The sequence below is a fragment of the Pseudobutyrivibrio sp. OR37 genome (assembly GCF_900113655.1).
Lineage (GTDB): Bacteria > Bacillota > Clostridia > Lachnospirales > Lachnospiraceae > Pseudobutyrivibrio.
The window spans coordinates 1-57,671 of sequence record NZ_FOQF01000018.1 but is presented as its reverse complement, the minus strand read 5'-3'; the positions used below and the strand labels follow the sequence as shown (position 1 = coordinate 57,671).

The 57,671-nt window shown below is 37.1% G+C and carries 56 protein-coding genes (1 of these 56 running past the window's edge); 7 read left to right on the top strand and 49 right to left on the bottom strand.

All coding sequences use genetic code 11. The annotated features are described in order from the left end of the window. The 13 genes from BM097_RS09770 to BM097_RS09710 all read right to left on the bottom strand — a co-directional run. Positions 1-18, bottom strand: partial view of a ribosomal-processing cysteine protease Prp gene (locus BM097_RS09770; RefSeq protein WP_090548742.1) — the start only. It extends 309 nt beyond the left edge of the window; 18 of the gene's 327 nt are visible here — the first part of the coding sequence; its start codon is at positions 16-18; the stop codon falls past the left edge of the window. 2 nt (positions 19-20) lie between these two features. Further along, positions 21-329 (bottom strand): 50S ribosomal protein L21, encoded by a 309-nt coding sequence (rplU, locus tag BM097_RS09765; RefSeq protein ID WP_090548739.1) that lies wholly within the window; start codon positions 327-329, stop codon positions 21-23. Positions 330-479: 150 nt separating this feature from the next. Continuing rightward, positions 480-848, bottom strand: a complete 369-nt coding sequence (locus BM097_RS09760) for a hypothetical protein (protein ID WP_090548736.1) — start codon at positions 846-848, stop codon at positions 480-482. A gap of 121 nt (positions 849-969) precedes the next feature. Next, positions 970-1,857 carry a ribonuclease E/G gene (locus BM097_RS09755; protein ID WP_090548733.1) on the bottom strand — a complete coding sequence of 296 codons (888 nt, stop codon included), beginning with the start codon at positions 1,855-1,857 and terminating at the stop codon, positions 970-972. Continuing rightward, complete coding sequence (locus BM097_RS09750) at positions 1,847-2,563, bottom strand: TIGR03936 family radical SAM-associated protein (protein WP_090548731.1); 717 nt, start codon at positions 2,561-2,563, stop codon at positions 1,847-1,849. The genes BM097_RS09755 and BM097_RS09750 overlap by 11 nt, the downstream gene beginning before the upstream one ends. Continuing rightward, positions 2,553-4,421: a TIGR03960 family B12-binding radical SAM protein gene (locus BM097_RS09745; protein WP_090548727.1), complete on the bottom strand. Its 1,869-nt coding sequence runs from the start codon at positions 4,419-4,421 to the stop codon at positions 2,553-2,555. The genes BM097_RS09750 and BM097_RS09745 overlap by 11 nt, the downstream gene beginning before the upstream one ends. A gap of 6 nt (positions 4,422-4,427) precedes the next feature. Continuing rightward, positions 4,428-5,708, bottom strand: coding sequence for a bifunctional phosphoribosyl-AMP cyclohydrolase/phosphoribosyl-ATP diphosphatase HisIE (gene hisIE, locus BM097_RS09740; protein ID WP_090548723.1), 1,281 nt, complete (start codon positions 5,706-5,708; stop codon positions 4,428-4,430). Positions 5,709-5,726: 18 nt separating this feature from the next. Next, a complete protein-coding gene (hisB, locus tag BM097_RS09735; RefSeq protein ID WP_090548719.1) occupies positions 5,727-6,320 on the bottom strand; it encodes an imidazoleglycerol-phosphate dehydratase HisB in 594 nt (197 codons plus the stop codon). Positions 6,321-6,335: 15 nt separating this feature from the next. Beyond that, a complete protein-coding gene (locus BM097_RS09730) occupies positions 6,336-11,093 on the bottom strand; it encodes a leucine-rich repeat domain-containing protein (RefSeq protein ID WP_090548716.1) in 4,758 nt (1,585 codons plus the stop codon). 129 nt (positions 11,094-11,222) lie between these two features. Then, positions 11,223-12,515 carry a histidinol dehydrogenase gene (hisD, locus tag BM097_RS09725; protein WP_090548712.1) on the bottom strand — a complete coding sequence of 431 codons (1,293 nt, stop codon included), beginning with the start codon at positions 12,513-12,515 and terminating at the stop codon, positions 11,223-11,225. Continuing rightward, on the bottom strand, positions 12,502-13,158 hold the full coding sequence (gene hisG, locus BM097_RS09720) for an ATP phosphoribosyltransferase (protein WP_177197426.1): 657 nt from the start codon (positions 13,156-13,158) through the stop codon (positions 12,502-12,504). Before hisG ends, hisD begins: the two co-directional genes overlap by 14 nt. Positions 13,159-13,160: 2 nt before the next feature. Beyond that, positions 13,161-14,177, bottom strand: a complete 1,017-nt coding sequence (gene hisZ, locus BM097_RS09715) for an ATP phosphoribosyltransferase regulatory subunit (protein WP_090548709.1) — start codon at positions 14,175-14,177, stop codon at positions 13,161-13,163. Between the two features lie 134 nt (positions 14,178-14,311). Continuing rightward, positions 14,312-16,057 carry a sensor domain-containing diguanylate cyclase gene (locus BM097_RS09710; RefSeq protein ID WP_090548706.1) on the bottom strand — a complete coding sequence of 582 codons (1,746 nt, stop codon included), beginning with the start codon at positions 16,055-16,057 and terminating at the stop codon, positions 14,312-14,314. A gap of 265 nt (positions 16,058-16,322) precedes the next feature. Between BM097_RS09710 and BM097_RS09705 the strand changes: the two genes are divergently transcribed. The 5 genes from BM097_RS09705 to BM097_RS09685 are packed head-to-tail and all read left to right on the top strand — an operon-like array spanning position 16,323 to position 21,203. Then, complete coding sequence (locus BM097_RS09705) at positions 16,323-17,264, top strand: ABC transporter ATP-binding protein (RefSeq protein ID WP_090548703.1); 942 nt, start codon at positions 16,323-16,325, stop codon at positions 17,262-17,264. Further along, on the top strand, positions 17,264-18,409 hold the full coding sequence (locus BM097_RS09700; RefSeq protein WP_090548699.1) for an ABC transporter permease: 1,146 nt from the start codon (positions 17,264-17,266) through the stop codon (positions 18,407-18,409). The genes BM097_RS09705 and BM097_RS09700 overlap by 1 nt, the downstream gene beginning before the upstream one ends. After that, on the top strand, positions 18,396-19,559 hold the full coding sequence (locus BM097_RS09695) for an ABC transporter permease (protein WP_090548694.1): 1,164 nt from the start codon (positions 18,396-18,398) through the stop codon (positions 19,557-19,559). Before BM097_RS09700 ends, BM097_RS09695 begins: the two co-directional genes overlap by 14 nt. Further along, a complete protein-coding gene (locus BM097_RS09690; RefSeq protein WP_090548689.1) occupies positions 19,549-20,562 on the top strand; it encodes a sensor histidine kinase in 1,014 nt (337 codons plus the stop codon). The genes BM097_RS09695 and BM097_RS09690 overlap by 11 nt, the downstream gene beginning before the upstream one ends. A 5-nt stretch (positions 20,563-20,567) precedes the next feature. Continuing rightward, positions 20,568-21,203 (top strand): response regulator, encoded by a 636-nt coding sequence (locus BM097_RS09685; RefSeq protein ID WP_090548684.1) that lies wholly within the window; start codon positions 20,568-20,570, stop codon positions 21,201-21,203. 49 nt (positions 21,204-21,252) lie between these two features. Here the strand turns inward: BM097_RS09685 and BM097_RS09680 are convergent, their stop codons facing one another. Genes BM097_RS09680 through BM097_RS09620 form a run of 13 tightly spaced genes read right to left on the bottom strand, consistent with a single transcriptional unit; the run spans position 21,253 to position 30,768 of the window. Then, positions 21,253-21,786 carry a Holliday junction resolvase RecU gene (locus BM097_RS09680; protein ID WP_090548681.1) on the bottom strand — a complete coding sequence of 178 codons (534 nt, stop codon included), beginning with the start codon at positions 21,784-21,786 and terminating at the stop codon, positions 21,253-21,255. Continuing rightward, positions 21,773-22,708 carry an RluA family pseudouridine synthase gene (locus tag BM097_RS09675; protein ID WP_090548676.1) on the bottom strand — a complete coding sequence of 312 codons (936 nt, stop codon included), beginning with the start codon at positions 22,706-22,708 and terminating at the stop codon, positions 21,773-21,775. Before BM097_RS09675 ends, BM097_RS09680 begins: the two co-directional genes overlap by 14 nt. Then, positions 22,677-24,620, bottom strand: a complete 1,944-nt coding sequence (locus BM097_RS09670; RefSeq protein WP_090548672.1) for a YgiQ family radical SAM protein — start codon at positions 24,618-24,620, stop codon at positions 22,677-22,679. Before BM097_RS09670 ends, BM097_RS09675 begins: the two co-directional genes overlap by 32 nt. An 8-nt stretch (positions 24,621-24,628) precedes the next feature. Then, positions 24,629-25,336, bottom strand: coding sequence for an ATP synthase subunit B family protein (locus BM097_RS09665; protein WP_177197425.1), 708 nt, complete (start codon positions 25,334-25,336; stop codon positions 24,629-24,631). A 4-nt stretch (positions 25,337-25,340) separates the two neighbouring features. Further along, entirely contained in the window at positions 25,341-25,829 is a 489-nt protein-coding gene (coaD, locus tag BM097_RS09660) for a pantetheine-phosphate adenylyltransferase (protein WP_090548668.1), read from the bottom strand. A gap of 1 nt (position 25,830) precedes the next feature. Beyond that, on the bottom strand, positions 25,831-26,382 hold the full coding sequence (gene rsmD, locus BM097_RS09655) for a 16S rRNA (guanine(966)-N(2))-methyltransferase RsmD (protein ID WP_090548664.1): 552 nt from the start codon (positions 26,380-26,382) through the stop codon (positions 25,831-25,833). Continuing rightward, a complete protein-coding gene (locus BM097_RS09650; RefSeq protein ID WP_090548660.1) occupies positions 26,379-26,864 on the bottom strand; it encodes a CinA family protein in 486 nt (161 codons plus the stop codon). Before BM097_RS09650 ends, rsmD begins: the two co-directional genes overlap by 4 nt. Before the next feature lie 2 nt (positions 26,865-26,866). Continuing rightward, positions 26,867-27,409 carry a CDP-diacylglycerol--glycerol-3-phosphate 3-phosphatidyltransferase gene (gene pgsA / locus BM097_RS09645; RefSeq protein ID WP_090548820.1) on the bottom strand — a complete coding sequence of 181 codons (543 nt, stop codon included), beginning with the start codon at positions 27,407-27,409 and terminating at the stop codon, positions 26,867-26,869. Positions 27,410-27,420: 11 nt separating this feature from the next. Beyond that, a complete protein-coding gene (gene rimO / locus BM097_RS09640) occupies positions 27,421-28,749 on the bottom strand; it encodes a 30S ribosomal protein S12 methylthiotransferase RimO (RefSeq protein WP_090548655.1) in 1,329 nt (442 codons plus the stop codon). Positions 28,750-28,752: 3 nt separating this feature from the next. Next, a complete protein-coding gene (gene rpoZ, locus BM097_RS09635) occupies positions 28,753-28,995 on the bottom strand; it encodes a DNA-directed RNA polymerase subunit omega (RefSeq protein WP_090548652.1) in 243 nt (80 codons plus the stop codon). A 2-nt stretch (positions 28,996-28,997) separates the two neighbouring features. Next, entirely contained in the window at positions 28,998-29,636 is a 639-nt protein-coding gene (gene gmk / locus BM097_RS09630) for a guanylate kinase (protein ID WP_090548648.1), read from the bottom strand. Then, positions 29,637-29,888, bottom strand: coding sequence for an extracellular matrix/biofilm biosynthesis regulator RemA family protein (locus BM097_RS09625; protein WP_090548643.1), 252 nt, complete (start codon positions 29,886-29,888; stop codon positions 29,637-29,639). Between the two features lies 1 nt (position 29,889). Next, positions 29,890-30,768 (bottom strand): YicC/YloC family endoribonuclease, encoded by an 879-nt coding sequence (locus BM097_RS09620; protein ID WP_242944690.1) that lies wholly within the window; start codon positions 30,766-30,768, stop codon positions 29,890-29,892. Between the two features lie 103 nt (positions 30,769-30,871). Between BM097_RS09620 and BM097_RS09615 the strand changes: the two genes are divergently transcribed. Next, complete coding sequence (locus BM097_RS09615; protein WP_090548639.1) at positions 30,872-32,623, top strand: Rqc2 family fibronectin-binding protein; 1,752 nt, start codon at positions 30,872-30,874, stop codon at positions 32,621-32,623. On the opposite strand, the gene recG is transcribed toward BM097_RS09615, so the two are convergent. The 22 genes from recG to rsxC form a co-directional block, all read right to left on the bottom strand. Beyond that, positions 32,591-34,639, bottom strand: a complete 2,049-nt coding sequence (gene recG / locus BM097_RS09610) for an ATP-dependent DNA helicase RecG (RefSeq protein ID WP_090548634.1) — start codon at positions 34,637-34,639, stop codon at positions 32,591-32,593. The two genes, BM097_RS09615 and recG, sit on opposite strands and share 33 nt — an antisense overlap. 3 nt (positions 34,640-34,642) lie before the next feature. Further along, complete coding sequence (locus BM097_RS09605; RefSeq protein WP_090548629.1) at positions 34,643-36,175, bottom strand: DAK2 domain-containing protein; 1,533 nt, start codon at positions 36,173-36,175, stop codon at positions 34,643-34,645. A gap of 13 nt (positions 36,176-36,188) precedes the next feature. Next, positions 36,189-36,548, bottom strand: coding sequence for an Asp23/Gls24 family envelope stress response protein (locus tag BM097_RS09600; protein ID WP_028243693.1), 360 nt, complete (start codon positions 36,546-36,548; stop codon positions 36,189-36,191). Positions 36,549-36,657: 109 nt separating this feature from the next. Then, a complete protein-coding gene (gene rpmB, locus BM097_RS09595) occupies positions 36,658-36,843 on the bottom strand; it encodes a 50S ribosomal protein L28 (protein ID WP_090548624.1) in 186 nt (61 codons plus the stop codon). 125 nt (positions 36,844-36,968) lie between these two features. Continuing rightward, positions 36,969-38,405: a peptidoglycan D,D-transpeptidase FtsI family protein gene (locus tag BM097_RS09590; protein WP_090548620.1), complete on the bottom strand. Its 1,437-nt coding sequence runs from the start codon at positions 38,403-38,405 to the stop codon at positions 36,969-36,971. A gap of 18 nt (positions 38,406-38,423) precedes the next feature. Next, positions 38,424-39,737 (bottom strand): FtsW/RodA/SpoVE family cell cycle protein, encoded by a 1,314-nt coding sequence (locus BM097_RS09585; RefSeq protein WP_090548616.1) that lies wholly within the window; start codon positions 39,735-39,737, stop codon positions 38,424-38,426. Positions 39,738-39,739: 2 nt separating this feature from the next. Then, positions 39,740-41,848 (bottom strand): peptidase U32 family protein, encoded by a 2,109-nt coding sequence (locus BM097_RS09580; RefSeq protein ID WP_090548610.1) that lies wholly within the window; start codon positions 41,846-41,848, stop codon positions 39,740-39,742. Positions 41,849-41,894: 46 nt separating this feature from the next. Further along, positions 41,895-42,320 carry a cell division protein ZapA gene (locus BM097_RS09575; RefSeq protein ID WP_090548606.1) on the bottom strand — a complete coding sequence of 142 codons (426 nt, stop codon included), beginning with the start codon at positions 42,318-42,320 and terminating at the stop codon, positions 41,895-41,897. A 74-nt stretch (positions 42,321-42,394) separates the two neighbouring features. Then, entirely contained in the window at positions 42,395-43,408 is a 1,014-nt protein-coding gene (gene ruvB / locus BM097_RS09570; protein ID WP_090548601.1) for a Holliday junction branch migration DNA helicase RuvB, read from the bottom strand. 15 nt (positions 43,409-43,423) lie between these two features. Then, the gene (gene ruvA, locus BM097_RS09565; RefSeq protein ID WP_090548598.1) at positions 43,424-44,041 is read right to left on the bottom strand and encodes a Holliday junction branch migration protein RuvA; all 618 of its coding nucleotides are present in this window, start codon (positions 44,039-44,041) and stop codon (positions 43,424-43,426) included. A 33-nt stretch (positions 44,042-44,074) separates the two neighbouring features. Beyond that, positions 44,075-45,508: a tRNA (N6-isopentenyl adenosine(37)-C2)-methylthiotransferase MiaB gene (miaB, locus tag BM097_RS09560; protein ID WP_090548594.1), complete on the bottom strand. Its 1,434-nt coding sequence runs from the start codon at positions 45,506-45,508 to the stop codon at positions 44,075-44,077. A 19-nt stretch (positions 45,509-45,527) separates the two neighbouring features. Further along, positions 45,528-46,772 (bottom strand): glutamate-5-semialdehyde dehydrogenase, encoded by a 1,245-nt coding sequence (locus BM097_RS09555; RefSeq protein WP_090548590.1) that lies wholly within the window; start codon positions 46,770-46,772, stop codon positions 45,528-45,530. Next, positions 46,769-47,377 carry a 5-formyltetrahydrofolate cyclo-ligase gene (locus BM097_RS09550; protein ID WP_143084976.1) on the bottom strand — a complete coding sequence of 203 codons (609 nt, stop codon included), beginning with the start codon at positions 47,375-47,377 and terminating at the stop codon, positions 46,769-46,771. The genes BM097_RS09555 and BM097_RS09550 overlap by 4 nt, the downstream gene beginning before the upstream one ends. After that, complete coding sequence (locus BM097_RS09545; protein WP_330389616.1) at positions 47,346-47,567, bottom strand: DUF896 domain-containing protein; 222 nt, start codon at positions 47,565-47,567, stop codon at positions 47,346-47,348. Before BM097_RS09545 ends, BM097_RS09550 begins: the two co-directional genes overlap by 32 nt. Before the next feature lie 2 nt (positions 47,568-47,569). Further along, positions 47,570-48,403, bottom strand: a complete 834-nt coding sequence (proB, locus tag BM097_RS09540; RefSeq protein ID WP_090548580.1) for a glutamate 5-kinase — start codon at positions 48,401-48,403, stop codon at positions 47,570-47,572. A gap of 168 nt (positions 48,404-48,571) precedes the next feature. Further along, complete coding sequence (locus BM097_RS09535; protein ID WP_090548577.1) at positions 48,572-50,338, bottom strand: flavocytochrome c; 1,767 nt, start codon at positions 50,336-50,338, stop codon at positions 48,572-48,574. 9 nt (positions 50,339-50,347) lie between these two features. Next, complete coding sequence (locus BM097_RS09530; protein ID WP_090548573.1) at positions 50,348-51,139, bottom strand: RnfABCDGE type electron transport complex subunit B; 792 nt, start codon at positions 51,137-51,139, stop codon at positions 50,348-50,350. Between the two features lie 13 nt (positions 51,140-51,152). Further along, positions 51,153-51,737 (bottom strand): electron transport complex subunit RsxA, encoded by a 585-nt coding sequence (gene rsxA / locus BM097_RS09525; RefSeq protein ID WP_090548569.1) that lies wholly within the window; start codon positions 51,735-51,737, stop codon positions 51,153-51,155. Further along, positions 51,737-52,465: an electron transport complex subunit RsxE gene (rsxE, locus tag BM097_RS09520; protein WP_090548564.1), complete on the bottom strand. Its 729-nt coding sequence runs from the start codon at positions 52,463-52,465 to the stop codon at positions 51,737-51,739. The genes rsxA and rsxE overlap by 1 nt, the downstream gene beginning before the upstream one ends. Then, the gene (locus tag BM097_RS09515) at positions 52,458-53,081 is read right to left on the bottom strand and encodes an RnfABCDGE type electron transport complex subunit G (protein ID WP_090548559.1); all 624 of its coding nucleotides are present in this window, start codon (positions 53,079-53,081) and stop codon (positions 52,458-52,460) included. The genes rsxE and BM097_RS09515 overlap by 8 nt, the downstream gene beginning before the upstream one ends. Beyond that, positions 53,074-54,012 (bottom strand): RnfABCDGE type electron transport complex subunit D, encoded by a 939-nt coding sequence (locus tag BM097_RS09510; protein WP_090548555.1) that lies wholly within the window; start codon positions 54,010-54,012, stop codon positions 53,074-53,076. The genes BM097_RS09515 and BM097_RS09510 overlap by 8 nt, the downstream gene beginning before the upstream one ends. Before the next feature lie 16 nt (positions 54,013-54,028). Then, a complete protein-coding gene (gene rsxC, locus BM097_RS09505; protein WP_090548551.1) occupies positions 54,029-55,348 on the bottom strand; it encodes an electron transport complex subunit RsxC in 1,320 nt (439 codons plus the stop codon). A 161-nt stretch (positions 55,349-55,509) separates the two neighbouring features. On the opposite strand from rsxC, the gene BM097_RS09500 reads away from it, so the two are divergent. Continuing rightward, positions 55,510-56,568 carry a ribonuclease H-like domain-containing protein gene (locus BM097_RS09500; protein WP_090548546.1) on the top strand — a complete coding sequence of 353 codons (1,059 nt, stop codon included), beginning with the start codon at positions 55,510-55,512 and terminating at the stop codon, positions 56,566-56,568. Here the strand turns inward: BM097_RS09500 and BM097_RS09495 are convergent. Continuing rightward, a complete protein-coding gene (locus BM097_RS09495) occupies positions 56,565-57,338 on the bottom strand; it encodes a CheR family methyltransferase (protein WP_090548541.1) in 774 nt (257 codons plus the stop codon). The two genes, BM097_RS09500 and BM097_RS09495, sit on opposite strands and share 4 nt — an antisense overlap. Positions 57,339-57,671: the final 333 nt, after the last annotated feature.

The window sequence follows — 57,671 nt, the reverse complement described above, 5'->3', positions numbered from 1 at the left end:
AATAATAACGGAAACCATAATTAGCCGTTAATCTTCTCAATCTTAACCTGAGTGAAAGCCTGTCTGTGGCCATTCTTCTTGTGGTAACCTGTTTTTCTCTTGTACTTGTAAACGATTACCTTCTTACCTCTGCCTTCTTTAACAACAGAAGCCTCAACTGTAGCACCTTCTACTGTAGGTGCGCCAACCTTGAGTTCCTTGTCGCTAACAGCAAGAACCTGATCAAAAGTAACCTTCTCACCAGCTTCTACACCAAGCTTTTCAATGGTAATGATATCGCCTTCAGAAACTTTGTACTGCTTACCACCTGTTGCAATAATTGCGTACATGGTTGCTCCTCCTTTTTATCATTACTCGCCAGTTTCGGTGGTGTTTCGGAATGAAACACACTTAAATAACCACACTGAGCGGCATACTCAAGTATATTACCATAGGATTGATTCTTCGTCAATGATAAAGCAATAATATTTTCATTAAATTTAATCAATTGTATGTGCACTGCCTAAATGCTTTTTTAGATAGGCGTCAAGCGAGCTTAGATTGCCTGATGCTGACTCGCGGATTTTCTTAGCCTCGGAATCAAGACAGTGCTTACAAGCTTTTCGCAAATCCTCCTCTTCATTTGAAGCAAACCATTCATTAAACTGTTCGTCTAATTCGCTTCCATCCTTAAAATGGAATTTGCTTAACTGTAAGGTGAGTTGTGAAAGAGCTCTTTGTCTGGTTAAATCTCTGGCCTCCTCAGTAAGGTTAAGCTCAGGGAATGCTTTATTATACTTTACAATCTCTTCATCAGCAATTTGTTTTGCCTTGTCTTCTACTACAGAAATAATATCATTCAATTCCATAATCTTAAGCTATCCTATAAGGATTCTTCCTTTCCGATAATGAAACAATAGATACCAAAAGCTCGAAGATTATTATAACATCTGAATATGTACAATTTGTGCCACATCAGGAAATTTTATATTATATTTGAAAAGACGCAAAGCTTCTGCTTCTTGTAATTTCAAGAAGTCCTAAATTTGTAAAGCCATGAATTGTTACAATGGATATATCTTTTTGGGCATAATTATTAGAAATGACTAGAAGCTTTTGCTCTTCCTCCTTAGAGACCTTTAATAAATCGACAATTATAATGCCTGAAACAGAACGAAGGCGTAGCTGTCTTGCTATTTCTTCCAAAGCTTCTAGGTTTGTTTCCATTGGCGTTGATTTACCGTAGTTTTTGGAGGAATTGATGTCAATTATTGTCATGGCCTCTGTTGGCTCAATAACAAGATTTGCCCCTGATTTTAAATGAACTACCTTCGAAGAGACTTTATCTAAAATACCTGTAAGGCCATATAGATTCCAAAGAGATATTTGTGAATCCTCGTATCTACGAATATTTAAATTTGAATCCAAATATTCTTCCAAATCAGAGACGATTTCACAGCCCATATCAACATAATGTTCTACGTAATAGTCTACAAAACTATAATTTATATCACTATCTGAAAAATTTTCTAGAAAATTGCAGGAATAAGGCTTAACACCTTTTCTATCCTGAGAAATTTGCACATAAAACTGATCTGCCTGGCAAACTAGCTTTTTTTCAGAATGACGCTGTACAAAATGCTCTGGCTTAAGCTTTTTATTTTCGATAAATCCTTTATCTCCAGAATCCATTTTTATAATACAAGCATCAATATCCGTTAAAACCTTTTCTACGGTAGCCAGATGGATTTCACCAACTTTGGTTATATCAAGATTAATCAAGTCTGTAGGTTTATCATTTTCGTCAAAAGAAACAAGGAGCCTAAGCTCCCTGTCCTGATATATACCTGATGTAATTACAATTTTATTAATGCTCATCCCCTATGTCTCCTAAAGAAACAAAACTGTCAGATTCACCTGTAAACATATCAACACGGTGAATATCAAGTGAAAGCTCATTAAATTCTGGCAAGCCAAGATATTCGTGGAAGGCTTTAATAACAAGCTCTGGCTTAATATTATCAGTGCTTCCTGATGAAAGAAGTAAATCGTATACAGGCACGCCGTCTTTTACTTCAATGTTAAATCTGTAAATGAGTGGCTTTAAATCAATTTCGCGCTCACCCTTTTTAGTCTTTTTTACGATATTAATAGCTGCAGCCTCATCAAAGAATTTTTCTTTAAGGTCACAGATATTTTCGATATAACAGGCATCATCCTTGCTGTCCTTATAGGTAACGATGTAGCTTGCCCCTGTAACAGCGCTCATACATTTTTCAGCATTATCTGGAAGATATTTGAAGCTTGTGATAGCAAGACCTTCTACCATGTTCTCGTTAAGAGAAGCAATTCCCTTAGCAGAAGCAACCTCTTCCTTAATATCGATATCCATGTATTCGCCCTCAGATGTAAGTCCAACACCAAGAGGTGATGCAAAGGACATAATCTGATGTGGATTAAAGCCTTCTGAATATCTGATTGGAAGGCCTGATCTTTTAACAGCCTTTTGGAAAAAACGCATTAAATCCAAATGGCCTACATATCTCATTATTCCTGTTTTTTCAAATCTAATTCTAACGCGCATTGTGACATACCCCCGATCCGATTTTTGCTGAACCACAACCGCTGCAGCCCATCTTACAGTTAGGAGTAACATTGCCTGCCATGGCGTTATTCCATTCTTTCTTAAGGAAATTCTTAGACACATGACAATCAATGAAATCCCATGGAAGAATTTCATCTAAATCACGCTGTCTGTAAGCATAATAATCTATTGAAATATTGTTCTTTTCAAAAGCGGCAAGCCACTTATCTAAATCAAAATATTCGCCCCATGCATCAAAGAAGCAGCCACTATTATAGGCATCTAAAATTGCAGGGCAAAGTCTTCTATCGCCTCTTGCAAAAACGCCTTCAAGTACGGTTACATCTGAATGATGCCAGTTGTACTTAAGTGATTTTTGATTAAGCTGTGCCTTCATCTCGTCGTTAACTACCTTGGCACGACGCAAGTATTCTCCTGCCTCATACATAGGAGCCCACTGGAATGGTGTAAATGGCTTTGGTACAAAGAAAGATGTGGAAATAGTAATCTGGCATCTTCCCTGACGCTGATCCTTTGGAACAGTCTCATAGTAGGCAGCAGCAATATCGTTGGCAAGCTGTGGAATAGCCTTCATATCTTCGTCTGTCTCAGAAGGAAGACCAAGCATGAAATAAAGCTTAACCTTATTCCAACCGCCCTTAAAGGCAAGTGTAGCACCGCCTAAGATGTCTTCTACAGTAAGGCCCTTATTGATAACGTTACGCATTCTCTGACTACCAGCCTCTGGCGCAAATGTGATGCTAGATTTTCTAACATCCTGCACCTTTGACATAACATCAAGTGAAAATGCATCAATTCGAAGTGAAGGAAGTGATACGTTAACACCCTCTGATAGGCAATCATCAATAAGGAAATCCATAAGCTCTCCAAGAGCATGGTAATCACTTGAAGAAAGTGAACTAAGGGAAATCTCCTCATGACCAGTGGCTGCAAGTAATTCCTTTGCCTGAGCCTTAAGTACTTCAACTGATTTCTCACGGTTTGGTCTATAAATCATTCCAGCCTGGCAGAAGCGACAGCCTCTGATACAACCACGCTGAATTTCAAGAACAACTCTATCCTGGATTGCACGGACAAATGGAATAAGCATCTTTGTAGGATAGCTTGATGAATCCATGTCCTTAACAACCTGTCTTTCGATGGTAGCTGGAACATCATCATATATAGGTTTGAAGCTTTCGATGGTTCCATCGCTTTCCTTATATGTAACTCCGTATAAAGAAGGAACGTAGATGCCAGGAATCTTTGAAGCATCACGAAGAAATGCTGCTCTATCAAAGCCATCAGCCTTGTGCTTTTTGTAAAGCTCTAAAAGCGCTGGGTAGCTGGTCTCACCTTCGCCAACATATACTAAATCTACAAAATCTGCTATAGGCTCTGGATTTGTAGCGCAAGGACCACCAACTACTACGATAGGGTCATCGTTTTCTCTATCCTTAGTAAGAAGGGCAACTCCAGCCAAATCTAGAATCTGTAAGATATTTGTATAACACATTTCGTACTGAAGAGTCATTCCGATGAAATCAAAATCCTTAATTGGGTCCTGTGATTCCAACGCAAAAAGAGGTATATTCCTTTCCTTCATCAGATTATGTAAATCTGGCCAAGGCGAATATACCCTTTCGCAATATGTATCCTCACGCTTGTTTAGCATATCGTAAAGAATAGCTATTCCAAGGTGAGACATACCAACTTCGTAGACATCAGGGAAGCACATGGCAAATCTGATGTCTACGTCAGCTGGATTTTTGATTACACTATTAAATTCGTTGCCGATATAACGTGCAGGCTTATCAATCTGCATCAAAATATCGTCAGGTAAAGCTAGTTTTTTCATATAATCCTATCTTTGAGCAAGCTCCGATGTGATATCTTCCCAGGTTACACCCTTTTCAGCCATTAGCACCATAAGGTGATATAAGAAATCTGATATCTCGTATTTGGTTTCTTCAGAATCTGGATTTTTGGCTGCAATAACAATTTCTGTAGCCTCTTCACCAACCTTCTTAAGAATTTTGTCAAGGCCCTTATCAAATAGATAATTGGTGTAAGAACCTTCCTTTGGATGTGCTTTTCTATCCATGATAATTGCATACACATCCTCAAATACCTTTAACGGATTACGCTCAACATACTCCTTTTTTACAATCTCATTGAAGAAGCAGCTTGGTGCGCCAGTATGACATGCCACTCCAACTTGAGAAACTTTCGCCAAAATAGTATCAAAATCACAGTCAGCAGTCAATGACTTGACATACTGAATATGTCCACTAGTCTCCCCTTTTACCCAAAGCTGTTGACGTGAACGAGAGAAATAAGTCATTTTTCCTGTACGAATTGTGGCATTTAAGGATTCCTCATTCATATAAGCAACCATGAGAACCTCTCCTGTTTGAAAATCCTGAACAACAGTAGGCACAAGTCCATCTGAATTTGGATGTAAATCATTCCAGGTGAGCTTTGGCTCAAAGTTATCCATTTTGATGCCTGCATCAGATAATTCGCTTTTAATTTGCATAATATCTGAAGAAGTGCTATTAAGGAAAGCACCTGAAATGCCACGAATTTGATCTGATTTTAAAAGCTTTAGTACATAATCAAAATCGTATTCATCTACCTGAACGATATAAGGTGTGCTTGTAATATTCTCGAGTCCCTCTAAAAGGGTTGGGTTCATGATTAAAAGCTCATGTACATTATCCTGAAGAAAATCCTTTGTTTTGAAAAGGAAATCTACAGTTGAAAGACTTACAAGCATTTTATTAGGGCCAAATCTAGCAGCGGCTTCCTTTATAAGATCAATAGTTTCTGGCTTTGAACCGTTAAGAATAACCTCAACACATCCAGCATATAAGAGCTTTTTAACATCCTCTAAGCGCTTGATATTACCTCCGCCTGCAGTCTTAACCTGAACATTACGATTAATTTCACGTATAGCTAAAATATTCTTATCATGCTCTTCGTCTGTTGATGAAAGATCATAGCAAATGATTTTATCAATTCCGCTATCATCATAAACGGATGCAAGTTCGAGTACATCCTTCTTATCTTCTAATTCGGTAGGACTTTTTACAGCCATTCCATCTTTAATGTAGATGGTGGCAACAATATTTTTTTGTTCCATAATTGCGCTCCTTAATATCTAGATTGTACCCTTTGTTGTCATGGCATCTTTTATGCGTGGGTCAATCAATGTTGCCTCATCTAAGGCTTTTGCGAAAGCTTTAAAGATTGCCTCACACATATGATGCGAATTTCCAGGTGTAATTACCTTAATATGTAAATTCATAGCTGAGGAATAAGATATTGCATAAAAGAATTCCTTTACCATTTCGGTATCCATATAACCGATTTTTTCGGTAGGAAAATCTGCTTCAAAAGAAAGATATGGCCTGCCTGATAAATCAATGGCAACCATTACTAAAGTCTCATCCATAGGTAGAATGCAGCTCCCGTAGCGCTTCATGCCTTGCTTGCTTCCACAAGCCTTTTTTATGGCATTTCCAAGAACTATTCCGGTATCCTCGATTGTATGATGACAATCTACCTGCAAATCTCCTTTGATAGAAGCTGATAAATCAAATAAACCATGCCGTGTAAAGGCATCTATCATGTGGTCGAAAAAGCCAATACCAGAATTGACCTGGCAATTTCCTGTTCCATCCAATGAAAAGTCTATTGTGATATCAGTTTCTTTTGTTTTTCTAGAGACTTTAGCTTTTCTTTCTTCAAACATAAATTACCCCCTTTTTTATTTTACCTTTGTTGGCACAACATTAAAAGTGATAGTTTTTTTACCTGCGTAATCCCCTCTTCCATATATTGTTACAGTAGCAATATTTTTAGAAGAATTAATGTTATAAGAAAAATAGTAATCCTTATTATTTACAAGAGTGATGTTACCATACTTAAGTGAAAAATCAGTGCTCTTAACAGTAGTGCTTGTGCTTGACTGATAATATAGCTTTGCTCTTTTAGTTATCTTCGCTTGAGATAAACTTTTAGCTACTACGTAAGCCTGATGAGTTTCTTTGCCTATGTAACCACCACCAATGGCTTCAAGTTTTACCTCTATTAGTGAATTGGGATTAACTTTATCCTTTGCCCCAAGCTTTTTACCATTGTAATAATATTCTACTTTGTAATCCTTACCAGATATAAGATTTGAGCCACTACTGTCCTTTACTGTTACAGGTATTTTATAATTTCCTGGAACATTTCTCCAGGGAATAGAATAATCCGTTGATGCAAAGAGTGATTTATTAATATTTTCAGTGGAATTGAAAGATGCTTTTACAATATCGTATTCAATTATCTTTACTCCTGAATAGATTCCTTTTCCAGTAATTTCAACTCTAGCTTTACCAATCTTGTTAAAATCATAATATTTAACAACATAGTCAACATCCTTCTCTAGATAGAAAAAGCGTACATAATCATTTTGTCCTGAAACATTGGATTCCAAAAATTTAATTCTAATTTCAGGCTTAACACCATTTTTACAATAAGGGAATGTATATATATTGTTTTTTGGCTCTACATAGAAACTGCGATCATATAACTTAAATTCAAGATTATCAATCTTAGAAATATCTTGCGCTGGTAAATTTATGTATCTAACCGCTTTACTACCAATATATTTATCTAATCCTATAATCTCAAGCTTAACATTTTTAGGATTTTTAATACTACCCGAATTAGTAATTATGTAATCTTCATAGTTTTCAAGCTTTTTCGTCTTTGTTTTATCTGTATAAACATTGACGTGATTATTTATCAAATCATCATATCTATATCTTCCATCAAAAGATAGTTTGTCTAGATTCACCACTTCAACATAACATTGCGAAAGATTATTAGAACCTTTTACATTGAATGGAATATTTTTCTGTCCAATAAGAATTCTCTCTACGCCTTTATTATCAACAAACTTCTGAGTACTTTTTTTATTTGGTAAAATATGGACATACATCTTAGTTCTTGATGAATTTGCATACGTATAATATACACTTACAAGTTCATTTCCAGTGTAATTCCTTCTATCATAAAGAACCTTTTGACCATATTTAACAACAATATTCTGTTGAATTTTTTTATAGTTTACTGTTGACTGTACTCCAGTAACAGTTAGATTGTTGACAGAAAAATAATCATTGATTACTACAGTATAATTTCTTGTTCCAGTAAAATTACCTTTACCCTTTATGGTAACAGTATATGTTCCATTAGCCTTAAAAGCTTCAGAGTTATAATCCGCTTCCTTTGGATTTGTTCCAGGGAATATTAAGGTATAATCTTTGTTTTCAGTAAGTGTTTTACCGTTGAATATTAGCTTATTTTTAGCTTTTTGAACTTTATTGTTACGGGAAACTTCTATTCTATTGTTATTAAGACTTATATTTGTGTCACTAATGTCCTTTGGTACAATATTAAAGTAAAATACCTTAGTTCCACTGTAAGGAGCTTTGAAATTAACGATAATCTTAGCTTTACCAACATTTGTGTTATTTGCATAGCTCACTTTATAGTACTCTCTTGGAATCCTTTGACCATTATCACTTAAGGAAATATTATTGATAACAATAGGCTTTCCTGTATAAGTTTTATCTGGAATCCCGTTAGTTAATGTAATATCAGATTCATATATCTTTTCCCAAACTGCTTCAAGAATAAGTTCATTATATTTACGGTCAATATTAGTTGTGAAATCAAAAAGTGTAGTTGAGTCCTGTGCTTTCCAACCAATAAATCTATAACCTTCCCTTTTAGGAGCAGGTTCAGGCTTTAGCTTAGTACTAAAAGTTGCATCGATTGTCTTATCTTCATCTACATCATTGTTGTATTTATATGTGACCTTTAATTTATCATCTTTATAAATTGCTTTAAAAGTCGTATCTTCAAAAATAGGTGTATTTTCAAAATCAAAATCTTGATTACTTATATTACTATCTTTATCTAATAACCCCCATCGTGCAAAATAAACTTTTTGCTTTTTAGGTGCTGCAGGTTGTTTTGTACATGTGCCAGCTTTTACTGTTTGAATCACATCAGCCTTTCCGTTGTCGAGCTTATAAGTAATCGTTATATTCTTAGGTGCAGACCATTTTGCGTAAAAATCACATGAATCAGATAGTTTATCACCAGTTTTGACAGGTTTTGTTAAGGCTTCATCATAATACCAGCCTAAAAAATCATATCCTTTACGACACAAATTATAATTAATACCTGCGTATACAGTTATAAGTCCTGATGAACTACTTACATAGCCTTTTGAATATTGGGATGTATCATTTCCTATACCATAGCTTATCAACTCTGAAAAGTGATCTTCCTCATAACTTGATAAATTAGGATGGAATTTTACAGAATATCCATATGTATACTCAGCATAAAGTGTAATGTCAGATTTAACAGGTGTATTAAATAAATAATGATTTTTATTTTCATCAACCCAACCTACAAAAGACCAATTAGCTATTTTTAATTTACTTTTATCAGGTTCTTTTGCGCATTGGCCATCCTGAACATATTGAGAAGGGATATTTATACCCTTTGATTCATAGTTTGTAATAAACGTAACTTTATGACTATTAGCTGGTTTAGGGTTCGCTCCCGTAGGAATAAATTCTGCTTTAGTTTTTTCATCACCATGTGGTGTGCTATGACTTCTTTTTAAGAACTTGTCCCAATTATCATATTTAGCAGGATAATACACCTTTATAGGATTTATATTATAATAAATATCTTCTGCACCGTTTGGAAGGTCACCATTAAATTTAATAGACACAAGATTCTTTAAATAACCACTATTGTAAAAATCTATTTCCTTTATGTTTTCATGTAATACAACAGATGAAAGAGCCAAATTATATATGCTATCAAAGTTGAAAGATGTTATTGATTTTGGAACAACAAATTCACCTTCAACATTTTTAACATTAGAAAAAGCAAACTCGCCCAAAGATTTTACATTATCATTTAAAATGATTTTTTTATCTTTACGTATATTTTCTGCACCTGAAAAAGCACAACGACCTACTGTTTCTAAAGCCGGAAAATTAAAATCTAATTTATAATTTGATTTATATGCAACATTTTTACAAAGTGCATTTTCACCGATTTTTTTTAGTTTTGAAACATCTAAAATAGAACTAATATCGGTAGCATATAAAGAATAACTTCCTAATTCTTTTATGCCACTAGGTAATGTATTTGTTTCAGCCCCTGTTCTATTAAAGGCATATTCATCGATAATATCCATAGTTTTAGGGAATGTAACTTCTCCTAGACTGGATTGATCAAATGCATGTTTTCCAATTCGTTTTACAGATTCAGGAATTATCAATGATTCATATTTATTATTTTTATATATTCCGTGAATGCTATCAGCATAATAGAAGGCATAATCGCCAATGCTAGTAATTCCCTGACTAAATACTAAAGAAGCACCCCAATCTTGTTTTAAATAAGGATACCATTCTGGAAGATTAGTTGCAGAATAATTATACATAGCACCGCTTCCAGTAAATGTAAGCAGTCTTTTAGATGAATCATAGGTCCAATTGATATTTTCACCTGCTTTACCAGAAGTGATATCACCATTTTCTGGTATCCATTTAACTGCTTCAAAACATGATGAAACCTTATCCATCGCAGCTTTCGTATAAGTTTTATTATTGCCAGGATAGTAAACCACAGCAGCAACATACTTGAAAGCATCTTTTCGTACTTCTGGAATATCTCCAGTAAAATGAAATTCATCTACATTCTGAAAATCTAAAAAGGCTTCCTCATCAATTAACTTAAGTTTTGAAGGTAAAACTAACGAGCATTTGTTATTTGTGTTACCAACACTACCAGAATTAAACGCATTATTTCCGATACTCTCAAGGTTTTCTGGCAAAGAATAATTAGCAATAGTAGTATAAGAAAAAGCATTCGCTCCAATGTGAGTTATACGTTTATCAAAAATAATTTTATCAATATATTTATGTTCTTTCTCACAAATTTTTAACCAAGGAACACTTAAACGCTCACTATAATCATACATTGGTCCATAGCCACTTAATGTTAATACATAATCATATTCTGGATATTGATTAGGAACCTTTACTTTTGTATAAGTCCATGTAATATTATCACCAGCTTTACCACTTGTAGGAAGCTCATTTAATAAATCCTGCTCATCTTCTTCCTCTGTTATAAGATTTTCTTCATCATCAGTAAGAAGATCTTCCGATGGTTCTATTTCTTCTGAAGAATTATTTTCTTCTGAAATCAACTCGGTATTTTCCTCTTGTGATTTATTTTCTTCCTTATTATCTTCTTGTGGTTCTGTTGCATCCTTTTGGTAATCAACAGATGACTCTTCTGAAATAATATGTTCTTCAGAAGTCGTATTTTCTTGTGATAAAGCTTCAGCTGCATAAGCAATATCGCTAAATAGTATATTAAAAGCCAAGATGGCACATAAAAAAGAAAGTGCCACAGTCTTTATATACTTTTTCATAATATATCCTCCTCGAGTAAATAAATAATTGTGCAATAAAATCACTAGGATATATTATCATTATTACACGAGCAAAGCAATTGTGAGAAAATATGAGTTAAATTACACACGGTTCGAAGATATTGATGATTATACATCCTCAAATCTTACTTTGATAGAATTTGCATGAGCTGTAAGCTGCTCGTTATTTGCAAATTTAACAACATCAGGATAAACCTTTTCAAGTGCTTCCCTAGAATAAGAAATAATGCTGGATTTTTTAATAAAATCATCTACTGAAAGAGCAGAGAAAAATCTAGCGGTTCCATTTGTAGGAAGCACATGATTTGGACCTGCAAAATAATCACCTAAAGGTTCAGAGGAATACTGACCTAGGAATATTGCTCCAGCATTTTTTACATAAGTCATATCCTCAAAAGGATTAGCGGTTACGATTTCCAAATGCTCAGAGGCGATTGCATTAACACAAGCAATAGCATCCTTTTTGTTTTCTGCAATAAGTAGATATCCGAAATTATCCAATGATTTTTGAATAATATCTTTTCTAGATAAAATCTTTACAAAGCGCTCTATCTCACTTTCCACTTCATCTGCAAGCTTTTTAGAAGTAGTAACAAGTATTGCTGATGCCAACTCATCATGCTCAGCCTGGGATAATAAATCTGCCGCTACGTATGTAGGATTGGCAGTTTCATCAGCAAGAACTAAAATCTCTGAAGGGCCGGCTATGGAATCGATAGATACATATCCAAATACAGCCTTTTTAGCCAAGGCTACAAATATATTTCCAGGTCCTACTATCTTATCTACCTTTTCAATAGATTCTGTTCCGAAAGCAAGAGCTGCAATAGCCTGAGCGCCACCACATTTATAGATAACATCTACTCCAGCTTCATGTGCTGCCACAAGTGTGCTAGGATTTACCTTACCGTTTTTGTCGCATGGGGTGGTCATATAAATGTTAGGTACACCTGCAACCTTTGCGGGCATTACATTCATTAATACTGAGGATGGATATACAGCCTTGCCACCAGGTACATATACGCCTACCTTTGCAAGTGGTGTTACTTTTTGTCCAAGAATGATTCCTTCTTCAGATGTAAACCAGCTATTTTGCTTTTGTTTTGCATGAAAGCTTTCAATATTTACAAGAGCTTTTCTGATTACCTCTATTAGTTCATCTGGAACTTCATTGTAAGCTTCCTCAAGCTCTTCTTTTGTAACTACGATATTAGAAGCGTTAATATCGGCTCCGTCAAATTTCTTCGTATATGAAAAGACTGCCTCATCGCCTTTTTCTCTTACCGTATTTACGATTTCACTTACAGTATTTTCGTATTCAGTGTATTGACTAGGGCTTCTCTTAAGAAGTGATTCCAAAATATTATCAATAGTATCCTTTGTGAGGTTAAGCTTTCTCATTTTCTAATGCTCCCTTTAGCTTTTCGATTAAATCTGTAATTCTTTCGTTTTCCATTTTCATTGACACCTGGTTTACAACCATTCTGGCAGAAAGTGGACAAACCTCTTCTAAAACTACAAGTCCATTTTCTCTAAGCGTGGAACCAGTCTCAACAATATCTACAATGACTTCAGACAATCCAACGATTGGTGCCAGCTCTATTGAGCCGTTTAGCTTGATGATTTCTACAGTCTGATTTTTAGTGTTATAAAAATAATCCTTTGCAATGCGAGGATATTTGCTGGCAACTCTGATAAGCTCGTGATGCTTAAGTAAATCAGCAGCTTCAGCTGGGCCACAAACGCACATCCTGCATTTGCCAAAGCCTAAATCAAGTACCTCGTAAATGTTTCGATTTTCCTCTAATATGGTATCCTCACCAACAACACCTATATCTGCTGCTCCGTATTCAACATAAGTAGGAACATCGGGCCCTTTTGCCAAAAAGAACTTTAGCTTAAGCTCTTCGTTTGTAAAAATAAGCTTTCTTGTATCAGGATCCTTCATTTCCTCGCATGTGATTCCGATACTTTCAAAAAGCTCAAGGGTCTTTTTTGCTAATCGCCCTTTTCCAAGAGCAAAGGTCAAATATCTATTTTCCATAATCACACCTCTTCAGAAATCCTAGGAGATTTCTCTTTTCGTTTTAAAGCAAGCATTAATTGGTCTACTATAATGGCAAAGCCGATAGCTGGTGCTTCCTTACCAAAGTGACTTAAAAGAGTATCGTATCTGCCACCTTTAACAAGTGGTTCACCAACACCATAGGAATATCCAGTGAAAATGATGCCTGTGTAATATTTATATTCTGAAATCATGCCAAGCTCGAAGGAAATATAATCCATAACCTTATTCTTATTTAATAGCTCGTATAGCTTGGTCAGATATTCAAGTGCATCATATACTTTTTTATATTTCTTAGCCTTTTCCAAATAAGGAGCCCATTCCTTTGGAGAATTCATTATCTTTCCAGTAATATCAAATAAATCTACAAGGCCATGGCTGACTCCTGATTGCTCTAGAAGTTCCTTGGCGCCGTAAAAGTTCTTGTTAGATATAAGATTAATAAGCTTTTCCTCATCCTTATCTGAAAGATTTGCCGCCTCAATCAATCCTCTGACTACATCAATGTGTCCAACTCCTATTTCAAATTCCTTTAAGCCTATCTTTTTAAGAGCATTTACTACAATAGTAAGAATCTCTGCATCTGCATCCACAGAGCTATCCCCTATAAATTCGCATCCTGCCTGTGTACTTTCCTTAAGACGTCCCTGAAGACTGTGGTAGTTAATAAAAACATTGCCTTCGTAGGAAAGCTTTACTGCATCATCAGTATCTGAAAAATACATGGCAGCTGCTCTTGCAACAGATGGTGTAATATCAGGTCTAAGCACTAAAGTGTTACCATCTCGGTCAAAGAATTTAAACATTTCGTTAGATTTGCAGCTTCCCACCTCTTTTGAAAAAGTATCAAAATATTCAAAGGTAGGTGTAGATATAGGTGAATAGCCTGCATCCTTAAAGCATTTTCTAAGATTGTAAAGCACATCTAACCTGTTTTCGTGTTCACTGTTATAAATGTCCCTTACTCCTTCTGGAGTGTGTAATGTAAGATTTTTCATATTAGCCCCTCATATACAAAATATACTTTAGTGTGATAAAGAACTAAAGTCATTATACTAATAAATAGCCCTGAAGTCAACATATGCTTCAGGGCCTGTTAATTAAAAGATATTATGTGAATAGTAACAATCACCTAGTTTAAATCACTACAAATTTTGTTTTTACCATTATTCTTAGCATCATATAATAAACCGTCAACACGATCGATAGTGCGAAGAGCTGCTTCAAATTCATGATGATTTGTAACACCTATACTAACCGACAGCTTGCCAGATGGACTTGGAATATTATTTATGTCTTTTCTGATCTTTTCTGCAAGCTCAAGGACCTTATTGTCATCGTAGTCAGTAAGAATAATCATGAACTCCTCACCACCCCAGCGGCCAACCTCTACAGCAGGCTTTTTGCCAATTTCTGTTTTGAGATAATCCGCTAAAGCTTTAAGAGCATTATCACCTTCACTATGGCCGTATTGGTCGTTCAAGGCTTTAAAATCGTCAATATCAAGCATTATCAAATGCCAATGCTCATTATGAGCTGGAGAATTCACATCACAGGTATCATAGATTTCTCGCTCTATTGCTCCGCGATTTAAAAGGTCTGTCAAAGCATCATGGGAAGCCTTGTAAAGCATTTCGTTTAACTGCTTATTCTTCTCCATTAACTCATCTGTAATAGTATTAATAAAAATAGCAAGACGATGTGTTACAGGGATGTTTGATTCGTTGATTTTGATTTCCTTTTCAACGTCTATTTTCTTTTTGATTGGTCCCTCTCTCATTGCCACACAAACAATGGAAAGGTTGTTCAAAAGTGTGGTTCCGTTATATCGTAATAGCTCTCCTAATGCGCTAAAGCCTGTTGTTTCTAGCTTTCTAGAGATTTCTGATACTTCGGCATCATCATTATCATTCCAAAACAGCTTTCGTCCGAAGCAATTGATTACATATACCACCTGAGGTGAAAATTTAAGCAATTCTGAACCTGATTGCTTGGTATGGTTCATCATTCGTCTAGGATCACCAAATGTAATACGGATAGTTGAACCTTCTGGAATATTAGTAGACATCAAAATAGAGCCATCCGGATTAACTGATTTAGCATGGCGGATATATGTAGTATCATCGTCTACCTGAACCTCCCATGGGAACTGCAGAGCATCATAGAAGAAATTATTATCCTTATGAATATGTAGATAATGATTATATACATCATAGGCTGGCATGCCGTTAATTTCATATACTACTGCCCCTTCAGAACGAGTAACTGTAAGAGGATAACCGATAGATTTCCATCCTAGCATTCGGTCTGTCTGGATATGTAGCTCTGGACCAATATACATTACGCAGGCAGAACTATCCCTGCTATATTCACAGTCATTTGCAAAGATAAATGACTTTTGGAACTCGTCGCCTACTGCAACACCACCAAATATCTCTACATCCTCTGGAAGTCTATCCATTATTTCACCAGCTGCCTCCAATGGCTGATATGGTGCTGCTGTAAGAATTTCTATACCCTTTAAATCTGGAGTGCTTTCAGCAATAGCTAAAAGGTCCTCCATGTTTGTATAGTCTTTTTCTGCGTAGTAAGGAAAAACCTCAACTCTAGAGCGTGGATCCTCGAAAATCATTGCCGAAACCACGATTTCCCTATCGCACATTGTACCATCGTAAATTTCTCCTGTGGCGCTGCAACCGATTACAGGAATATCTGGATAAAAATAGCCTAATATTTCTCTAACCTTATCTGTTTCATCTATATTATTTTGCATATTAAACGGAACAAATACATGAAATAAAGCATTGTGTCCTTTGATATCCCAATGAGATACTGTCTGAATAAAGAGATTATTATAAGTTGTCTGTAGAAGTTTCATTTTAAATACTCCCGTGCTATTTACTGAATATTTCTATTAATTATTATAAATGTTTAGTTATAAAAATGTCTATAGAAATATTATTTCACCACATGACATATGTCATATCACTTTATGACACGATTCACTACATATGTGACTTTTATTTAGGTATTATAATCTCAGAACAACAAAAGAAGTTCAGAATAATAAAAGATGACTTTTTGCTGACCAAACAATGCTATTGTCAGCAAGAATCTATAAATTTTGAAAAGGAGAAAATACAATGAGTCAACAGGTAGTATCAATTGATAATTTAGTAAAACGTTATGGAGAAAATGTAGCGGTGGATCATTTTTCACTTTCCATTGAAGAAGGCGAAATACTTGGTTTACTTGGACCAAATGGTTCCGGAAAGACTACTACAATCAACTGCCTACTTTCTCTTCTAACATTTGATAAGGGGAATATCAAAATCTGGGGCAAGGAAATGAGTCCAAGTGCCTACGATATAAAATCCCAGATCGGCGTGGTTATGCAAAATGTAGCGGTCATTGAAACCTTAAATGTATATGAAAATGTAGATTTCTTCTGCGGACTATATATAAATGATAAAAAGCTTAGAAAACAATATGTAGAGGAAGCCTTGGAATTTACAGGTCTTACTGAATACAAAAAACAAAAGCCAAAAAAGCTTTCCGGTGGACTTCTTCGAAGACTTAACATCGCCTGCGGAATTGCTCACAAGCCAAAGCTAATCATTTTTGACGAACCTACAGTGGCTGTTGACCCTCAAAGTCGAAACTCAATCCTTGAGGGGATTAAAAAGATGAATAAGGCTGGAGCAACCATCATCTACACCTCACATTATATGGAAGAGGTTGAGGAGCTTTGCTCAAGAGTGGTGATTATGGACCATGGCAAAAACATTGCAAATGGTACTGCAAATGAACTTAAATCTTCACTTATTAGCCGAGAAAAGATTCGCATTGGACTTCCTAATAAATCACCTGAGATTCTCGCTGGACTAAAAGAAATCAATCATGTTTATAAGGTTAAGGAGGATGGCGAGGATGTGATTATTAAATGTGATGGCGGCGAGCATAATCTTGTGCATGTGCTTAGTTACCTTACAGATAACAACATTCCATTCGGCCATGTAACTACTGAACTTCCAACTCTTAATGATGTGTTCTTAGAGATTACGGGAAAGGAGCTTAGAGACTAATGTTTTTAAGAATTTTTGTATATAAACTAAAGGAATTATCTAGAAAATATTGGTTGGTAGGCTGGAACTTTGTATTTCCACTAGTACTTGCCACGGCCTTCTTCTTAGGCTTCGGAAATATGGTAAAGGAAGATCCTGACACCCTTCAGACCTTTGATGTTGGCTATATAAATGAATTAGATGAATCAGCAGGATTTGAGCAGGTGCTTGAAGAACTTTCTGAGGAAAATGATGAAGGCACTGTCCTATTAAATCTTCATACTTATTCTTCCAAGAAGAAAGCTATCGAAGATATGAATTCAGATGAAATCTATGGATTTTATGTGGAAAGTGAGGATGGTATTGAGACTGTCATCCGATTTAATGGATACGTTTCAACAATCATGAATGAAATCGTTCGTGAATACAATAATTATACTGATGTAATTTCAGACATTTCAAAAGATCATCCAGAAAAAGTGGCAGATGCCATCGATGCAATCAGTGCCAGGGACGGGTTCATCTCTGAACATAACTTTGGCAATAACACCAGTCAGTATTTACAGTATTTTTACGCACTGCTTGCCATGACTTCCCTTTTCAGTTCATGGATTAGCACAACAATGCTAGAGGGTATGTGCGCAAACATGTCAGAGCGAGGAAAACGAGTTGAGTGCTCTCCTGCTTCCAAATTCGTTAGCATAGCAGCTGGAATTTTGGCTGGAACTCTTTTACAGATAGTATCCAACATTATAGTTGTCATTTATATTCAATACATACTTAGAATAAATTTAGGAGTTCCAATGGGAACTATGATTGTCCTTTGCAGTATAGGTAGCGGACTTGGTATTTCCGCTGGAATCCTGATGGGTTCAATGATTAGAAATGAAAGACTACTTGTTACAGTTCCACTTTTTTTCACAATGACCTGCTCATTCTTCAGTGGACTTATGTGGGGACAGATTAAGCAACTGCTTCAATATAACTGCCCAATCATCAACAAAATAAACCCTGCAGCACTTCTTACTGATGCTATGTATATCCGATCAACCTACGGACCAACAGATGAATTTTACCAGGACACTTTTATCATGTGCTTAATGATTGTAGGTTGTCTCATAGTCAGTACATTATTCCTAAGGAGGAGAAAATATGTCAGTCTTTAATGCAATACTAAAATCCACAAAGGCCTGCATTGTAACAATAATAGTTTACTTTTCAGTTTTTGTACTATTTGGAAACATCTCAGCAAGGGCAACTGCATCCACAAAGGATACAATGTTTGAGGACTCCGTTGTTACAGTGGCAATAACCGATAACGATAATTCTGCTTTAAGCCGAGGGCTTGTAGATTATTTGAAGGAAACTGAAAATGTGGTAGACCCACAAACCACTTCCATAAAAGAAATGAATGATAATGTACGTTTTCTCATATATGATTACGCTTTAATAATTCCAGAGGATTTTTCTGAGCGTGCCAAGGCTGGTGAGACTGAAGATTTGCTTGAATATGTTGCACCTGGCGCCACAGCTCCACAGTTTTTATTAACCGAGAAAATACGTACCTATATGCAGGATGTTATGGTATATTTAAATAGTGGTTATTCAGATGAAGAGGCAATTGCCCTGACCAAAGAAAACATGATTAAGCTTTCTGAAACAAAAGCCAATGTCATCGACACCGCTGATGAAAACCATCGTTCATTCTACACTGGTATGTTTACCTTTAACGGATATACGTTACTTATGATTCTTTGTGTTTCCATCAGTTCAGTACTAGGCTTTACAAAGGATACTGATGTGAAGAATCGTATAAACGTTAGCGGCATGCATTTCAATACTAAAAATGCTGCTACTATAGCCGCTGTATTTTGCATTGGCATAGTTATCACAGCTGCAATTACCGTTGTAGTCGGCTTGATGGGATTATCTGATACTAATGGAAAATTCCTATTTTACTGCATTAATGTATTTGCACTGATGCTTATAGGTATTGGTATGGCATATATGATTAGTGCCATCACAAACAACGAAAACATTATCAACATGGTTACAAATATGTTTGTGCTTTCAATGAGCTTCTTCTGTGGAGTATTTATTGACCTTCAGTTCCTATCACCTGCTATCGTAAAGTTTGCACACTTCCTGCCACTTTACTGGTACACAGCTGTTATTAGACTGATAAATGACACCCCTGCAGATAAGATTTTAGGTACGACATTTTATGAATATTTGCTTATAGAGGTATTGTTCGCTGGCATATTCTTCGCAGCTGGACTAGTTATCTCTAAGAAAAAGGAGCAATATGCTGTATGATATAATCATTAGGCTTCTTTCAGCCGCTGGATTAACAATTATAATAAATGCAAATGGCATTACCACCTTATCGGTGGTAGTGTCTATTTGCGTTTTTTTATTTATGGAAATAAGTGTTATCGTAAATACGAAGTTATCCTGTGGGACTCTAACCTTAATTCCATTTTTTATCTCAATTGTCTATATATCACTTGAGGCCCCATCAAAGTATCCTATCTATATAGTTGCAACACTCATTTTGTCAGGCTTTACAGGTATTGCTATTCATCTGTACGAAAGGATGACGGATTATAAAAAGCAATTACATCGCACCAGAGATGACAGCATTGAATTAGAGGAAGCATTAAAAAATAAAAATCGTGCCCTTTTATTGGAACAGGACCAGCAGGTACATTTAGCTACTTTGGCAGAACGAAACCGCATAGCCAGAGATATTCATGACAACGTGGGTCATCTTCTATCCCGTGCCATTTTATTGCTTGGAGCCATATCAACGGTTAATACAGATGAAAAAATAGCCCCACAGTTAAAAATGCTTTCCGATACTTTAGATGAATCTATGGAAAAAATGCGAAGCTCGGTACATGATTTGCATGACGACTCCATTGATTTAGAGAAAAACATTACTGATATTCTTAATGAACTAAAGGGCTTTACTGTAAATGCAGAGTTAGATTTGGATGAGGTGTTACCAACAGAACTAAAGCTAACTATTATTGGAATTCTGAAAGAAGCTACTACAAATATTATCAAACACTCCAATGGAAACACTGTGGCTGTTATTCTTCATAAAAATAACAGCTTTTGCACCTTATCAATTACAGATAATGGCACCTTAACTGATAAACAAAAAAGTACAATTCTAAATGAAGGCTATGAGGGGATTGGTCTTACAAATATAAAAAATCGAGCAAGCTCACTTGGCGGAGATGCATATTTTTATATAAACGATGGATTTACTGTTTATACCAGATTACCCTTTAAAAATACAATGCGAGGATAAACATTATGGAAAAGAAACGAATATTACTTGTGGATGATGATGAATTAATAACAATGTCTTTGGAAATGATAATATCTGCAGAACCAGAATTTGAAATTATAGGCAAAGGTTGCAGTGGACGTGAAGCTGTTGCTTTGTTTGAAGAGCTTCATCCGGACCTGCTACTTATGGATATTCGTATGGAGGATATGAACGGACTTGAGGCGGCTGAAGAAATTTTATCTAAGCACAAGGAGGCTACTATTCTATTCTTAACAACCTTTTCTGATGATGAATATATCGTAAAGGCGTTAAAGCTTGGTGTTAAGGGCTATCTTCTAAAGCAGGATTATAAATCCCTGCCTGCAGCCCTTCACGCTGCAATTAATGGCCAAAGTGTATTTGGTGGTGCTGTTGTAGATAAGCTGCCTACACTTATGTCTTCTGTTAATAACGAGAATGGTTTTGATTATCGTAAATACGATATCTCTGAAAAAGAATATGAAGTAATTCAGCTTGTAGCTGAAGGTTTTTCAAATAAAGAAATCTCTCAGAAGCTTTTCCTTTCCGAAGGAACTGTTCGAAACTATCTATCTACCATCCTGGAAAAGCTAAATCTGAGAGATCGCACTCAACTTGCAATATTCTATTTAAAGCATTAACAATTAATGATTTATTTTGAATTCATAGGCAGTATTATAGGTCTATTTTTTAAAGATTTCTAGAACCTAAATCAACATTTATCATATCTAGATAAGGAACTAAAAGATTAGGTTTAGTAGTAAAAAAGTATTCTTCATCTAATTCTTCAATACGAAAGCTTTTTCTACCACCTTCCTGCATTCTATCCCAAAAGCCTTTAAGCTTTTCAAATGTAAGATAGTAATATACATCTCTTTCGCTAAAGAAAATTAAAATAAACGCCAGACCATCCTGAGCCTCCCATTTACCCATGAAATCAATCTGATGGGCATGAATATTTTGTAATGGGAAGGTGTCCTTATTACACTCTTTAGCATCGAAGCAAACAGGGATGCCCTGAATGGCACCAACGTAATCTACTGTTGATTTTTGATCAAAATAGGCAAGTGTAATATGCCCTTTTTTATCCATATCTATTGGTGTGATTGGTGTTGGAATTTTTTGAATGAGGGCTAAGCCGTTTTCGGCATAGACCTCATTAGTTTTATTTATGAATTCTTCGAATGTGGAACCACGAAGACCTCGAGATTTATAAGTAGCCATTAAATTCTACTGGTAAATCGCAGACAAATTTTCTACCATCAGCAAATTCTATTGAATATGCATGTAGAAGCTGTCCCCTTACCTTCTCCCTTTTATTAATTATCGTATTTCCGTATTTATTATCTCCTAAAATAGGATGACCAATAGAAGCTAGATGTGCTCTGATTTGATGGGTACGTCCTGTAATTAGGTGAATTTCTAATAATGTAAAATCATCCCCTATGTGAGATATAGGCTTGTAGGCTGTTTTAATAGGCTTAGAATCCTTTGTTTCATTTTTAGTAATAGAAACCTTGTTAGTAGCTTCATCCTTTGATAAAAAGCCATCTATCTGCTGTTCATCATCTATTCTGCCTAAAACTACAGCCCTATAAAGCTTTTTACAGCTTCGTTCCTTTAAAGCTTCTCCAAGGGTTTGGGCAGCCTTAAGAGTTTTAGCAAATAAAACAATGCCAGATGTGTTTCTATCAAGTCTATTACATACGCTAGGATGAAAATGCTTGAAGCTTTCTTCACTAAGTTCACCCTTAGCAATCATGTATGAAATGGCCATTTCATTGATAGAAATATCTGATGGTGAATCCTTTTGGGATTTGATACCAGCAGGCTTATTAATGATAATCATATCATCATCTTCAAAAACTACGTTGATATCATGGGAAACTTCCTTTAAAGAATAATAAAGCTCGTCTCGCTCACCTGCTCCTGTCATTTTGGCATAGGTTTCATCAGAAAACCAAATCTTAACAACATCGCCTGTATTAAGTTTTTCAGTACCATCAGCCTTTTTATCGTTAAGAGTGATATTTTTCTTACGAAGCATTTTGTAAATAAAGCTAGTGCTGGCTTCTGTCAGCACACGCTTTAAATATTTATCAAAACGCTGATTACTATCGTTTTCTTCTATTCTTAGTTCTTTCATTTGTTCTACTTTGCTTTCCAGAATTCTTATTTCTGGTATTTTTATTATTCTTTATAGAATCAGATTTTCTAGAGTCATTCTTTTTTGAATCGTTTTTCTTAAAATCCTTGCCCTTAAGCTTTCTAGGTGGAATTAGGCATTCTTCTCCAAATCCTATTAAATCCTCACGACCAGCTTTTATTAATGCTTCCTTAACCAAATCATAGTTTTCTGGTCTCTTGTATTGAATAAGTGCACGCTGCATTGCCTTTTCATGAGGATTTTTGCAGATATATACAGGCTTCATATCTCTAGGATCAATTTCTGTGTAGTACATAGTAGTAGAAATTGTGCTAGGTGTTGGATAGAAATCCTGTACCTGCTCTGGCGATAAATGATGATCACGTAAATATTCTGCCAAGGCTATAGCATCATCAAGAGTGCTACCTGGATGAGAGCTCATAAGATATGGTACTAAATATTGCTTTAGACCAAGCTCTTTGTTAATTTTGGCATATTTATCGCAGAAGCTATTGTAAACAGAGATATCTGGCTTTCCAAGGTAGCTTAATACATTATTTGAAATATGCTCTGGAGCAACCTTGAGCTGTCCGCTAACATGATATTTACATAGGTCACGAAGGAAAGTATCGTCCTTGTCATACATAACATAATCGAATCTTACTCCGGAACGAACAAATACCTTCTTTACCTTTGGAAGCTTTCTAAGCTTTGTTAGAAGAGCTACGTAATCCTTGTGATCAACCTCTAAGTTAGGACATTTTGTTGGGAATAGACACTGTCTATTTGTACAAACACCCTTTGTGAGCTGCTTCTTACAAGATGGATTTCTAAAATTGGCAGTAGGACCACCAACATCATGAATATAACCCTTAAATTCAGGGTCCTGAGTAATAAGCTTAGCCTCATTGATAATAGATTCATGGCTTCTGGATTGTATAATTCTTCCCTGATGGAAGGTCAGGGCACAGAAATTACAACCACCAAAGCAGCCTCTATTACTAATCAAGGAGAATTTAACTTCTTTGATAGCAGGAATACCACCGTCCTTTTCATACATAGGATGATAAGTGCGCATATATTCGATAGCATAAACATCATCCATTTCCTGTCTGGTTAATGGCTTCTGAGGTGGATTCTGCACAACGTACATAGCCCCATCGTATGTTTCAACAAGTTTTTTCGCAGTAAATGCATCCGTATTTACGTATTGAGTGTAAAAGCTCTTAGCATAGGTTGCTTTATCAGCTTTTATTTCCTCAAAGCTAGGAAGAATTAAGCCATCCTCGATAAAGGATTTATCTCTAGTCTTAAAGACGGTACCATCAATATAAGTAATATCCTTAACATCCATTCCTGATGCAAGGCAATCAGCGATTTCAATAACGGAACGCTCACCCATTCCGTAAGAAATTAAATCTGCACCGGAATCTAGAAGGATGGAGCGACGCACCTTATTAGACCAATAATCATAGTGGGCGAGACGTCTAAGAGATGCTTCGATTCCTCCTATAATGATTGGCTTTTTCTTATAAGTATGTCTGATAAGATTACAATAAACCACTGTGGCGTAATCCGGTCTAAGACCAATTTTTCCGCCTGGTGAATAATTATCGTAATCTCTTCTGTGCTTTGAAACACTATAATGGTTTACCATGGAATCCATATTGCCGGCACTGACAAAAAAGCCAAGTCGTGGCTCACCCAAAATATTTATGGAATTATCATCCTTCCAATCAGGCTGAGCTATAATTCCTACGGAATATCCATGTAATTCAAGAAGGCGGCAAATAATTGCCGCCCCAAACGAAGGATGATCTACGTAAGCATCACCACAAACATAGACAAAATCTAGTTGGCTAATGCCACGCTCATCCATATCTTTTTTACAAACTGGTAAAAATTTCTGCATACTAAAATCTACTCTTTATTAAAAAACTGCTCTGGTATATCAAGAGCTGGTACATCATCTTCATCTGTATTTGATGATGGTACCTCTGCTGTGTTAGCTACCTGCTCTGTAGCAACTGCTTCGCCTGTTGAATCAAGACTTGAAGCAGGGTCTGAATCACCATCATTAAGTGAATCAGGAACAAGAGCTGCTCTGTTTCCATTAACAGTATCAAGATAAACCTGCATTGTGCCAAGGAAAGCCTCGTCACGTGCTCTTGTTGTCTCTATAGAATTTGCAAGGATTGTCTGAATATTAGCAAGAAGCTCATCAGTATAAGCAATAGCACCCATTCGAATGTTATTAGCATCCTCTGTTGCTCTATCGATTTTTTCCTGTGCATTCTTCTGCGCAATTAATATAACTTCATTTGCCTGAGCGTATGCTTGCTGCATAATCTGATGTTCTGATACAAGCTCGTTAGTCTGAATCTGAGCCTGGCTGATAATTTCATCCGCCTTAGCTCTAGCATCTGCAAGAATCTGCTCACGATTAGCAATCATTCTTTGGTATTTTTTAATTTCATCTGGAGTCTTTGTTCTAAGCTCCTGAATCAATGACTCTAATTCATCCCTGTTAACAACAATTTTATTTGTTGAAAATGCAGATGGCTTACAATCATCAATATATGCTTCAATCTCATCAATGATATCTTCAATTTTACTTGTGCTTGCCATGTTACTACTTCTCCTTATTATTTATTTTGTCTTCTATGAGAGGTATAACCTGCGCTGGAACAAATAGGCTGATATCTCCTCCATATGATGCAAATTCCTTGGCAACAGTAGAACTTAAATAAGAATATTTTAAGGATGTTGTCATAAATAAAGTCTCAAGCTCAGGGTATTGAACTCGATTGGCATGTGCTAATTGAATTTCATTCTCGTAATCAGTAACAGCACGTAAACCTCTAATTATAACTTGTGCATCTTTTTCTTTTGCAAAATCAACTAATAAACCTTCGAAGCTCTCCACTCGAACGTTGTCTAAATTTTCAGTCAATTCACTTATCATACTAACACGTTCATCAATGGAAAACAACGGATTTTTTTGCTTGTTATTTAAAACACCGACTATCAACTCATCACAAAGCTTGCTCGCTCTAGTAATAATATCTAAGTGGCCAAAAGTAATTGGATCAAAGCTCCCGGGATAAATTGCTCGTTTCATTTCACGCCTTCTTTAAGAAAATATGTTTATTTGTTTTATATATCTTTTCTTTTGTAATTTTGTAGCCTAATTCTTCTACATAATCGAAGCTTGTTTCAAGGCTGGCTTCTACAATGATAATTGTATCATCGCTAATGTAGGATTTACTTTTTAACTGTTCTAAAACCTGCTTTTCAATAAGCTTGTTATATGGAGGATCCATAAAAACAATATCAAAAACAGGATGATTGTTTAAGCTGCTAAGAGCTGCTGTAAAATCTGTTTTATAAACAGTGGATTTGTCTTCTAATTTAGCCTTGGCTAAATTCTTATCAATGCAACTATAAGCATTTTTATCCTTTTCAACAAAAACTGCTTCTAACGCTCCACGGCTAAGAGCTTCAATTCCCATTTGCCCACTTCCTGAAAATAAATCCAGAAAATATGCATCTGGTAAATCGAAGGCAATCATATTAAAAAGTGTTTCTTTAATTCTATCAGTAGTAGGTCGTGTATCCATGCCTTCTGGGGCAATTAGATTTAAACCACGATTATTTCCAGCTATTACTCTCATGCCATTACCTCTATCTTATTTATGCATTCGGATAAGAGCTTTAAGGCTTCAGTTGCGGCAGCAGCTCTAACCTCTCCTCTGGTTCCTTTGAGATGTAGCTCCTTAACAAGGCACTTATCATCCCCATAAGCACATCCTATATATACAAGCCCAACAGGCTTGGTAGCTGTGCCACCGGTAGGACCAGCAATACCTGTAGAGGACAAGCCAAATGTAGCATCTGCTTTAGATCTAACTCCAAGTGCCATTTCTGTAGCTGTTTGACTACTAACTGCACCATGAGAATTTAGTGTCTCACTTGATACTCCAAGATTTTTCATCTTTGCTTCATTTGAATAGGTAACATATCCTTCATTGAAGCAAGCTGATGCACCAGAAATATCAACAATGGAGCTGGCAATAAGCCCTCCAGTACAAGATTCGGCAGTGGCTACAGTAAAATGCTTTTCGCAAAGCTCATTGATAAGTTCAAGTGTATCCATATTTAGTTCTGCTCCTTAAGTACATCACTGTTCTGGTAAATGTAAATAACAAGTGAAAGTACTGTAAGAATAAGTGATACCCAGATTAAAAGCTGTCCTAAAATCTGTAACCAACCAAATGGAAGGTTAGCAACAAGGATAATAATCATAATCATCTGGGAAACAGTCTTAAGCTTACCAAAAATATTAGCAGCAATAACAACACCATTTTCAGCGGCAATAAGACGGAAACCTGAAATAATAAATTCACGTGCAACAATGATAATTACAAACCATGCTGCAAGCTGCTTTGTCTGGATTAAACAAATCATCGCTGAACAAACTAAAAGCTTATCTGCAAGTGGGTCCATAAACTTTCCAAAGTTTGTCACAAGATTATACTTACGTGCAATCTTGCCATCTAACATATCTGTGAGAGATGCCACGATAAAGATTAAATCAGCAATAATTCTAAATGCCTGGTTATCAGGGTTGATAAGTAAAAATAATACAAAAAATGGAATAAGTACAACTCTGAATAATGTAAGTTTGTTAGGTAAATTCATCTCTTTTAAATTCATAACTTTACATCTCCTATCAAATCATATTCATCATAGCCTGTTACTAAAACATCAACAAATTGTCCGCTGACAAGCTCATCCTCGCTATTAACAAAAATAAAACCGTCAACGCCAGGTGTATCTCTGTATGTACGGCCGATAAAGACTCCATCCTCAGGAAGCTTTCCTTCAATGAATACCTTTAGTGTACGACCAATATATTTTTCATTATTAGCAAGTGAAATATCCTTTTGGCAAAGCATAACTTCATCCTGCCATTTAAGCTTAAGCTCATCATCTACTTGATCATCCATTTTAGCAGCAACAGTGCCATCTTCCCTTGAATAAGCAAATGCGCCAAGTCTATCAAAGGACATATCCTTAATAAATTGAAGAAGCTCTTTGTGCATTTCTTCTGTTTCACCAGGGAAACCACAGATAAGTGTAGTTCTAAGTGAAATATCAGGCATAGCAGCTCTAAGCTTTCTAGCAATTTCCATGATATCTGCCTTGTTAGTTTTACGGCCCATTTTCTTAAGGATATCATCATTACAATGCTGGATAGGCATATCGATGTAGTGACAAATCTTAGGATTAGACGCCATGTAAGAAATCAATTCATCAGTGATTTCCTCTGGATAAGCATAAAGGATTCTAATCCATTCTATGCCGTCGATTTCACTAAGCTTATCAAGAAGCTTTGTGAGGGATTTCTGACCGTAGATATCGATTCCATATACAGTAGTCTCCTGAGCTACTAATATAAGCTCCTTAACACCACCTTCAGCCAACTCCTTAGTCTCTGCTATAAGCTGTTCCATAGGAACTGAGCGGTAATTACCACGAATATAAGGGATGGCACAATAAGTACATCTCTTATTACAACCCTCTGCAATCTTAAGATATGCATAGTGACCGCCTGTGGTAAGGACTCTACGACCATCTCGAGGTAAGCCAACCAACTCTTTTTTGATAACTGGCTTTTGACCATTTTTCTCAAGGACTACATTTATAGCTGATACTAATTCATCGTAAGAATTAGTTCCGATGATGGCATCAACCTCTGGTAAATCTGAAAGAATTTCATCAGAAAAACGTTCAGCTAAACAGCCTGTTACGATTAATCCCTGTAGATGACCATTTTCTTTATAAGCACCTAAATCAATAATAGTTTGGATGCTTTCCTCCATTGCATCAGCAATAAAGGAACATGTATTTACAACAATAATGTCTGCTTCTTCCTCACTGTCACAAATGCTAAAGCCATTATCCATTAAATCACCAAGCATGTGTTCAGAATCTACGAGGTTTTTATCGCAGCCCAAAGAAACAAATAAGACCTTCATATTTTAGTTATTTGTATCCTCATTAATTATTTTGATAGCGCCTTCGTTAAGTTCGTTAACAGCAACTGAAAGAGGCTTGTCACCCTTATGATAATCGATAAGAGGCTCTGCTCCATCAATAATCTGACGTGCACGCTTTGCTGTAGCAGCAACGATAGTATAACGGCTGTTTACAACTGGCTCCTCACCTACCTCAACGTTTTCATTTACCTTTTCCATAAGTTCTACATAAGATGGATGTATCATAATTAATTACTCCTTTCAAACATCTTTAATTGTTTTTGCATTTCTTTTATAGACGAGCTATTTCTTTCAACTTTATAGTGCTCAGCCTGTATTATATTATGAACCTGATCTACAGCTTTTTCTAAAGAATCATTTACAATCAGGTAATCATACTCTTCCATGTACTGAGATTCCCTACAAGATATTGCAAGGCGCTGTGAAATTACAGCCTCTGTCTCAGTGCCTCTGCCAACCAATCTGTTTTCAAGCTCTTTAGCGCTTGGTGGCATAGTGAATAACAAGAGCGCATCTGGATACATCTTCTTAACCTGAAGTGCTCCCTGGATTTCAATTTCAAGGATAACATCCTTTTTACGCTCAATGAGCTGCTCAACATAAGCTCTTGGTGTTCCGTAGGAATTACCATTAAATGTGGCATACTCTAAAAGCTCATTGTTTTCAATCATTTTATCGAATTCTTCTCTAGTCTTGAAGAAGTATTCTCTTCCATCCTTTTCGCCAGCACGCATACCACGTGTTGTAGCAGAAATAGATAGATTGTAATCGTTGGGATGAGCCTCCAATAAATGCTTCATAATTGTTCCCTTGCCAGCCCCTGAAAAACCAGAAAGGACAATGACAAGACCCTTATCGCTTACCATTTATATTTCCTCCTTTGGTGGGTTACCATTAATTCTATTAGCAATTGTATCAGGCATAAGAGCTGATAATACAACGTAATCGTCACAAATTATCACGCATCTAGTGCGACGCCCCTGGGTAGCATCAATAATATTCCCTGATTCTTTAGCACCGGCAACTATCCTTTTGGCAGGAGCCGAATCGGAGGTAATCATAGATACAATCTTATTACTATTAACAATATTTCCAAAACCAATATTAACAAATGACATATTATTCTATATTCTGAATCTGCTCTCTAACTTTTTCTATAAGTGTCTTAAGGGTGATGCCTATATCGGCAATCTCTACATCAGTTGACTTTGAAAGGATTGTATTGGCTTCACGATTTAATTCCTGAGCAAGGAAATCAAGCTTTCTTCCCACTTCCTTATCAAGCTCAAATACGGAACGAGTCTCTGTAACATGGCTCTTTAAACGAACCATTTCTTCATCTATGCAAACTTTATCTGCATACATAGTGACTTCTTGAGCTATACGGCTTTCATCGATGTTATTATCCTCTAAAAGCTCATGAATCTTTGTAGTAAGTCGATTCTTGTATTCTTCAATTATAACTGGGCTACGTTTTTCTAGCTTGTCAACAAGTGCAAGCATTTCGTCCATCTTAGCAATTAAATCTGCTTCAAGACGAGCTCCTTCAGCAATTCTTGAAGCAACAAACTGATCGATACAATCGGAAAGTGCACTAAGAACAAGTTCCTTTAATACATCTTCGTCTGAATCTGTTTCTTCAAGCTCAATTACATCTGGAAGACGAACGATATTGCTAGCCTTCATATCATTATCGATGCCAAGCTTGTCTGCCATAGAGGCGATAGAATCATAGTATTCCTTCGCTATGATATCGTTAATAGATACCTTATAACAAGCGTCAGAATGCTCGTTAAGTGTGATGTAAACATCCACTTTTCCTCTAAAAATACTTTCGCTGATTTTGTTTCGAATTTGACTTTCTAAGAAATTAAGCTTCTTTGGAAGTTTGATATTTAAATCTAAATATCTGTGATTAACAGATTTCATTTCGATTGTGACACGGGCACTTTCGTTCTCTGCGAAGCCCTTGCCGTAACCTGTCATACTACGAACCATGTGAGTCTCCTTATTATAGTGTTCACTCCAGAACACAGTTGTAATTAATTATAAATAAATGTATGATTATAGTCAATAAGAATGAAGAAAGGCTAGATAAAATATGGCATTAGATGGAATATCAATTCATGCTCTTGTACATGAATTTAATAATAATATATTAAACAGTAAAATCAATAAAATTTCTCAGCCTGAACGTGAGGAATTGCTCATCACAGTAAATACTTCAGAGGGAAACAAGCGTCTTCTCATTTCTGCAAACGCTTCTCTTCCATTTATGTATCTAACAGCTGAAAACAAGCCTGCTCCCGCTCAGGCCCCAGGCTTTTGTATGCTTTTAAGAAAGCATATTGGTGCCGGCCGCATTATTGAGATTTCTCAAATGGGCCTTGAGCGTGCAGTCAGATTTAAAATCCAGCATCTTAACGAAATGGGTGATATAACCTTCAAATATCTGTATGTGGAAATCATGGGCAAGCACTCTAATATTATCTTCTGCAACGAGGATAATATGATACTTGATTCCATTAAGCACATACCTTCTTCTGTAAGCTCTGTTAGAGAGGTGCTTCCTGGAAGAGATTATTTCATTCCTTCCCAGGAGGGCAAAATCAATCCTCTTGAAGCTACTGAAGATTATTTTAAAACAAAGGTGTTAAAGAAAAGTGAATCTGTATTCAAGGCAATAATGTCCTCTTACATTGGAATAAGCCCTACTATTGCAAATGAATTTTGCTATAGAGCAGGTATAGATTCTGACGTCAGCAATGCCTCGCTTTTTGATGAGCACAAGGATAAGCTTTATACAGAATTTAACAGTATTATAGAGGACGTAAGAGCTAATAGATATGATTACAATATTATTATAGATCCTGCCAATAATAAGCCTGTTGAGTACGCTCCTATTAAGCTTAATATGTACGCTGATATGGAAGCCAGAGAATATGAAAGCTTCTCTCAAGTTCTTGTTGAGTTTTATGCCAAAAGAAACGCTTACACAAACATTCATCAGAAATCAGCTGATTTAAGAAAAATTATTTCTAATCACATAGAGCGAGCAGCTAAAAAGCTTGATCTTCAGCTTAAGCAGGCAAAGGATACAGAAAAAAGAGAAAAATATCGTATATACGGAGAAATGCTTCATACCTACGGATACAGTGCCGCTCCAAACGATAAATCAATTACAGTAATCAATTATTATAACAACGAGGAGCTTACTATCCCACTTGATCCTGATTTAACTGCATCTGAAAACGCAAAAAAATATTTTGACAAATACGCAAAGCTTAAGCGCACTGCCGAAGCACTTGAAACCTATGTTGAGCAGTCTAAGCAAGAATTGGAGCTTTTAAAATCCATCGAAGCCGCTTTAAACATTGCAGAGAATGAAACTGATTTAGCTGATATTAGAAGAGAGCTTGTAGACCATGGCTTCATCAAAAAGCACAATGGCAACAAAAAAGAAAAATCTAAAAAAAGCAAGCCACTTCATTTCATTGACGACAACGGCTTTGATATTTATGTTGGTAAAAACAACTACCAAAATGACGAGCTTACCTTTAAGTTCGCCACTGGAAATGATTGGTGGTTTCACACTAAAAAAATTCACGGAAGCCATGTTATTGTTAAAACAAACGGTAAGGAGCTTCCTGATAGCACCTATGAATATGCTGCAGAGCTTGCAGCGTACTATTCTTCTGGTAGAGATTCCGATAAGGTAGAAATCGATTACCTGCAAAAGAAAAACGTAAAAAAGCCCGCTAGCTCAGTAGCAGGCTTTGTAGTTTATTATACTAACTATTCATTAATGGCAACTCCAACACTAGAGCACGTAAAACTGGTCAGCCAGGAATGAGTTAAGAGTGGACCTAAGTTTAGGATGATTTTCTAAGCTTGGGTCCTCATTTATTATATGCTCTACATCAGCGGACGCCATTTCAAGCTCATCTGCATCCTGATAAATATCAGCAACTCTAAAGCTGAATTCACCGCTTTGCCTTACTCCAAACATATCTCCTGGGCCTCTAAGCTTAAGGTCTTCTCTGGCAATAAAAAATCCATCATTAGATTTAAGCATGATATTTAGTCTTTCCGACTGTTTATCATCTCGGCTTTCGTTCATAAGAATACAGTAGCTTTGTGCATCCCCTCGACCTACTCGACCTCTAAGCTGATGCAAGGCTGCAAGACCAAATCTATTAGCATTTTCAATCATCATAACTGTTGCATTTGGAACATTTACGCCTACCTCAACAACGGTAGTTGAAACCAAAATATCTGTTTCGTGATTTGCAAAATCATCCATTACTTGATTTTTTTCAGCAGGCTTCATTTTGCCATGCAATACACCAATGCGATATTTATTTCCAAATTTTGCTTCTAACTTTTTGCTGTAGTCTGTGACATTCTGTGCTTCTGTAGTTTCGGAGGCCTCTACAAGTGGGCAGATAATATAAACCTGATGCCCCTTTTCAATTTCATCTGCTACAAATTTATAAGCTGTGCTTCTCATGCCTTCTTTAATTACACAGGTTTTGATTGGAAGTCTACCTCCTGGCAAGGTCTTTATAACCGACACGTGCATATTTCCATAAAGAATCATAGCAAGTGTTCTTGGAATAGGTGTTGCAGACATAACGATGATATGAGGATTGTTCCCCTTTGACGACAGCTTATCTCTTTGCTGGACACCGAATCTATGTTGTTCATCGGTGATAACAAGAGCAAGATTATTGAACTCTCTTCCTTCAGAAATAAGCGCATGAGTACCAATAATAAAGCAGCTTTCATTTTCATCTACGATGCGCTGCATCTGCTTTTTCTCTGATATCTTCATAGAGCCTGTAAAAAGCACCACAGGTATATCAATTCCAAAATCCTGACACCATTTGGTAAAGGATATGTAATGCTGCTTGGCAAGCACTTCTGTAGGAGCCATGATTGCACATTGATATCCTGACAAAGCAACATCTAACATGGCAAGAAAGGCAACTATAGTTTTTCCGCTACCAACATCACCCTGAATCAAACGTTGAGTGACATAATCGCCCTTCAAATCCTCTCTAACCTCCATAAGCACCTTTAGCTGGTCTTCTGTAAGCTTGAAGGATAAAGAATCCATAAAATTATCTGTAAGCTCGTGATGGCTGATTTTGAAAGGATTTGGGATAGCTGCAATATTATTTTCCTGCAATCTGGAATTTAGAATAAAGAAAAACATTTCTTCATAAGCTAATCTTTTTCTAGCCTTAACAAGCTCATCATAGCTTTCCGGAAAATGATAAGTGGCTATAGCCTTACTATATGGCATAAAACCATTCTTAGCTTCTATTTCCGCTGGCAATCTGTCATCAGATATTCTACAGCCATCTAAAGCCGCCTTAACGGTCTTAGTTACAAGATTGTTACTTAATCCCTTTGTAAGATGATAAATAGGCAGAAGCTGCTTTTTTATTTCATCATATTTGTCTGGTGTAAAAACAAGCGGCTGGGATAGCTTATATCTTCCTTTATCAAAGGTTAATCGCCCGTAGAAAATATAAACCTTACCTGGTTCAAAGGTGCCCCGCAGATAATTTGAATTAAACCAAACCAAATCTACAGGCATTTCCCCTACATAAACTGTGGCAGAAAGTATATCCATGTGGTTTCTTGATTTAAAAACCTTTGGGCTGTTTTTCATTCTACCGGCAATACTGATTAAAGAATCCACCGAATCCTTATTTGGTTCTGATGGTTCGGGATATATTAAATAGGTGCGCGGAAAAAAAAGGAGTATATCCTCTATGGTATATACTCCTAACTTATTCATTAATTTAGTTGTCTTTTCTCCCACACCTTTAATAGTGTCTATAGATGATAACAACTCCATTTTTTACTCCACTGAAACGATGTATGCGTATACTGCCTGGCCACCTTCAGAAATCTCTACCTCAAGATCTGGGTATTTATCCTGAATCTCTGCACCAAGTGCCTCTGTCTTAGCCTGATCACTGCCCTCGCCCCAATAAATAGAAACTACAGCAGAATCATCTGTAACCATTTCATCTATCATTTCTTTAAATGCCACATTAATATCAGCATTTACAGAAAGAAGTCCTGAATCACCCATACCCATCCAATCATTTTTCTTGATTTCTTTATCATCAATGATTGTATCACGTACAGCGTAAGTAACCTGACCTGTCTTAACGTTAGCAATTTCTTCTGTCATTGCTGTCTGATTATCTTCAACACTAGCATCTGCAGCAAAAGAAATAAGTGCTGTGATACCCTGTGGAATAGTCTTTGTAGGGATAACTACAATTTTCTTGTCCTCGCAAATAGCAGCTGCCTGATTAGCAGCAAGGATAATGTTTTTGTTGTTTGGTAAAACAAATACAGTCTTTGCATTAACCTTTTCTACAGCGCTAAGAATATCATCTGTACTAGGGTTCATTGTCTGACCGCCTGGAATCATGTAATCACATCCAAGCTCCTTAAAGATAGATGTAAGTCCATCACCTGTAGCGATAGAAACGAAGCCCATTTCCTTTGCAGGCTCTGTAAACTTAGGTGCTTCCTTGCCATCTTCCTTATCACTAGAGAATACAACTTCATCAGAATTTGTCTCTGTGATAGTTAAATCTGAAACCTTACCTGAAGCAAGCTTTTCAAGCTTTGCTTTAAGTTCTTTAATCTGATATGAAGCAAGTGGCTTTTCAGATTCAATAACAAATTCAACAGCATACTTTGAAATAGCTGGCTGAGCCTTAGCTGCTGGTACTTCTTCTGCTGAATAATCAACTTCCTTACCAATAAGAGCATCATAAGCGCCCTTAAGAACCTGTACAAGACCCTGTCCGCCTGAATCAACAACGCCTGCCTGCTTTAAAACAGGAAGCATATCAGGTGTACGAGCAAGTGTATCTTCAGCTTCAGCAATAACTGCCTCTGCAAATTCAACAACATCATCAGTCTTTGTAGCCATTTCTGCGGCCTTATCAGCAGCAGCACGAGCAACTGTAAGGATAGTACCTTCCTTAGGCTGCATAACCGCCTTATAAGCTGTCTGAACAGCCTTTTCGAAAGCTTCATTTAAAAGAGCTACATCAACCTCATCATGGCTTGAAATAACCTTTGTAAAGCCTCTGAATAACTGAGATAAAATAACACCGGAATTACCTCTGGCGCCTCTAAGTGAACCAGATGAAATAGCCTTTGATAATGTCTTCATGTCTGGGTTGTTAAGCTCTCTAACAGCATTAGCTGCAGACATGATTGTCATTGTCATGTTAGTACCTGTATCACCATCTGGTACAGGGAAAACATTTAACTCATTTATCCATTCTTTTTTAGATTCAAGATTCATTGCTCCTGAAAGAAACATCTTCGATAACAAAGATGCATCGATTGTTTGGATCTCCACGTATAATTCCTCCTTAGTCAATAACTCTAACACCTTCAACGTAGATATTAACTGTGTCTACGGTTAATCCAGTGAAAGAGGATACCTTGTATTTTACTGTTTCAATGAGGTTCTCTGCCACAGTAGCAATACTAATACCGTATGAAACAATAACATGAAAATCTAAAGAAATCGTGTTATCTTCTGCGATGTTAACACTAATTCCATGATTTAAATAATCTTTTTTAAGAAGCTTGACCAAGCCGTCCTTCATATTGACAGCTGCCATGCCTACAATGCCGAAGCACTCTACTGCAACTGAACCTGCATAGGTCGCAATTACGTCTGTGTCTATAACAATTTTACCAAGCTCTGTTTCCATTTGACCTTGCATAACGTACCTCCAAATTTCGCATATTTAGTCATATTATGCAACCATTATATACTAAAGCAAAAATAAAAGCCACCCTTTCGAGTGACTTTCAATATCGTGTCATGTAAGATTAAGCACGCTCAACCTTGCCAGAACGTAAACAAGAAGTACATACATATAACTTCTTAGGTGTTCCATTCACACTACACTTAACGGACTTCACATTAGACTTCCACATATGATTGGATCTTCTATGAGAATGGCTCACATTGTTACCGAAATGAGCGCCTTTTCCACAAACTGCACATTTTGCCATGATTGCACCTCCTTGTAATTATTTTCAAAACACAACGCTGCGTATTTACGCAACGATGAAATTATAGCAAAGCAATTGAGAAATTGCAATGTTTTTTTGCCGAAATATAAAAATAAATTATATTCCTACTTGTCAAAGTATGCGTTAAAGACTTTTGCGGCAAGTGGTGCGGCATATTTACTGCCATAGCCTGCTCCTTCCATTATTACAGCAATGGCAAGCTTCTTTCCACTAGAATCCTTTGCATAGCCTACAAACCAGGAATGAGTCATATTTTTATTAGTGGAATATTCTGCTGTTCCTGTCTTTCCATAAACCGATAAATCTCCAAAATCTACACTATCTGCTGTTCCATCCATTACAACGGCTTCCATATATTGATTTAGAAGCCTTGCTTCGGAATCAGAAATGATTCTGCCATAGCTCTTTGGTGCAGTTTCACTAACTATATCACCCTCTTCGCTTACAAGCTTATCTGCCATATATGGCTCCATGAGCTCTCCATTATTTGCGATTGCAGCTACAAGCATACACATGTGTAGTGGTGAAACTGTAGTCTGGCCCTGCCCTATTGCGGTTTGAGCCACTATGGATTCTGGTGTATCTGTATCAATATAGAATTTAGACTGCTTGGTATTTCCTAAAGCTGCCGGTAAATCCTTATTAAACAAAAGATTATCTGCAGCGCTGGAAAAAGCCTGTCTATCAAGATTTATTCCCATATAAGCATAGGCGCTATTGCATGAATTAGAAAATGCCTGTAGCATATTTTCATTTCCGTGAGACTTTTTTGAGCTACAGTGAATCTTATAATCATCTACAGTAATAGAACCCTTACAATTGTATTCGAAATCATCATTGCCATTGTTATCTCTTAAATAGGCAATGGTGGTAATGATTTTAAAGGTAGAGCCCGGCGGATAGGCGCCGGCTATTGCCCTATTTAAAAGGGCAGAATTATTTTTAGTGTCGTCTGTAATATCATCCCAATATTTTGCAATTGTATTAGGGTCATAATCCGGCTTTGAAACCATAGCAACAACCTTACCTGTTTCAGGTTCTATAGCAATTACGGCTCCGTCAAACATGTTAAGGCCCTCATAAGCGGCTTTTTGCGCCTCGTAATCGAAGGTAGTGTACAAACTGTCACCTGGATTTTTGATGCCACTTAAAGTGTTGTTAATCTGTTCATCAAGGGATATATGGCTTTTTAGTAAATCAAAGGAATAATTGGCCTCAAGTCCAGCCATACCCTTTCCAACATAGCCTACAGCATGGCTAAATAGTCTTTCATCAGGATAATCTCTATATTCCTTATTCTCATCATCTGTGGCTGTTTTAGCAATCACATGGCCATCAGCAGTATAGATTGAGCCTCTTTTTACATCATCCGCAAATACAGAAAATCTGGAATTGTAGGAATTGTAAATAAAATCTCTTGAGTCTATGGCAACAAAATGTCCAAGATAGACCGCCATGGCCACAAAAATTAATGAAAACATCACTGCAACCACATATATTTCTTTACGTATTACTTTTTTTGAATTTTTATGTCTAGTCATATCTTTAGCCTTTTTAGCTTAATTATCTTCTATGTAATATAAATCGTTAGAACATTCTGCAAGGTAAAAACATATAAACATGGATAGTAGGGAGCTACCACCATAGCTTACAAAAGGAAGTGTTACACCTGTAGAGGGAATAAACTTTATAACACCGCCGATATTTAGAATAGTTTGTATTGAAAAAATAATAGCTATTCCATTTACCACAAGCATGAAAAAGCTGTCCTGACAATTAAATGCCACATTAAAAAGCTGAATACAGGTGCACATTAAGCATAGAATAATGCAAATAGCTGCAATTGTTCCCAACTCCTCTGCTATAGCGGCAAATATAAAATCCTTGCTTACTACAGGTATTTTGGCTGGCTGCCCGGCCGTGAAGCCAGAACCCACCCAGGAGCCTGTACCTATTGCAAAAAGAGATTGTGAAATCTGATAGCCCTTGTCATCAACCACTGACAGCGGATCCGACCAGGCGATAAATCGAGCCTGAATGTGCGGGAACAGGCTATAGGCAAGTACCCCGCCTATACTTGCAAGGGCAATCTCAAGTATTAATACAATATAATTTTTGTATGCTATGAAAATCAAAAACACGTAGGCAACAAGAAAAATCAAGGCAGTACCTAAATCCCTTGAAAATACAAGTATTAGCACATGAATTGCGGAACCAATAGAGGCAAACAAAAAGCCCCTGAAATCCTTGTAGGTAACAATACAGCCGCTTATAAAGAACAGGTATAATAGCTTGACAAATTCACTAGGCTGGATACTGATATTTCCAAAGGAAAGGGAAAGCTTTGCGCCATATTCCACCCTGCCTATCAAGCTAACAAGTATAAGCAAAAGGATTCCAAGTCCTGCAAAAACAAACATTAAGCTTTCTATATTTTTAATTTTTCTTATTATCATAACAACAAGAATTCCTATGACAAAAGAAACTATCGCAAATACGAACTGCCTGATTGCTCTTCCACTGCTAAGTCTTTCCAGAAAAGAAAAACTCAGGGCAAGGAAGAATAACATATTGTTTATAAGAGCCTTTGAGGCTGGGTAAGTAAGCTTGTTAAGAGATATACCTATCAGTGCAAATAATAGAAGCTGGCCTGCCAACAACAGTAGGTAGTTAACATCCTCATTTACTAAAAACAGTAATAATGATGTATTGGATAAATAAAGTACCACCATTAAAGCCTGTATGGTAGAAAAGATGCTATCTGCTACTTCGCTAAACCTATATTCGAATATCTGAATAATATCAATTAAGGTAAAGACCAGCGCAAAGGCTAATATTGTAATTCTGGAAAATGATATAAGTACGTTAATCAAAACTATTCAACTCCTCTTTTCAAATGTCCCTTTGTAAAGTCATGAAGATATTTAAATGGTTTGTTTTGATTGAAAACATCATTATAGAGCTGAAGAATCTCGGACACCTCTTTTGCATCCTCAACCGTAAAATCGATTCTAAGCTCCGCTGGATTAAGTCCGAGGATTTCATCCTTTAAATCGAAGGCCATATATTTTTTACTATTGTAGATGGTGTTGTAGCAATATTCGCAGTTGCATACCACCTTTAGATTCTCGTTTTTTCTATCTACCATAGTAATTTGTTTATTTGATTTAGTGCAGCCCATAGTGTTTTTAACGGTACAATTAGCAGTAACCATCATTGGAATTCTGCTGTAAATAATCATCTGAGAGGCGTCGTTGTCACGATGCTTAAGCTCCTTTAAGGATAGCTCGTAAGGGATGCAATTACGTGAAAAGCCTGCCTTCAAAAAGCCCTTTAAGCTTCGGTTATTAAATGTATAAAGTCTATGATCTAAGATGATTTTATCCTTTGGATAATTCATATCCATTAGAAGTCCAAGCTCATCAAAGGAAGCAGCTATAACACCATCAGCAGCTTCACATAGCTCTAATTTTGAGGCATATTCATCTCTTAAAATAGCAGGCAAATATATATATAGCTTACCTGTAAAGATTTCTCTAGCCTCTTTAAATAGATAGGTTGGAACTGCCAAAGCCTGTACAAAATCAAAGGCGGCAATGGTCCTTACCTGCTCTAGGCTAGTGGCTGTAACAAAGGTAGAAGGCTTTGTTGATGGATGACTGCCCTCCTTTAGCTTTTCAAAAGGAAGTATAGTCTTTTCTACACTTCCAACAAGCTTAGCCGTTAAATCATCTATAGCAGCACGTCTTGCATTTTTGATAACTGATACAGGAAGAAAAATCCCATCATCATAGTCAATGTTTAGATTGTCAATTGCAAAGCATGTGTTTCCAAGGCCTGAAACTGCTTTTGCTATATCTTCTTTTGTGGCGCTGCGATTTGAGGCCGCCTCTATAATATTAGATGTTGCCTCACCAACATTTCCTTTATCATCTGTGAAAGTAACTTTAAATTCTTTTCCTAATAGAGCGCTAACCTTGCAAGAAAGTCCAATCTTCTTTTCAGGGAATTCAGCTATAGTCTCAGACGCCTTTGTGTGGGAAGGCGCTTCAAAGGTAATCATATCTGGACCATTGTGCTTTGTTAAATAAAGGGAAGTGAAACCACTTCTGTTACCAAAATCAAGAAGTTTTTTAATATCCTCTTCCTTAACAGAATAGTTCTTGGCACCCTTATATAGATATTCGTCTATGTAATGTCTATAAACACTAACTACACCTGTTGCATATTCTAGCTGCTTCATTCTTCCTTCGATTTTGAAGGATGTCACGCCAGCCTCTATCATCTGAGGCAGGTATTCGATAGTGCAAAAATCCTTTGGTGATAAAATATATTCGCCTTTTTTATTAAGCTTTTTGCCATTTTCATCAAAGGCTTCATAAGGCAAACGGCAAGGCTGTGCACAGCGACCCCTATTTCCTGATCTACCACCTAAAATTGATGACATGAGGCATTGGCCTGAATAGCAGACACAAAGTGCGCCATGAATAAAGCTTTCTATTTCAAGCTCTGGGCACTTAGCGTGGATTTTTGAAATTTCATCAATAGATATTTCTCTGGCTGTTACTATTCTGGTAGCTCCTAAATTCTGGAAAAAATCAGCCCCATATTTAGTACATAAGCTAGCCTGTGTACTAACATGTACATGGGTATCAGGAAAATATTCTCTGATAAAATTGAAAACACCGAAATCCTGCACAATAAATGCATCTATACCATTTTCTACGTAAGCCTTTAAATAATCATAAAGCTTGCCCTCGATTTCAGGATTTTTAAGGAGGGTGTTAACTGTCAGGTAAGATTTCACCCCATGTAAATGTCCGTATTCGATGGCTTCTTTAGCTTCGTCTACTGTAAAGTTTTTGGCGTAGGCTCTGGCACCAAATAAATCGCCTCCAAAATAAACAGCGTCTGCCCCTGCGTTTACAACCGCCTTATATATTTTTAAATCGCCTGCTGGCGAAAGTAATTCTAATTGATTCATAAAACCTCTCTTACAAAAAATAGAGGCCCCTTTAGGGACCCCGTAATTAGTTATCTGATATTGAACCTAAAAGAGCATCCTCCAGGGAAGCCTCAAGCTTTGTCTTGTTAAGTAGGAGCTCCTTGTTTTCCCGTTCAAGCTTTTCGATAGTCTCTTCTAAGGTTTGAGTTTTAAGCTGTGCTGAAATCAAATCATGCTTAAGATTATAAATCTCTTTATCACGAATATCTAAATCTGACTCAAGTGATTCAACCTTCGCTTTTGCTTTGAAATAGTCATCAGCTATATTAAGTTCAAGCAATGTAGCCTTTAAATCTGCTGAAATACGCTTATAATCATCAATTGCATTAAACTCTTCTAGTTTAGAATTGATGTAATTGGCTACCTTTTGGAGATACTCCTCCTCCTCGTAACCGCTTAATGTATAAACTTTTCCGCCTATAAGCACCTTTGCGCTCTTTTCGGAAACCATATACTATCCTCCCGTCAGAAATTCAAATATAATTATAACTTTCTTCAAGCATAAAAACAAGATTTCTTCTTAGTTTAAATGATATTTTCTGGAACTGGCATACCAAAATGTTCATAGGCTTCCTTGGTAGCCACTCTTCCCTTTGGTGTTCTGATTATAAGTCCATGCTGAAGCAGGTATGGTTCGTACACATCCTCGATTGTACCTGAGTCCTCACCTACAGTGGCAGCAAGATTATCAAGGCCTACAGGGCCGCCTCCAAAACGCTCTATAATTGCAAGCAGAATGTTTCTATCATTGTTATCAAGGCCTAAAGTATCTACCTCTAAAGAATCCAGTGTTGCAGCGGCAACCTCCTTGGAAATTCTTCCATCATATCTTACTTCTGCATAATCACGAACACGCTTTAAATATCTGTTTGCAAGACGTGGAGTTCCTCGTGACCTAAGAGCAATCTGATAAGCGCCCTCATAATCAATAGGGGCGTTTAATTTACCTGCTGATGCAGTAACAATTGTAGAAAGCTCCTCTGGAGTGTAATAATCCATATGGCCTATAATTCCAAATCTGTCTCGAAGTGGTGCTGAAAGAAGACCTGGACGAGTGGTTGCACCTATAAGGGTGAACCTAGGAAGCTTTGTGTGGATGGAACGGGCTGTTGTATCCTTTCCCATAACAATATCTACAGCAAAATCCTCCATTGCTGAATACAAGGTTTCTTCAACAGGCTTTGAAAGGCGATGAATCTCATCAATAAATAAAATGTCACCATCCTTAAGTGTCATAAGAACAGCCACGATTTCTCCTGGAATTGTAATGGCCGGGCCTGAAGTAACCTTTATATTTGAGCCCATTTCGCTTGCTACGATTCCAGCAAGTGTGGTCTTACCTAGACCTGGAGGGCCGTATAAAAGCACGTGATCCAATGCATCGCCACGATTTTTAGCAGCCTCTATATATATTTTCATATTCTCCTTGACCTTGCTTTGTCCGATGTAGCCGTCAAAGGATTTTGGTCTAAGAGCATTGTCGTTAACAAGATCTTCATGACTTGCTATTGTAGATGTAATCTGTTTGTTAGTAAGCATTATATCCCCCGATTTTTATAAGAATGACATCTGCTTTAATGTATCGCTTAGCAGCTGTTCTGTGGTAGTGGATTCTGTGATAGTCATCTTATCAAGGGCTCGTGCAGCATTGCTTGGTGAATATCCTAAAGCAACAAGCGCTTCAAGAACCTCTTCCTTAACAGATGTGGAAGGAGCAGCCTTTTTAGAGCCCGATAAATCTGATGTGATTTTAGCTTCGAAGGCACCTATTATATCTACCTTGTCCTTTAGGTCAATGATTATTCTTTCAGCTGTCTTTTTACCAACGCCTGGTGCAGCAGCAAAGGCCTTTGCATCGCCTCCAGCAACTGCAAACTGAATATCGGAAACAGTCATATTGCCAAGGATTGCAAGTGCTCCCTTTGGACCAATTCCACTAACACAAAGAAGAAGCTCAAACATCTTAAGCTCCTCCTTTTCAAAAAATCCATATAAAGTAAGAGAATCTTCCTTTGGAATGAGCTTGGTATTAAGCTTTACCTCTGAACCAATGGCAGGCAGCTGCCTGATTGTGTTCATGGATGTGCTAATACCATAGCCTATTCCATTGTTCTCAACAGTAACAACATTATCATCAATGTCAGCAAGTGTTCCTCTAATGTAGCTAAACATAGTTATTCTCCCGATTAAATGTATTAGATGATTTTACTGGCAAACTTCTCCAATAAAATAGAATCCTTTACAACAGTTTAACCTAACATTAACTAATTTGCCAATCATAGATTCATCACCTGGGAAATGTACTGTAACATTGTTGGCAAGCTTACCAGAAACAAGTGAAGAATCCTGCTCATTTACCTCTTCTACAAGTACTTCCTGGATAGTACCTTCTAGTGACTGAACCTTTTCATGGCCATGCTTTTGAACAAGAGCAAGAAGACGGTCAAATCTATCCTTAACCACATCCTCTGGTACCTGATTATCCATTGTAGCAGCTGGTGTACCTGTACGCTTAGAATAGATAAATGTAAATGCACTATCGTAATGAACCTTATCTACAACATCCATTGTCTCAAGGAAATCCTCTTCTGTTTCACCAGGGAAACCTACGATAATATCTGTTGTGATTGCAACATCTGGGATGCGCGCTCTAAGCTTTTCTACAAGACCGAGGTAGTGCTCCTTAGTATAACGACGGTTCATCTTCTTAAGGATTTCTGTGCTACCAGACTGAAGTGGTAGATGCATGTGATGGCAAACCTTTGGAAGTGTAGCCATAGCCTCGATTAAATCATCTGATAAATCCTTTGGATGAGGTGTCATAAAGCGGATTCGCTTAAGTCCCTCAATATCGTTTACCATGCGAAGTAAATCTGCAAAGGTAACCTTTTCTTCAAGTCCTACGCCGTAAGAGTTAACATTCTGACCAAGTAGCATGATTTCAACTACACCATCTGCTACCAAAGCCTTGATTTCGTTTACAATATCCTCTGGCTTTCTAGAACGCTCACGACCACGTACATAAGGAACGATGCAATATGTACAGAAGTTGTTGCAGCCAAAACTGATATTTACACCAGACTTGAATGGGTACTTACGTGAAATTGGAAGATTTTCAACGATTTTGTCTGTATCCTTCCAAATATCGATAATCATGCCCTTCTTGTTAAGAAGTGCTGTTGTAAATAATTCAGCAAACTTATATAGATTATGAGTACCGAAAATCAAATCTACAAACTTATAATTGCTTTGAAGATGCTCGATAACAGAAGGTTCCTGCATCATGCAACCACAAAGACCAATCATCATATCCTTGTTCTTTTTCTTGTAGCCATGAAGAATACCAAGATGACCATAAACCTTGTTGTTGGCATTTTCTCTAACAGTACAGGTGTTGTAGATTACAAAATCTGCGTTCTCGCTTTCAGTTTCTACATATCCGATTTCCTTTAAAACACCAAGAAGCTTTTCAGAATCTCTGGCGTTCATCTGGCAACCAAAGGTTGTTACGCAGCAAGTAAGCTTTCTACCAAGCTCCTGCTCCTTCTTTTCGATAATCTTCTTTGCCTCAGCTATAAAATAATACTGACGCTCTGGCTCCTGAGTTGGAGCATTGTTTAATAAATCTGTAATACTCATTTTAATTCCTATCTATCTTTTATTTTCTAACCTGTCCATTTCCATGGATTGTGTATTTGTAGCTTGTAAGAGCAAGAAGTCCCATAGGGCCTCTAGCATGTAGCTTTTGAGTGCTAATACCTATTTCAGCACCAAAGCCAAACTCAAAGCCATCTGTAAATCTAGTAGATGCATTAACATATACGCAAGCAGCATCAATACCATCTAAAAACTTGTTTGCATTAACATCATCCTTTGTGATGATTGACTCTGAATGGCCTGTATTGTATTTGTTGATATGTTCAATTGCTTCTTCTACAGATGAAACTGTTTTTACTGAAATAATGTAATCTAAATATTCAGTAGCAAAATCCTGTTCTGTTGCAGGCGCTGCGCCTTCCATAAGAGACTTTGCTTTTTCATCAGCAAAAATCTGAACACCGTGTTCCTTTAATGCCAATGTAAGCTTTGGAAGAAGCTCTGAGGCAATATCTTCATGAATAACTAAAGACTCGCAAGCATTACAAACACCAATACGCTGCGTCTTCGCATTTACGATAATATTTATTGCCATATCAATATCAGCAACATGATCTACATAGATGTGACAATTGCCGGAGCCTGTTTCAATTACTGGAACTGATGCATTCTCTACAACTGATTTAATAAGACCAGCGCCGCCACGAGGAATCAGCACATCTACATAATCATTCATTCGCATAAGCTGATTAGTAGATTCTCTGGTAGTATCTTCTATAAGAGTAATTGCATCTACAGGAACATTTTCCTTTATAAGAGCATCTTTTATAACTTTAACGATGGCCTTATTTGATTCTAAAGCATCGCTACCACCCTTTAAAATAACAGAATTACCTGTTTTAAAGCAAAGGCCAAAAACATCAGCTGTAACATTTGGTCTGGCTTCGTAGATAACACCTACAACACCTATTGGAACTAATCTTTTGGAAATCTTAAGGCCGTTAGGGCGTTCCCAATTTTCAGTGATTTTACCGATTGGGTCATCTAATTCAACTACCTGACGAAGTCCTTCCGCCATACCTTTGATACGGTCTTCATCTAGCTTTAATCTATCAAGTAAGCCTTGAGATAAGCCCTTTTTAGTGCCATTTTCCATATCAATAGAATTAGCAGAAATAATGGTGCTACTATTTGAAACCAGGGCATCGGCAACAGCAAGTATGGCTTTGTTTTTAATATCTGTGGGAAGTAAAGCAACCTTGTATTTTGCGTCTTTAGCCTTTGTAGCAAGTTCGATTAGTGTCATAGCTTATCTCCTTTCAAAACTTCATTTTCAGTAATAATTATATCCATTTTAATATCATGGGCCTGAGATGGGATGGAAGCCAAAAGCTGACTTTCAAAACATGGTGCAAGTTTTATAATATTTGGCTTATCAGATAAAAATCTATCGTAAAAGCCAGCACCGTAGCCTATTCTATTAAAAGCTCTATCAAAAATTAATCCTGGGGTGATACAAATGATATTTTGATTTATATCGTATTCAAAAACCTTTAAGGTATCATTAGGCTCCATAATATTATAGGCGCCTACATGAAAATCCTTTTTCAAATCGGATATTTTATAAAAATATAGCCTGTGATTTTTTGCATCAGAAACAGGAAAATATAGTAACCTTCCCTCAGCTAATAGCTTCTCATAAAGAGGAAGCAGATTTATTTCTGAACCAAAGGGATAATAACATAAAAAAATATTAGCTCCTTTAAAATCAGATTCTAAAAGAGCCAAAACATTTGATACGATAGCCTTTGATTTACAATTTCGTAAATCTATTGGAGCTTCATCTCTAAGCTGTTTATATGTTAATCTAAGTTCTTTACTACTTTGATACCTTTCCATATTTTTCGCCAAGATTTTCTACATTACCTTTTTCATCAACTAGGTCAATATTGTTAAGCTGCGCTCTAATGTTACCTCTAATGGCAGCAATATATGCTTTTCTAAGAGCAGCCTGCTCTTCCTTTTCAGCATCTGAAAGGCCTTCTGCCTTACTTTTGTGGTATAACTCGTTAATTCTTGCAATATCTTTCTCTGTAATCATAATTAATCCTCTAACAAATCTAATACATGAACATCATCCCTTTTGTTTGAAACAAATAGTGTGCCCTTATCCTTATTTTCGAAAATACGGTGAATATTTCCTATATGTTTTCCATTAGTAATAACCATATCAGCTCCAGAATATGTAGCAATCTGAGCTGCGCGAAGCTTTGCAGTCATGCCGCCTGTACCAACATTTGAAGTGCTATCCTCGCTTGCCATATCTACCACAGCATCAATATCCTCAACAACAGGAACAAACTGGGCCTCAGGATTGGTGTTTGGGTTATCTGTGTAAAGGCCATCTATATCTGATAACAAGATAAGAGCATCAGCCTTTACCAATGCAGCAACTATAGCTGACAAAGAATCGTTATCGCCAAACTGAATTTCATGTGTAGCAACTGTATCGTTCTCATTAACAACAGGAATAACACCAAGAGCAAAAAGCTGCTCAAAGGTATTACGGGCATTTTCTCTGGACTCGGGATCAGTCATAGTCTTTTTAGTCATTAGAATCTGACCTGCTCGCTGATTATATTCAGAAAAAAGCTTTTGATATACTGACATCAAATAAGCCTGTCCAATAGATGCACAAGCCTGCTTTGTAGCCAAATCCTTAGGGCGTTCCTTAAGGCCGATGGCATATCGTCCTACAGCAATCGCACCTGAAGAAACAAGGCAAACATCCTTACCCTGTGCTCTTAAATCGCACAGCTGACGGACCAAACGCTCAAGCTTGGTATAGTCAATATTACCTGTGGCTTCATGTGTAATGGTGGAAGAACCAACCTTTACAATAACTCGCTTTTTTTCCGTAAAATCTCGTCCGTACATAGCTTCTCTCCCGTATATTATCCGATATATGATACCACTAACACACCAAATGGTGCAAGGCTTAAGTAAAATTACTGTTACTATTGTCAACTTGATTTTACATAAAAATACCCTCCTTACTGGTTCACCAGTAAAGAGGGTACATATCATCTACGATGAATTTTTTAATTATTTAACGTAATCGATAGCATTTTCTGCGGCAATATTACCAAAGACCACGATATCAGCAACAGCGTTACCACCTAAACGGTTAGCGCCGTGGATACCACCAGTAACTTCGCCACAAGCATATAGACCTTCGATTGGATTGCCATCTTTGTCTATAACCTGAGCGTCTGTGTTAATCTTAACACCACCCATACAATGGTGGATACCAGGGCCTACATTTACTGCGTAGTAAGGACCAGATGAAAGGTCAGTCTTAACTGCACCTATTTCACGACCAAAATCCTCATCAACACCTTTTGCTACATAGCCAGACCAGGTCTCAACTGTTTCCTTTAAAGCTGCAGTTGCATCAGCATTGAAATCCATTGCCTTTGCAAGATCATCAAGTGTATCACCATTTACAAGGTAACCACCCTTTTCAAGCTTAGAAATAACAGCAGATCCTTCATACATATCCTGGTTAACGATAAGCCATACATTACCAGTAGGCTGCTCAACTTCAGCTGCAGATACTTCATCACGAGTTCCTGTCTCGTTAAAGAATCTGTGGCCTTCTTTGTTTACAAGAATAGCACCGTCACCACGAAGTGCCTCACCAACCAATGTACCATCAGTTGGAACAACTGTAGGATGAAGCTGAATTTGATCAAGATCTATGAAGTCAGCATTAACATCTGCCAAGAAATCTAATGCGTCACCGCTTGCAGTAGTAACGTTTGTAGAAATATATCCCTTTAAATCAGGACGAAGTTCTTCCACTCTATCCATATTTCCACCAAATCCACCTGTAGCAACAATAACAGCTCCAGCATGAACTACTACGTTATTTCCTGAGCTTCCTGTAGCCTTAACACCAGTTGCCTTACCATCTTCCATGATAATTTCGTTTACAGCAGTACCAGTGTGAACTTCAACGCCAAGCTCTTCCATTCTTGCAGAAAGTTTATCTACAAGGAAAGAACCTACAGGAATAATGTTTCCATCTGCATCTACAGGTCTGTGAGTACGATTTGCACTTAAACCACCCATAGTTGCAAGAGGTCCATCTAATTTGATGTCTTCTGAATCAAGCCAATCAATAGCTTCAGATGTGTTTTCAGCTAAAACCTTAACAAGCTCTGGATCGTTAATATTCTTTCCACTCTTCATTGTATCATCAATGAAAGACTGAACTGAATCTTCAACACCCTGCTCTTCCTCGTAATGAGTTTCAGCAGCGTTCATACCAGAACTTGCACGTGCTGTGTTGCCACCAAGAATTGTGTTCTTTTCGATAAGAACAACCTTCTTGCCTGCCTCAGCAGCTTTGATGGCAGCTGTCATACCAGCACCACCACCGCCGACGATAACGATATCAGTAGTTCCTTCATAGTCTTCAGCAACTGCCTTAGAACCATTAGAACCATCTGCAACTATGCCGGCTTCATCAAGAGCCATGTTTACAGCCTGTAAAAATCCATTAGAGCTGTAAGTAGCTCCTGAAACACCATCGATATTGCTGTTCTGTTCAGCAATAATCTGAGCCTTTAAGTTTTCCATTGCAACTCCACCTACTGAAGGTGTCTCGTCAGGAGCATTGTAAGTAATATCTGTAATAGTATTTCCATCAACAAATACAGTTACTTCTATGTTTCCTCCAAAGCCCTGTGCATTTCCAACATAAGACTTGCCTGATGCTCCCTTCTTAAGAAGTGGCGCAAAGGCGCAAAATACAGCTAGTAAAATACATACAGTGATTCCTACAATTTTTTTTGTACTATTTTGCATGCTACCTCCTTACAAAATAATCTTCCTTGGACAAGCTTCAGCACATTTACCGCAGCTTGTACACTTACTTTGATCTATGTGGGCAAAGAATCCATCAACATGGATTGCATCGCTTTCACAAACCTTTTCACACTTATGGCAGCCAATACAGCCGACCTTACAAACACTCATAACATCTTTTCCCTTATCATTGTTATGGCATCTGACAGCGTGACCAAAATCGTAAGGAATAAGCTCAATAAGATGATTTGGACATACAGCAACACATTTACCACAAGCCTTACATGCGTCTCTGTCAACAAGAGCCACACCATCAACAATATGAATAGCGTCAAAAGGACAAGTCTTAACACATGACCCGAATCCCATACAGCCATAAGAACAAGCCTTAGGACCGCCGCCAGGAACATAAGCCATTGCCTGACAATCCTCAACACCAGTGTAATCATAAAGTTGTTTAGCATTTTCACATGTGCCATTACACATAACGAATGCGACCTTGCGAACGCCTTCTTCAGCAGCAACACCCATAATATCAGAAATCTGAGCCGCAACAGGTGCTCCACCAACTGGGCACTGATTAACAGGTGCCTCACCCTTTGCAATAGCTGCAGCTAAACCAGAACATCCAGCATAACCACAACCACCACAATTATTTCCAGGAAGAACACCAAGGATGGCTTCTTCTCTAGGGTCAACCTCTACCTTAAACTTCTCAGATGCGAAGCAAAGGAAAAATCCAATAATACAACCGGTAGCGCCAACTATAACAGCTGCCAGTAAAATTCCTGCTATACTCATTTGTCAGCCCTCCTTAAATCACTCCAGCAAAGCCCATGAAAGCCATAGCCATAAGTCCTGCTGTAACAAGAACGATAGCTGAGCCCTTGAAGGCCTGTGGAAAATCGTTGTATTCAATCTTTTCTCTAATACCAGCCATGATAACGATAGCAATTGTAAAACCAACAGCTACACCAAAACCATTAATAACTGACTCGAGAATGTCATATTCTTTAGTAACATTATTGATAGCTGTACCAAGCACTGCACAGTTTGTTGTGATAAGTGGAAGGTAAACACCAAGTGACTTATAAAGTGCAGGTACGCTCTTCTTTAGGAACATCTCTACGAACTGAACAAGTGCAGCAATAACAAGAATGAACACGATTGTCTGCATGTATTCGAATCCGGTAGGCTTTAAAATAAATTTATAAATAAGAGATGTTACAAAGGATGCAATAGTAATTACGAAGATTACTGCTCCACCCATACCTGCCGCAGTCTCAACTCTCTTAGAAACTCCAAGAAATGGGCAAAGTCCAAGGAACTGAGAAAGAACAACATTATTTACAATAGCCGAAGCTACTAATAAAAGAATTAGACCTGTAACGTAACTCATTATTCCTCCTCCTTTCCTATATTATCATCAGCCTTATTAGTCGAAGTCTTTCCAGTGCAGGCTGAGGATAAAGTACATCCTGAGCAATCTCCACCAAGACATCCCTGAACTGCTGGAAGCGGTTTACCCTTAGCTTCCATATTGCGACGAACTACATTCATAATTGCCACTAAACAACCAAGTACTAAGAAAGCACCAGGTGCAAGACCAAACAAAGTGATGTGATAGTCGTTAAGTGGTGTGATTGTAGCGCCGAATATTGAACCGTTTGCAAGGATTTCACGAACTATACCAATAAGTGTAAGACCAATTGTGAAACCAAGTCCCATACCAATACCATCAAACATAGATGGAATAACAGGATTCTTGCTTGCGTAGCTTTCAGCACGACCTAAGATGATACAGTTAACTACTATAAGAGGAATATAAATTCCAAGGGATTCATATAATGAAGGAGTAAAACCTTCCATTAAAAACTGAACAATTGTAACGAATGAAGCAACTACAACGATAAAAGCTGGCATTCTTACTCTATCCGGAATGATATTTCTAAGAGCAGAAATAAGCATATTTGATAAAACAAGAACTACAGTTGTAGAAAGTCCCATACCAATACCATTAATTGCTGATGTGGTAACAGCAAGAGTTGGACACATACCAAGCATTAATACAAAGGTAGGATTTTCCTTCCAAAGTCCATTATATACTCTTTCTAGGTTCTTATTCATTTGCAGCACCTCCTACGATAGATTCAAAGTAGGTGATACAAGCATTAATTCCACCTGTCATAGCACGAGAAGTTACAGTTGCTGCTGAAATAGCATCTACTTCACTAGAAGAAGAAGCACCAGTCTTTGTAACTGTAAATATTTCTGCTTTTCTATCTATAAACTGAGAAGAAAATGTGCCATCACCTGTATCTTTAGCCTTCATACCAAGACCAGCAGTCTCAGAAATTGAAGTAATTGAATAACCATTGATTGTGCCGTCATTTGTTATTCCAACGGAAAATGTAATATCTCCGCCATAACCAGCTGATGTTGTAACTGTAAGTACATAACCAATTACATTGTTTGAACCATCAATAGCTTCTACACAATTATCAATTGTTTCTGTGCCATAGCCTGCTTCGTGAACATAGTCTGTAGCAGCTGAAGATTCAAAATCCTCTATTTCTGCAAAGGAAGCAGCATCAGCAAAAACTGAAGAATAAGCTTCTTTCATAGCAGCCTGATGTGCTCTTTCGATTGGAGCCTTTGTGATTTCATAAACAAGTCCCAAAGCGAAGCCTGCAATAAGAGTAATACATGTAAGTACTAGTGCATCTTTTACTAGTTTATTCATTAGACTTCACCTCCCTTGAGATTCCGAAGGCTCTAGGTACAGTAATCTTTTCGATAAGTGGAACCAAGAGGTTACAGAAAATAATAGCGTAGCTAACACCCTCTGCACTGTTTCCAAAGAATCTAAAGATACCTGTTAAAATACCAAGGCAGATACCAAAAATAACCTTACCAAGAGGTGTGATCGGTGACGTTACATAATCTGTTGCCATAAAGAACGCACCAAGCATTAATCCACCACCACAAAGGTGAGCAACAAGGAATGATGTATCAAATCCATGTCCTCCAAATAAAATAACAAAAATGGAGAATGTAAGAATGTAAACACCAGGAATTACTAAATCGATAACTCCTAATAAAATAAGGATAATAGCACCGATTAGAATACAAATTGTACTTGTTTCACCGATTGTTCCAGCTGTACGTCCAATCAACATATCAAGTGTATTAACGTTACCACCGCCGATTGAAGCAAGTGGAGTAGGTCCAGCAAGTCCGTCATACTCAAAATGAGTCATTGTTCCTGCAAAAGAAATAAGTAAGAATACACGACCTCCAAGAGCTGGGTTCATGAAGTTCTGACCTAAACCGCCAAAAAGCATTTTTACAACAACAATAGCGAAAACGCTACCTAAAACTGCCTGCCAAACAGGAAGTGTATGTGGCAAATTGAGTGCAAGAAGAAGTCCTGTAACAGCGGCGCTTAAATCACCGATAGTACTCTTCTTTCCAACAGCCTTTTCAAATAAGAATTCAGATAAAACACAGCTAGCGATACATACAGACACAAGTAATAATGCGCGAACTCCAAAATTGATTATGCCAAAAAGTGTAGTTGGCATAAGTGCAATTATCACATATAACATGATAATACTGCTATCGTCCTTCGCTCTAACATGTGGAGATGAAGAAACTTTTAATAAATTACTCACGTTCTACCCTTCCTTTCTACTTTTTTCTCTTATCAGCAAGAATTTGTTTTTTCATTGTCTTGATTGCCTGAGCCAATGGCTTTCTTGCAGGGCAAGCATAGCTACAGCTACCGCATTCAATACACTCAAGTCCGTACCATTTTTCGAATTGTTCTTTGTCATTATGTTCAGAGAATTTAGAAAGTCTTGAAGGAATCAGGTTCTCTGGGCAAGCTTCTACGCATCTTCCACAATTGATGCAAGCTGTAGTCTCATATTTAGAAACCTCATCCTCAGACAAGCAAAGTATTGCTCCTGATGTTTTTGTTGTAGGGAAATCTGTATCCATAACAGCAAATCCCATCATAGGGCCACCTGAAATGATTTTAGCTGGCTCTTTAACAAATCCCTCAGCTGCTTCTAAAATTTCTTTACAACTTGTGCCTATGCAAATTCGATAATTGCGTGGCTCCATAACAGCATCGCCTGTAACTGTAAAGATTCGATCCATAACAGGCTTTCCTTCTACAACTGCTGTGTAGATTGCGTTGATGGTAGCAACATTATCAACGATACATCCCACATCAGCTGGAAGCATCTTGGAATTAATTTCTCGATCCGTACAAGCTTTAATAATCTGACGTTCACCACCCTGTGGATATTTTGTAAGAAGTGGCACAACCTCAATTCTAGACTCACTTTGTGTAAGTCTTTGGAGAGATGTAATAACATCGCTCTTGTTATCCTCAACAGCTAAAAGGCCCTTGGCTTTAGGGAAAAGCTTGAGAATAATTTTCATACCAAGAATGAGTTTATCTGGATTTTCAACCATACTCCTGTAGTCAGATGTAAGATATGGCTCACATTCTGCACAGTTAGCAATGATATATTCAATTTGTTCTGGATTCTTAGGTGACAATTTAACATGAGTTGGGAAACCTGCACCGCCCATGCCTACTACACCAGCCTCCTGAATCTTCTTAAGAATATCTTCATTGGAAAGCTTGGTGAAATCGTCACAATGTTCAAAACCAGTTTCAATGAATTTACCATCACTTTCGATTATGATGGAATCGACCATATCTCCAGTAGCAACTCGTCTAGGTTCGATTGCCTTTACGGTACCGGAAACACTAGAAAAAATTGGAGCAGAAACGAATCCTCCTGCGTCAGCAATCTTCTGACCTCTAAGCACAGTGTCGCCTACAGCAACACATGCAACTGCCGGTGCGCCGATATGCTGAGACAGAGGAAAAACTAAATCGCCCTGTGGTAAGTATTCCTTAATTGGCTTATCTTTTGTAAGGTCTTTGCCTTCATAAGGATGTACACCACCTTTAAATGTTCTAAGGCTCATTTTTTTACCCCCTCTTTCTTTTTTCGTATATTTAATTAAATTATAACATTTATACATAACTAATAGAGAAATTTTATCATTTGTTTTGTATATTTTTGAATACCAAACTGTTACACTTAGTGTTAAAATTGACAAAAGATAGGATTGGAAAATAGTTAGTTATGGAAATCATTTATAAAAATTATGAGTTAGAACAAGCAAACCGTATATATGAAATGTATTTTAATGAAAATACATTATTCTTCGATATCGAATGTACGGGCCTTTCTCCAAGAAAATCTTTTATATATTTAATAGGATATGCTTCAAGAAAAGGCACCACTGTAACTATCACCCAGCTTTTAGCTAAAAATGAAGCTGAAGAAATTGAAATAATTACAGAATTTGAAAGGGTTATGGAGAATTTCGACAATCTCCTGGGCTTTAATTCTACCCGCTTTGACGAATCTTTTATTGTGGAAAGATGTAGAAAATATAACTTTACCACCAAAATAAAATCAAAGCATCACATCGATATGTATCTTCGTTCCACAAAAGCAAGATGCTTGCTTGATCTACCAAACTATAAACAAAAGACAATTGAAGAGTTTTTAGGGCTCCATCGTGACGATAAATACAACGGTGGAGAGCTAATTCCTGTATATCAGCACTATTCTTTAACAGGCGATGAAGAAGCAAAACAGCTAATACTACTTCATAATTACGAAGATGTTCAGGGCATGATTTATATAACCGATATCCTGGCATACCCAGAGCTTCTCATTACAGATTTGCGATATATTAATCACGAAATCGATGGAGATAAGGTTCGATTTGAAATCGAAATAGATTTAACTCTTCCTAAGCCGATAAACAAGCAACGCGATTATGGATTATATATTGTAAAAGATAATCATATCTATGTTACCTTAAAGCTTTTCGAGGGACAGCTTTACACCTTCCTACCAGATTTTAAAAATTATTACTATCTGATAAACGAGGATATCATTATTCCAAAAGCTATCGGCGAAAGTATGGACAAAGCGTTACGCAGGCCAGCAAAACGCGCTGACTGCAAAGTTAAAAAGGAAGGACAATTCCTTGCCCTTCCTGAAAAACTCGATATAGGTACCCTTCGCACCTTCAAGCCTTCCTTCGAATCAAAGGAAACCTACGTGGATGTAGCAGACATCAATGCTACCTTGCTTGTTAAAATATGCCGATATATGCTTAAGCATTAAACCTTCTCATAATAGAAGGAATAACGTCTCTTATAACCAAGCTCCTTATAATTAATAACCTGCTCGGTAGAGCCAATAAAGAGGATTCCGCCCTGTCGCAAGGATTTTGCAAATTTTGCATAAACCTCATCCTTAGCTTCATCGGTGAAATAAATAAGTACATTTCTACAAACTATCATGTCATAGTTTGTAGGATAAGAATCCCTTAAAAGATTGTGTTCTTTAAATTCAACACATTTTTTTACATCTTCGCTTATCTGGAAAGAGCTTCCCACAGGAGTAAAGAACTTCTTTTTCAAATCTGCAGGAACACCAGCAATGCTTTTAGCGTTATATAAGCCTACCTTTGCAGTAGCAATAACCTGTTTATCAATATCAGTGGCATAAATCTTAATTTTATTTAAAGGAATATGCTGAGACAAGGCCATTACAAGAGAATATGGCTCATCACCTGTAGAGCAAGCAGCACTCCAAATCTTAAGATTCTGACCTGAATGCTTCATAAGTTCAGGAATAAATTCCTTAGACATAAGCTCCCACTGCTCAGGATTACGATAAAATTCTGATACATTAATAGTTAGGAAGTTTACAAATTCATCAAAGACTTCTTTATCCTTCTTTAATAAGCCTACATACTCATGGTATTCCTTGCATTTATGCTTGGTTACCAAAGAGTCGATACGTCGACGCATCTGCTTTTCCTTGTATGAGCTTAAATCAATCTTTGTCAAGTCATAAACTTCTTTCTTGAAAGCATCATAATTGTCCATATAACATACTCCTCGTAATATATATTTTGTTACTAAGTTTTTACATTTATACAACTCCATCAATCGGTTTGGTTATGCTCATGATATTATTGACCTTGAGTCAATCAGGTAATAGTTCTTTCACTCCTTGTTGAGCCTTAATGGTTACTTCATTAATAGTCAGTTCCCCTGGCACGGAAGTTAACTTCAAACCCACTAGCTGTTTGTTAGAGTTCATGGTTTCCCATTGGCAGTTGGGTCGCAACAAATCATCTCTAACTGAATTCTTTTATGCGAGGTTGTTGATGCTCCGCGATCATGGGCATTACCAAACCGATTGATTCACCAATACAC

What these genes read in the sequence shown, in the direction of transcription:
- rplU (WP_090548739.1), bottom strand. Translation starts at nt 329, where the DNA reads ATGTACGCAATTATTGCAACAGGTGGTAAGCAGTACAAAGTTTCTGAA.
- BM097_RS09760 (WP_090548736.1), bottom strand. Translation starts at nt 848, where the DNA reads ATGGAATTGAATGATATTATTTCTGTAGTAGAAGACAAGGCAAAACAA.
- BM097_RS09755 (WP_090548733.1), bottom strand. Translation starts at nt 1,857, where the DNA reads ATGAGCATTAATAAAATTGTAATTACATCAGGTATATATCAGGACAGG.
- BM097_RS09750 (WP_090548731.1), bottom strand. Translation starts at nt 2,563, where the DNA reads ATGCGCGTTAGAATTAGATTTGAAAAAACAGGAATAATGAGATATGTA.
- BM097_RS09745 (WP_090548727.1), bottom strand. Translation starts at nt 4,421, where the DNA reads ATGAAAAAACTAGCTTTACCTGACGATATTTTGATGCAGATTGATAAG.
- hisIE (WP_090548723.1), bottom strand. Translation starts at nt 5,708, where the DNA reads ATGGAACAAAAAAATATTGTTGCCACCATCTACATTAAAGATGGAATG.
- hisB (WP_090548719.1), bottom strand. Translation starts at nt 6,320, where the DNA reads ATGTTTGAAGAAAGAAAAGCTAAAGTCTCTAGAAAAACAAAAGAAACT.
- BM097_RS09730 (WP_090548716.1), bottom strand. Translation starts at nt 11,093, where the DNA reads ATGAAAAAGTATATAAAGACTGTGGCACTTTCTTTTTTATGTGCCATC.
- hisD (WP_090548712.1), bottom strand. Translation starts at nt 12,515, where the DNA reads ATGAGAAAGCTTAACCTCACAAAGGATACTATTGATAATATTTTGGAA.
- hisG (WP_177197426.1), bottom strand. Translation starts at nt 13,158, where the DNA reads ATGGAAAATAGATATTTGACCTTTGCTCTTGGAAAAGGGCGATTAGCA.
- hisZ (WP_090548709.1), bottom strand. Translation starts at nt 14,177, where the DNA reads ATGAAAAATCTTACATTACACACTCCAGAAGGAGTAAGGGACATTTAT.
- BM097_RS09710 (WP_090548706.1), bottom strand. Translation starts at nt 16,057, where the DNA reads ATGAAACTTCTACAGACAACTTATAATAATCTCTTTATTCAGACAGTA.
- BM097_RS09705 (WP_090548703.1), top strand. Translation starts at nt 16,323, where the DNA reads ATGAGTCAACAGGTAGTATCAATTGATAATTTAGTAAAACGTTATGGA.
- BM097_RS09700 (WP_090548699.1), top strand. Translation starts at nt 17,264, where the DNA reads ATGTTTTTAAGAATTTTTGTATATAAACTAAAGGAATTATCTAGAAAA.
- BM097_RS09695 (WP_090548694.1), top strand. Translation starts at nt 18,396, where the DNA reads ATGTCAGTCTTTAATGCAATACTAAAATCCACAAAGGCCTGCATTGTA.
- BM097_RS09690 (WP_090548689.1), top strand. Translation starts at nt 19,549, where the DNA reads ATGCTGTATGATATAATCATTAGGCTTCTTTCAGCCGCTGGATTAACA.
- BM097_RS09685 (WP_090548684.1), top strand. Translation starts at nt 20,568, where the DNA reads ATGGAAAAGAAACGAATATTACTTGTGGATGATGATGAATTAATAACA.
- BM097_RS09680 (WP_090548681.1), bottom strand. Translation starts at nt 21,786, where the DNA reads ATGGCTACTTATAAATCTCGAGGTCTTCGTGGTTCCACATTCGAAGAA.
- BM097_RS09675 (WP_090548676.1), bottom strand. Translation starts at nt 22,708, where the DNA reads ATGAAAGAACTAAGAATAGAAGAAAACGATAGTAATCAGCGTTTTGAT.
- BM097_RS09670 (WP_090548672.1), bottom strand. Translation starts at nt 24,620, where the DNA reads ATGCAGAAATTTTTACCAGTTTGTAAAAAAGATATGGATGAGCGTGGC.
- BM097_RS09665 (WP_177197425.1), bottom strand. Translation starts at nt 25,336, where the DNA reads ATGGCAAGCACAAGTAAAATTGAAGATATCATTGATGAGATTGAAGCA.
- coaD (WP_090548668.1), bottom strand. Translation starts at nt 25,829, where the DNA reads ATGAAACGAGCAATTTATCCCGGGAGCTTTGATCCAATTACTTTTGGC.
- rsmD (WP_090548664.1), bottom strand. Translation starts at nt 26,382, where the DNA reads ATGAGAGTAATAGCTGGAAATAATCGTGGTTTAAATCTAATTGCCCCA.
- BM097_RS09650 (WP_090548660.1), bottom strand. Translation starts at nt 26,864, where the DNA reads ATGGATACACTTGAACTTATCAATGAGCTTTGCGAAAAGCATTTTACT.
- pgsA (WP_090548820.1), bottom strand. Translation starts at nt 27,409, where the DNA reads ATGAATTTACCTAACAAACTTACATTATTCAGAGTTGTACTTATTCCA.
- rimO (WP_090548655.1), bottom strand. Translation starts at nt 28,749, where the DNA reads ATGAAGGTCTTATTTGTTTCTTTGGGCTGCGATAAAAACCTCGTAGAT.
- rpoZ (WP_090548652.1), bottom strand. Translation starts at nt 28,995, where the DNA reads ATGATACATCCATCTTATGTAGAACTTATGGAAAAGGTAAATGAAAAC.
- gmk (WP_090548648.1), bottom strand. Translation starts at nt 29,636, where the DNA reads ATGGTAAGCGATAAGGGTCTTGTCATTGTCCTTTCTGGTTTTTCAGGG.
- BM097_RS09625 (WP_090548643.1), bottom strand. Translation starts at nt 29,888, where the DNA reads ATGTCATTTGTTAATATTGGTTTTGGAAATATTGTTAATAGTAATAAG.
- BM097_RS09620 (WP_242944690.1), bottom strand. Translation starts at nt 30,768, where the DNA reads ATGGTTCGTAGTATGACAGGTTACGGCAAGGGCTTCGCAGAGAACGAA.
- BM097_RS09615 (WP_090548639.1), top strand. Translation starts at nt 30,872, where the DNA reads ATGGCATTAGATGGAATATCAATTCATGCTCTTGTACATGAATTTAAT.
- recG (WP_090548634.1), bottom strand. Translation starts at nt 34,639, where the DNA reads ATGGAGTTGTTATCATCTATAGACACTATTAAAGGTGTGGGAGAAAAG.
- BM097_RS09600 (WP_028243693.1), bottom strand. Translation starts at nt 36,548, where the DNA reads ATGCAAGGTCAAATGGAAACAGAGCTTGGTAAAATTGTTATAGACACA.
- rpmB (WP_090548624.1), bottom strand. Translation starts at nt 36,843, where the DNA reads ATGGCAAAATGTGCAGTTTGTGGAAAAGGCGCTCATTTCGGTAACAAT.
- BM097_RS09590 (WP_090548620.1), bottom strand. Translation starts at nt 38,405, where the DNA reads ATGACTAGACATAAAAATTCAAAAAAAGTAATACGTAAAGAAATATAT.
- BM097_RS09580 (WP_090548610.1), bottom strand. Translation starts at nt 41,848, where the DNA reads ATGAATCAATTAGAATTACTTTCGCCAGCAGGCGATTTAAAAATATAT.
- BM097_RS09575 (WP_090548606.1), bottom strand. Translation starts at nt 42,320, where the DNA reads ATGGTTTCCGAAAAGAGCGCAAAGGTGCTTATAGGCGGAAAAGTTTAT.
- ruvB (WP_090548601.1), bottom strand. Translation starts at nt 43,408, where the DNA reads ATGCTTACTAACAAACAGATTACATCTACAATAGCAAGTCATGAAGAT.
- ruvA (WP_090548598.1), bottom strand. Translation starts at nt 44,041, where the DNA reads ATGTTTAGCTACATTAGAGGAACACTTGCTGACATTGATGATAATGTT.
- miaB (WP_090548594.1), bottom strand. Translation starts at nt 45,508, where the DNA reads ATGAGTATTACAGATTTATTAAACAATGCTCCAACTCAGGAGCCAGAG.
- BM097_RS09555 (WP_090548590.1), bottom strand. Translation starts at nt 46,772, where the DNA reads ATGACACTAATCGAACTTGCTACAAAGGCTAAAGACGCAAAATACAAG.
- BM097_RS09545 (WP_330389616.1), bottom strand. Translation starts at nt 47,567, where the DNA reads ATGATTACAGAGAAAGATATTGCAAGAATTAACGAGTTATACCACAAA.
- proB (WP_090548580.1), bottom strand. Translation starts at nt 48,403, where the DNA reads ATGTACGGACGAGATTTTACGGAAAAAAAGCGAGTTATTGTAAAGGTT.
- BM097_RS09535 (WP_090548577.1), bottom strand. Translation starts at nt 50,338, where the DNA reads ATGCAAAATAGTACAAAAAAAATTGTAGGAATCACTGTATGTATTTTA.
- BM097_RS09530 (WP_090548573.1), bottom strand. Translation starts at nt 51,139, where the DNA reads ATGAGTATAGCAGGAATTTTACTGGCAGCTGTTATAGTTGGCGCTACC.
- rsxA (WP_090548569.1), bottom strand. Translation starts at nt 51,737, where the DNA reads ATGAGTTACGTTACAGGTCTAATTCTTTTATTAGTAGCTTCGGCTATT.
- rsxE (WP_090548564.1), bottom strand. Translation starts at nt 52,465, where the DNA reads ATGAATAAGAACCTAGAAAGAGTATATAATGGACTTTGGAAGGAAAAT.
- BM097_RS09515 (WP_090548559.1), bottom strand. Translation starts at nt 53,081, where the DNA reads ATGAATAAACTAGTAAAAGATGCACTAGTACTTACATGTATTACTCTT.
- rsxC (WP_090548551.1), bottom strand. Translation starts at nt 55,348, where the DNA reads ATGAGCCTTAGAACATTTAAAGGTGGTGTACATCCTTATGAAGGCAAA.
- BM097_RS09500 (WP_090548546.1), top strand. Translation starts at nt 55,510, where the DNA reads ATGGAAATCATTTATAAAAATTATGAGTTAGAACAAGCAAACCGTATA.
- BM097_RS09495 (WP_090548541.1), bottom strand. Translation starts at nt 57,338, where the DNA reads ATGGACAATTATGATGCTTTCAAGAAAGAAGTTTATGACTTGACAAAG.